54 protein-coding genes (1 of these 54 cut by a window edge) are annotated in these 56,341 nt (G+C 59.4%); 25 read left to right on the top strand and 29 right to left on the bottom strand.

Annotated features, from left to right (window positions below):
- A protein-coding gene (gene msbA, locus G5179_RS12880; RefSeq protein ID WP_075115539.1) for a lipid A ABC transporter ATP-binding protein/permease MsbA crosses the window boundary here: on the bottom strand, window positions 1-968 show its 5' portion. The gene continues 796 nt to the left of window position 1, outside the view; only the first 968 of its 1,764 coding nucleotides appear in the window; it begins with the start codon at window positions 966-968; its stop codon lies off the left edge, out of view.
- Between the two features lie 104 nt (window positions 969-1,072).
- Complete coding sequence (locus tag G5179_RS12875) at window positions 1,073-3,274, bottom strand: DNA internalization-related competence protein ComEC/Rec2 (RefSeq protein WP_216963409.1); 2,202 nt, start codon at window positions 3,272-3,274, stop codon at window positions 1,073-1,075.
- A 27-nt stretch (window positions 3,275-3,301) separates the two neighbouring features.
- Between G5179_RS12875 and G5179_RS12870 the strand changes: the two genes are divergently transcribed.
- Together G5179_RS12870 and G5179_RS12865 are read left to right on the top strand one after the other, a co-directional pair.
- Window positions 3,302-3,820 carry a DUF2062 domain-containing protein gene (locus tag G5179_RS12870; RefSeq protein ID WP_005350890.1) on the top strand — a complete coding sequence of 173 codons (519 nt, stop codon included), beginning with the start codon at window positions 3,302-3,304 and terminating at the stop codon, window positions 3,818-3,820.
- Complete coding sequence (locus tag G5179_RS12865) at window positions 3,814-4,317, top strand: DUF2062 domain-containing protein (protein ID WP_335819671.1); 504 nt, start codon at window positions 3,814-3,816, stop codon at window positions 4,315-4,317. The genes G5179_RS12870 and G5179_RS12865 overlap by 7 nt, the downstream gene beginning before the upstream one ends.
- Window positions 4,318-4,433: 116 nt before the next feature.
- Here G5179_RS12865 and G5179_RS12860 read toward each other — a convergent pair whose 3' ends face one another.
- The 9 genes from G5179_RS12860 to glpT all read right to left on the bottom strand — a co-directional run bounded on the left by G5179_RS12860 (window position 4,434) and on the right by glpT (window position 14,335).
- The gene (locus G5179_RS12860) at window positions 4,434-5,624 is read right to left on the bottom strand and encodes an amino acid aminotransferase (RefSeq protein WP_182937729.1); all 1,191 of its coding nucleotides are present in this window, start codon (window positions 5,622-5,624) and stop codon (window positions 4,434-4,436) included.
- 145 nt (window positions 5,625-5,769) lie between these two features.
- Window positions 5,770-6,711: a hypothetical protein gene (locus G5179_RS12855; RefSeq protein WP_421258496.1), complete on the bottom strand. Its 942-nt coding sequence runs from the start codon at window positions 6,709-6,711 to the stop codon at window positions 5,770-5,772.
- A 171-nt stretch (window positions 6,712-6,882) separates the two neighbouring features.
- Window positions 6,883-7,755, bottom strand: a complete 873-nt coding sequence (hdfR, locus tag G5179_RS12850; RefSeq protein WP_005337525.1) for an HTH-type transcriptional regulator HdfR — start codon at window positions 7,753-7,755, stop codon at window positions 6,883-6,885.
- Complete coding sequence (gene maoP / locus G5179_RS12845; protein WP_005337527.1) at window positions 7,755-8,126, bottom strand: DUF413 domain-containing protein; 372 nt, start codon at window positions 8,124-8,126, stop codon at window positions 7,755-7,757. The genes hdfR and maoP overlap by 1 nt, the downstream gene beginning before the upstream one ends.
- Window positions 8,127-8,424: 298 nt before the next feature.
- Window positions 8,425-8,907, bottom strand: a complete 483-nt coding sequence (eco, locus tag G5179_RS12840) for a serine protease inhibitor ecotin (RefSeq protein WP_005337529.1) — start codon at window positions 8,905-8,907, stop codon at window positions 8,425-8,427.
- A gap of 218 nt (window positions 8,908-9,125) precedes the next feature.
- The gene (glpQ, locus tag G5179_RS12835; RefSeq protein ID WP_005337531.1) at window positions 9,126-10,214 is read right to left on the bottom strand and encodes a glycerophosphodiester phosphodiesterase; all 1,089 of its coding nucleotides are present in this window, start codon (window positions 10,212-10,214) and stop codon (window positions 9,126-9,128) included.
- A gap of 96 nt (window positions 10,215-10,310) precedes the next feature.
- On the bottom strand, window positions 10,311-11,798 hold the full coding sequence (glpD, locus tag G5179_RS12830) for a glycerol-3-phosphate dehydrogenase (RefSeq protein ID WP_005350869.1): 1,488 nt from the start codon (window positions 11,796-11,798) through the stop codon (window positions 10,311-10,313).
- A 317-nt stretch (window positions 11,799-12,115) separates the two neighbouring features.
- Window positions 12,116-12,874, bottom strand: coding sequence for a DeoR/GlpR family transcriptional regulator (locus tag G5179_RS12825; RefSeq protein WP_005337538.1), 759 nt, complete (start codon window positions 12,872-12,874; stop codon window positions 12,116-12,118).
- Between the two features lie 102 nt (window positions 12,875-12,976).
- A complete protein-coding gene (glpT, locus tag G5179_RS12820) occupies window positions 12,977-14,335 on the bottom strand; it encodes a glycerol-3-phosphate transporter (protein WP_421258495.1) in 1,359 nt (452 codons plus the stop codon).
- 489 nt (window positions 14,336-14,824) lie between these two features.
- Between glpT and G5179_RS12815 the strand changes: the two genes are divergently transcribed.
- From G5179_RS12815 to G5179_RS12800, 4 genes are all read left to right on the top strand, one after another.
- Entirely contained in the window at window positions 14,825-15,673 is an 849-nt protein-coding gene (locus G5179_RS12815) for an MIP/aquaporin family protein (RefSeq protein ID WP_005350866.1), read from the top strand.
- 54 nt (window positions 15,674-15,727) lie between these two features.
- Window positions 15,728-17,230: a glycerol kinase GlpK gene (glpK, locus tag G5179_RS12810; protein WP_266135069.1), complete on the top strand. Its 1,503-nt coding sequence runs from the start codon at window positions 15,728-15,730 to the stop codon at window positions 17,228-17,230.
- A 217-nt stretch (window positions 17,231-17,447) separates the two neighbouring features.
- Window positions 17,448-19,424 (top strand): methyl-accepting chemotaxis protein, encoded by a 1,977-nt coding sequence (locus G5179_RS12805; protein ID WP_421236212.1) that lies wholly within the window; start codon window positions 17,448-17,450, stop codon window positions 19,422-19,424.
- A 193-nt stretch (window positions 19,425-19,617) separates the two neighbouring features.
- Complete coding sequence (locus G5179_RS12800) at window positions 19,618-19,851, top strand: hypothetical protein (protein WP_421249557.1); 234 nt, start codon at window positions 19,618-19,620, stop codon at window positions 19,849-19,851.
- A 170-nt stretch (window positions 19,852-20,021) separates the two neighbouring features.
- Here the strand turns inward: G5179_RS12800 and G5179_RS12795 are convergent, their stop codons facing one another.
- On the bottom strand, window positions 20,022-20,924 hold the full coding sequence (locus G5179_RS12795) for a LysR substrate-binding domain-containing protein (protein ID WP_421258494.1): 903 nt from the start codon (window positions 20,922-20,924) through the stop codon (window positions 20,022-20,024).
- A gap of 195 nt (window positions 20,925-21,119) precedes the next feature.
- Between G5179_RS12795 and G5179_RS12790 the strand changes: the two genes are divergently transcribed.
- A complete protein-coding gene (locus G5179_RS12790; RefSeq protein ID WP_216978466.1) occupies window positions 21,120-21,503 on the top strand; it encodes a DUF6404 family protein in 384 nt (127 codons plus the stop codon).
- Between the two features lie 114 nt (window positions 21,504-21,617).
- Here G5179_RS12790 and G5179_RS12785 read toward each other — a convergent pair whose 3' ends face one another.
- On the bottom strand, window positions 21,618-23,126 hold the full coding sequence (locus tag G5179_RS12785; RefSeq protein ID WP_421249555.1) for an AbgT family transporter: 1,509 nt from the start codon (window positions 23,124-23,126) through the stop codon (window positions 21,618-21,620).
- On the bottom strand, window positions 23,116-25,086 hold the full coding sequence (locus G5179_RS12780; protein ID WP_421258493.1) for a TonB-dependent receptor domain-containing protein: 1,971 nt from the start codon (window positions 25,084-25,086) through the stop codon (window positions 23,116-23,118). The genes G5179_RS12785 and G5179_RS12780 overlap by 11 nt, the downstream gene beginning before the upstream one ends.
- Window positions 25,087-25,312: 226 nt before the next feature.
- On the opposite strand from G5179_RS12780, the gene G5179_RS12775 reads away from it, so the two are divergent.
- Both G5179_RS12775 and G5179_RS12770 read left to right on the top strand, forming a co-directional pair.
- Window positions 25,313-26,491: an MFS transporter gene (locus tag G5179_RS12775; protein ID WP_319919893.1), complete on the top strand. Its 1,179-nt coding sequence runs from the start codon at window positions 25,313-25,315 to the stop codon at window positions 26,489-26,491.
- 155 nt (window positions 26,492-26,646) lie between these two features.
- Window positions 26,647-27,318, top strand: a complete 672-nt coding sequence (locus G5179_RS12770; protein ID WP_144715507.1) for an NAD(P)H-dependent oxidoreductase — start codon at window positions 26,647-26,649, stop codon at window positions 27,316-27,318.
- Window positions 27,319-27,432: 114 nt separating this feature from the next.
- On the opposite strand, the gene G5179_RS12765 is transcribed toward G5179_RS12770, so the two are convergent.
- From G5179_RS12765 to G5179_RS12730, 8 genes are all read right to left on the bottom strand, one after another.
- Entirely contained in the window at window positions 27,433-28,041 is a 609-nt protein-coding gene (locus G5179_RS12765; protein WP_005337566.1) for a DoxX family protein, read from the bottom strand.
- Window positions 28,038-28,832: a putative DNA-binding domain-containing protein gene (locus G5179_RS12760; protein ID WP_421208729.1), complete on the bottom strand. Its 795-nt coding sequence runs from the start codon at window positions 28,830-28,832 to the stop codon at window positions 28,038-28,040. Before G5179_RS12760 ends, G5179_RS12765 begins: the two co-directional genes overlap by 4 nt.
- Complete coding sequence (locus G5179_RS12755) at window positions 28,825-29,682, bottom strand: DUF692 domain-containing protein (RefSeq protein WP_421208728.1); 858 nt, start codon at window positions 29,680-29,682, stop codon at window positions 28,825-28,827. The genes G5179_RS12760 and G5179_RS12755 overlap by 8 nt, the downstream gene beginning before the upstream one ends.
- Entirely contained in the window at window positions 29,670-30,005 is a 336-nt protein-coding gene (locus G5179_RS12750; protein WP_201955840.1) for a hypothetical protein, read from the bottom strand. Before G5179_RS12750 ends, G5179_RS12755 begins: the two co-directional genes overlap by 13 nt.
- Window positions 29,998-30,957, bottom strand: a complete 960-nt coding sequence (locus G5179_RS12745; RefSeq protein WP_421258492.1) for an MBL fold metallo-hydrolase — start codon at window positions 30,955-30,957, stop codon at window positions 29,998-30,000. The genes G5179_RS12750 and G5179_RS12745 overlap by 8 nt, the downstream gene beginning before the upstream one ends.
- 128 nt (window positions 30,958-31,085) lie before the next feature.
- Window positions 31,086-31,196, bottom strand: a complete 111-nt coding sequence (gene cydX, locus G5179_RS12740; RefSeq protein WP_005337572.1) for a cytochrome bd-I oxidase subunit CydX — start codon at window positions 31,194-31,196, stop codon at window positions 31,086-31,088.
- A gap of 16 nt (window positions 31,197-31,212) precedes the next feature.
- The gene (cydB, locus tag G5179_RS12735; protein ID WP_139494010.1) at window positions 31,213-32,352 is read right to left on the bottom strand and encodes a cytochrome d ubiquinol oxidase subunit II; all 1,140 of its coding nucleotides are present in this window, start codon (window positions 32,350-32,352) and stop codon (window positions 31,213-31,215) included.
- Window positions 32,352-33,923, bottom strand: coding sequence for a cytochrome ubiquinol oxidase subunit I (locus G5179_RS12730; RefSeq protein ID WP_421258491.1), 1,572 nt, complete (start codon window positions 33,921-33,923; stop codon window positions 32,352-32,354). Before G5179_RS12730 ends, cydB begins: the two co-directional genes overlap by 1 nt.
- 122 nt (window positions 33,924-34,045) lie before the next feature.
- Here G5179_RS12730 and G5179_RS12725 point away from each other — a divergent pair, with 122 nt between their 5' ends.
- A complete protein-coding gene (locus G5179_RS12725) occupies window positions 34,046-35,461 on the top strand; it encodes a PLP-dependent aminotransferase family protein (RefSeq protein WP_421258490.1) in 1,416 nt (471 codons plus the stop codon).
- A gap of 93 nt (window positions 35,462-35,554) precedes the next feature.
- On the opposite strand, the gene G5179_RS12720 is transcribed toward G5179_RS12725, so the two are convergent.
- Window positions 35,555-36,013 carry a GNAT family N-acetyltransferase gene (locus tag G5179_RS12720; protein WP_101531498.1) on the bottom strand — a complete coding sequence of 153 codons (459 nt, stop codon included), beginning with the start codon at window positions 36,011-36,013 and terminating at the stop codon, window positions 35,555-35,557.
- A gap of 154 nt (window positions 36,014-36,167) precedes the next feature.
- Window positions 36,168-36,806 carry a tellurite resistance TerB family protein gene (locus tag G5179_RS12715; protein ID WP_042656069.1) on the bottom strand — a complete coding sequence of 213 codons (639 nt, stop codon included), beginning with the start codon at window positions 36,804-36,806 and terminating at the stop codon, window positions 36,168-36,170.
- A gap of 141 nt (window positions 36,807-36,947) precedes the next feature.
- Between G5179_RS12715 and G5179_RS12710 the strand changes: the two genes are divergently transcribed.
- From G5179_RS12710 to rsmS, 3 genes are all read left to right on the top strand, one after another.
- Window positions 36,948-37,250: a hypothetical protein gene (locus G5179_RS12710; RefSeq protein ID WP_088869296.1), complete on the top strand. Its 303-nt coding sequence runs from the start codon at window positions 36,948-36,950 to the stop codon at window positions 37,248-37,250.
- A gap of 20 nt (window positions 37,251-37,270) precedes the next feature.
- The gene (locus G5179_RS12705; protein ID WP_088869297.1) at window positions 37,271-37,741 is read left to right on the top strand and encodes an acyl-CoA thioesterase; all 471 of its coding nucleotides are present in this window, start codon (window positions 37,271-37,273) and stop codon (window positions 37,739-37,741) included.
- A 95-nt stretch (window positions 37,742-37,836) separates the two neighbouring features.
- Window positions 37,837-37,992 carry a pleiotropic regulatory protein RsmS gene (gene rsmS / locus G5179_RS12700; protein WP_080768580.1) on the top strand — a complete coding sequence of 52 codons (156 nt, stop codon included), beginning with the start codon at window positions 37,837-37,839 and terminating at the stop codon, window positions 37,990-37,992.
- A 77-nt stretch (window positions 37,993-38,069) separates the two neighbouring features.
- Here the strand turns inward: rsmS and G5179_RS12695 are convergent, their stop codons facing one another.
- Complete coding sequence (locus G5179_RS12695; RefSeq protein ID WP_421258489.1) at window positions 38,070-38,912, bottom strand: LysR family transcriptional regulator; 843 nt, start codon at window positions 38,910-38,912, stop codon at window positions 38,070-38,072.
- A gap of 109 nt (window positions 38,913-39,021) precedes the next feature.
- Between G5179_RS12695 and G5179_RS12690 the strand changes: the two genes are divergently transcribed.
- Both G5179_RS12690 and G5179_RS12685 read left to right on the top strand, forming a co-directional pair.
- Complete coding sequence (locus G5179_RS12690) at window positions 39,022-39,543, top strand: nucleoside deaminase (RefSeq protein ID WP_216978455.1); 522 nt, start codon at window positions 39,022-39,024, stop codon at window positions 39,541-39,543.
- The gene (locus G5179_RS12685; protein WP_421258488.1) at window positions 39,536-40,810 is read left to right on the top strand and encodes a cyanate transporter; all 1,275 of its coding nucleotides are present in this window, start codon (window positions 39,536-39,538) and stop codon (window positions 40,808-40,810) included. Before G5179_RS12690 ends, G5179_RS12685 begins: the two co-directional genes overlap by 8 nt.
- An 80-nt stretch (window positions 40,811-40,890) precedes the next feature.
- Here the strand turns inward: G5179_RS12685 and rluF are convergent, their stop codons facing one another.
- Both rluF and G5179_RS12675 read right to left on the bottom strand, forming a co-directional pair.
- Complete coding sequence (rluF, locus tag G5179_RS12680) at window positions 40,891-41,907, bottom strand: 23S rRNA pseudouridine(2604) synthase RluF (protein WP_421258487.1); 1,017 nt, start codon at window positions 41,905-41,907, stop codon at window positions 40,891-40,893.
- A complete protein-coding gene (locus G5179_RS12675) occupies window positions 41,897-42,019 on the bottom strand; it encodes a hypothetical protein (RefSeq protein ID WP_265177348.1) in 123 nt (40 codons plus the stop codon). The genes rluF and G5179_RS12675 overlap by 11 nt, the downstream gene beginning before the upstream one ends.
- A gap of 345 nt (window positions 42,020-42,364) precedes the next feature.
- Between G5179_RS12675 and G5179_RS12670 the strand changes: the two genes are divergently transcribed.
- Window positions 42,365-43,945: an alpha/beta hydrolase gene (locus tag G5179_RS12670; RefSeq protein WP_421258519.1), complete on the top strand. Its 1,581-nt coding sequence runs from the start codon at window positions 42,365-42,367 to the stop codon at window positions 43,943-43,945.
- A gap of 221 nt (window positions 43,946-44,166) precedes the next feature.
- Here the strand turns inward: G5179_RS12670 and G5179_RS12665 are convergent, their stop codons facing one another.
- Complete coding sequence (locus tag G5179_RS12665; protein WP_005337594.1) at window positions 44,167-44,535, bottom strand: VOC family protein; 369 nt, start codon at window positions 44,533-44,535, stop codon at window positions 44,167-44,169.
- Window positions 44,536-44,698: 163 nt separating this feature from the next.
- Window positions 44,699-45,166: a hypothetical protein gene (locus tag G5179_RS12660; protein WP_216953278.1), complete on the bottom strand. Its 468-nt coding sequence runs from the start codon at window positions 45,164-45,166 to the stop codon at window positions 44,699-44,701.
- 153 nt (window positions 45,167-45,319) lie between these two features.
- Here G5179_RS12660 and G5179_RS12655 point away from each other — a divergent pair, with 153 nt between their 5' ends.
- From G5179_RS12655 to gloA, 9 genes are all read left to right on the top strand, one after another.
- Entirely contained in the window at window positions 45,320-48,463 is a 3,144-nt protein-coding gene (locus G5179_RS12655) for a DUF3427 domain-containing protein (protein WP_421258486.1), read from the top strand.
- 181 nt (window positions 48,464-48,644) lie between these two features.
- Window positions 48,645-49,226: an electron transport complex subunit RsxA gene (gene rsxA, locus G5179_RS12650; RefSeq protein ID WP_005337600.1), complete on the top strand. Its 582-nt coding sequence runs from the start codon at window positions 48,645-48,647 to the stop codon at window positions 49,224-49,226.
- A 2-nt stretch (window positions 49,227-49,228) separates the two neighbouring features.
- Window positions 49,229-49,807, top strand: a complete 579-nt coding sequence (gene rsxB / locus G5179_RS12645; protein WP_108541074.1) for an electron transport complex subunit RsxB — start codon at window positions 49,229-49,231, stop codon at window positions 49,805-49,807.
- Between the two features lie 14 nt (window positions 49,808-49,821).
- Complete coding sequence (gene rsxC / locus G5179_RS12640) at window positions 49,822-52,554, top strand: electron transport complex subunit RsxC (protein ID WP_421258485.1); 2,733 nt, start codon at window positions 49,822-49,824, stop codon at window positions 52,552-52,554.
- A gap of 11 nt (window positions 52,555-52,565) precedes the next feature.
- The gene (gene rsxD / locus G5179_RS12635; RefSeq protein WP_204479647.1) at window positions 52,566-53,618 is read left to right on the top strand and encodes an electron transport complex subunit RsxD; all 1,053 of its coding nucleotides are present in this window, start codon (window positions 52,566-52,568) and stop codon (window positions 53,616-53,618) included.
- A gap of 43 nt (window positions 53,619-53,661) precedes the next feature.
- Window positions 53,662-54,294: an electron transport complex subunit RsxG gene (rsxG, locus tag G5179_RS12630; protein WP_421206477.1), complete on the top strand. Its 633-nt coding sequence runs from the start codon at window positions 53,662-53,664 to the stop codon at window positions 54,292-54,294.
- Between the two features lie 15 nt (window positions 54,295-54,309).
- The gene (locus tag G5179_RS12625) at window positions 54,310-55,071 is read left to right on the top strand and encodes an electron transport complex subunit E (protein ID WP_421258484.1); all 762 of its coding nucleotides are present in this window, start codon (window positions 54,310-54,312) and stop codon (window positions 55,069-55,071) included.
- A gap of 13 nt (window positions 55,072-55,084) precedes the next feature.
- Entirely contained in the window at window positions 55,085-55,726 is a 642-nt protein-coding gene (gene nth, locus G5179_RS12620; protein WP_005337609.1) for an endonuclease III, read from the top strand.
- A gap of 56 nt (window positions 55,727-55,782) precedes the next feature.
- Window positions 55,783-56,196, top strand: a complete 414-nt coding sequence (gene gloA / locus G5179_RS12615; protein ID WP_005337610.1) for a lactoylglutathione lyase — start codon at window positions 55,783-55,785, stop codon at window positions 56,194-56,196.
- The last annotated feature ends 145 nt before the right edge of the window (window positions 56,197-56,341 follow it).

Genomic DNA, 56,341 nt, shown 5'->3' with positions numbered 1-56,341 from the left:
TCGAGCAGGCCAAACAGGCTGTGGCAGGCAGTGATGGCCCGCTGGAACTGGTTGTTGACGTCGGTCAGGCTTTTCAGCGGCTTGAGCAGCATCATCATGGAGGTGATCATGACGGTAAACGTACCGGCAGTCAGCTCGCTGCGCACACTGTCGATGGTAGCTACATAGAGGAAGGCAGCCAGCGCGATGGAGGCCACCATCTGCACCACAGGGCTGCCGATGGCATCAGCCGCGACCATCTTCATGGTTTGCTGGCGCATGTTGTTGCTGACCTGGAAGAAGCGTTTCTCTTCCACCTTCTGGCCACCAAACATCAGCACCTCTTTGTGCCCTTTGAGCATCTGCTCGGTGGAGGTGGTGATATCCCCCACCGCCTGCTGAATGTGACGGCTGATCTGGCGGAAACGACGGCTGATAAGGCCGATGATGACCCCCACCAGCGGGCCAACCACCAAAAAGATCACCGACAGCTGCCAGGAGTGCCAGAACATCAGGCCGAGCAGGCCGACCACGGTCGCCCCTTCCCGCACCAGGGTCACCAGCGTGGTACTCGCCGCCGAGGAGACCTGACTGGCGTCATAGGTCACCTTGGAGAGCAGATGACCGGTATTCTGACGGTCGAAGAAGCTCATCGGCATCGCCACCATGTGATTGAACACCTGCTGTTGCAGACGCATCACGACGTGGTTGCCAACCCAGGCCATGCAGTAGTTGGAGAGAAAGTTGGCGACACCGCGCAGGGCCACGATGCCGAGGACGAAGAAAGGCATCCATTTCAAAACGGTGCTGTCGTTGCCATTGATGCCCTGATCGATCAGCGGCTTGATGGAGTAGACAAAGGTGGTATCCACGGCGGCATAGCCCAGCATCCCGATGATGCCACCGACCAGGCCCAGCTTGCGATCACGGACATAACCGAGCAGGCGTTTGAATACTGGCCAGCTCTCTTGTGAGGTTTCTTGTTGCATGAATAGCCGTTAGTAATGGAAATGACGGGCTATTCTAGCCAAAGCGCAGGCTTACACCAAGCGCCGCCACCTATATCGCATTCCTCCACGGCAGAAATGGCCGATTATTGCTCAAACCACACTCGCGGTCGCCACCACTCGCCACTGCGCCGGTACCAGGGACCCAGATCTCGCTCGGCAGTGACGCTCAAGCCCGCTGCGGTGGGTTCGACCAGCATCGCCCCTTGCTGACCGGTGATCCACTGGCGGGCATCCCGATAGCGGGCCACCACATCGGGACGGGGAAAGCCCCACTGATTCATAAAACCGGCGCTGTGGATCACATCCTTTGCCGCCACCGCCGCGACAAACGAGGGTGTGGAGGAGGTGCGACTGCCATGATGGGGGCTCACCAGCAAGGTGCTGGCCAACCCCTCCCCCTCCAGCGCCACCAGTCGTTGTTCGGCCTGCCGTTCGATATCGGCGCTCAGCAATATGCTGCGCTCGCCATCGCTGATGCGTACCACGCAGCCATCGTTGTTACGCCCACCGCCTGGGTATTCGGGCCAGAGCACCACAAACGAGAGCCCCTGCCAGCGCCACTGTTGCCCACGCTGGCACAGGGTGGTTCCCTCACTGAAGGGGTAAGAGGAGAACTCGTGACGCACCGGCATGGCGCTGAGCAGTCGCTTGCGATTGCCGGCATGGTCCCGATCCTTGTGGCTGATGATGAGGCGATCGATGACCCAGATCCCCAGATGGCTTAGCTGGGGCAGGATCACCGCGTCCGCCATGTTGTAGCCTCCGGGATAGCGATCACCTGTGTCATAGAGGATGGCACGCTCCCCCTTGCTGATCAGCACTGCCAGCCCTTGCCCCACATCCAGCACCCGCAGTTGCCAGCGGACTGGCGTTGGCCAGAGCGCCAACAACAGCGCACACAGACCCGGTAGCAACAGCCAACGTGCCGGGCGCCACTGCGCGGCGAACCAGAGCAGCAACAGCAGGGTGCAAAGCGGCAGCCACCAGCCGGGCAGTGGCCACCACAGTTGCAGTTGATCGGAAAGCCAGTTCAGGATCGTCAACACCCACCCGAGCCCCAAATCCGCCAGCCAGAACAGGCCGTAGGCAAGCGAGGTGGAGAGCGGCGCCAGCAGCACACCGATCAGGGCCAGCGGGATGATGGCGATACAAAAGAGCGGCACCGCCAACAGGTTGATCACCATGGCAAGGGGCGCTATCCCCTCGAACAACGCCAGTTGCAGCGGCAGCAGACCGAGTAGCAGCCAGAGCTGGATCTGCCAGAGCCCCGGCTTGTCGTGGACATATCCCACCAGCAGCAAGATGGCCACCGCCAGAAACGAGAGCCAGAAGCCGGCCGAATAGAGGGCGAAGGGATCCCAGAGGGTCAATACCACAAAGGCCCACAGCCAGATGCGCCAGGCCGGCCACTCTCGCCGGCTCCAGCGCAATACACTCCACACCAGCACCATGATAAGAGCCCGTTCGGTGGCCACCGCAAATCCGGCCAACGCACTGTAGACGGCGGCAAACAGCAGGGAGGTGATGATGGCGCCGCGCAGACCAAACAGCCTGCCCAGCCACCACCCAAGCACCGCCACCAGCGCGATGTGTTGCCCTGAGATGGCGATGATATGGGTCAGGCCGCTGCCGCGAAACAGCTCCCACTGGGCATCCGTGATGCCGCTCTGCTCGCCAAAAGTGAGCGCCGCCAGCAAGGGGGCATGGTCAAGCGGACGCCAACTCTCGGTCGCGGCCCCCAACCAGCGTTCACGCCAACCCGCAGGTGCCTGTTGAATATCTATCACCCGACGCAGATTGCCAGTGGCGGTGATCCCCTTGCCCAGCAGCAGACGCCGCCCATCCAGCCCCGCCTCGTTGGCAAGACCGTGAGCCGGTTTCAACGAGGTCACCAGGGTGATCCGGCTGCCTACCGTCATGGCGGGTAATGCCTGATAGGCATTGACCCGGATCAGGGGCTCAGGTGTCACCGGTTGCTCGTCGAGGGTGCTCACCCGCAGCAGCAGCCGGACAAATTTATCCCCCTCGGGCTCTGCACTTTGCAGCTGTGCGGTTATCATGTGGCTCGTCTGATCGCCCAACCGCTCCAGCCAGGCCAGCCGATAGGCAAGATTGGCCTGCATCCAGAGGATGCCGAGCAGGAGAAACAGCCACCGCCAGGCACGGCAATATGCAAGGGGGATCAGCAGGGACAGCAACAGGCCCCCCCATGCGAGTGAAGGTAACCATGGCCAGAGCAGTGAGGAGCTTGCCCCCAGGGCAAACGACAACAGACGCAGATCCATGGAGCAAGTATTTAGCAAGGTTTCAATATGCCCAAACGACTCATTAAACGCTGGATGCCCGATCAGCAAACCCTGAAAGAACACAAGCACCTGCGGCTGTTCGGCAAACTGCTGCTCGATGCCAACCTCTGGCACCTCAACCGCCGCTCGGCCGCCGGGGCCTTTGCGGTGGGCCTCTTCATGGCCTGGGTGCCGCTCCCCTGCCAGATGCTGCTGGCCGCCGGAGGCGCCATCCTGTGCCGGGTCAATCTGCCGCTCTCGGTGGCGCTGGTCTGGCTCTCCAACCCCTTTACCATGCCGCCCCTGCTCTATGGCGCCTATCTGGTGGGTTGCCAGCTGCTGGGACATTCAGCGCAGCAGATAGAGATTGAATTCACCTGGGAGTGGCTGGTCTCGGTACTGGGCACAGTGGCACCGCCGCTGTTGCTGGGCTCGCTGATCCTGGCCCTGCTCAGTTCTCTTATCGGTTACACCCTGATCCGCACCTTCTGGCGGATCAGCACGGTGCGCCAGTGGCAAAAACGCAAGATGGCCCGCCCATGCTGAGTCGCTGGTTTGCCCGCTTCAAGCTCGATCCCGATACCCTGCGCCAGCAGAAGTGGTTTGCCCTGTTTGGTGAACGACTGCTTGCCCCAGCACTCTGGCAAGGGGGAACCCGCGCCCTGAGCGGCGCGGTAGCAGCCGGGATCTTCGCCTGCTGGTTCCCCATCCCGATGCACTCGCTTATCGCAGTCGGTCTGGCGCTGGCATTCAGCCTCAACCTGCCGCTGGCGCTGCTGGCAGTCTGGTTCAACAATCCGCTGACCCTGCCATTCATGTATCTCTACGCCTATCGCACCGGCTGTCTGGTGCTGCACCAGACGCCGGAGCCCTTCCACCTTACCTGGACCCTCCATTGGCTGGAGCAGGAAGCGGCGACCCTGGTGCCCCCCTTCCTGCTCGGCAGCCTGCTGCTGGCGGTGCTCACCGCCCTGAGCGGCGGCGCCCTGACCGCGCTGCTGCTGCAACTGCGCAAACTGTGGCAAGGTGCCCGCCACCACTGAGCCGCCCTTAGCCTTGTTTGGCGATCAGCCGTTGACGATCAAAAAAGCCCGTCACCAAGGTGACGGGCTTTTTTATGGCATAGTGCTGCATAGTGCCAGAGCATCAGGCGATGCGATTACAGCACCTTGGCGATCGCCTCGCACAGGGGATCGATATTGGCGCGGGTAATACCGGCTACGCTGATCCGGCCGGAGCCGACGATATAGATGGCAAATTCGCTCTTGAGGCGTTCAACCTGATCCTTGGAGAGACCGGAGAAGGAGAACATGCCGTTCTGCTCGCGGATAAAGCTGAAATCCTGGCTCACGCCGAGGGCAGCCAGCTTCTCTACCAGCAGCTCGCGCATCTCGCGAATACGCACCCGCATGGCGGCCACTTCTTCGACCCACTCGGCATAGAGAGCCGGATCGCTCACCACGGCTGTGACCACAGCGGCGCCGTGTGACGGCGGGTTGGAGTAGTTGGCACGGATCACGGTCTTGACCTGAGTGAAGGCCACATCGGCGATCTCTTTGGTTGCGCTGACCAGCGTGAAGGCACCGACCCGCTCGTTGTAGAGGCCGAAGTTCTTGGAGAAAGAGCTCGCCACCAGCAGCTCGTCATGGCATTCGGCGAAGATACGCAGGCCTTCGGCATCCTCTTCGATACCACGGGCAAAACCCTGATAGGCGAAGTCAAACAGCGGCAACCAGCCGGCGGCAGCACTTTGTTTGGCCAGCGCGCGCCACTGTTCTGCAGTGGGATCGATACCGGTCGGGTTGTGGCAGCAACCGTGCAGCAGCACCAGCTCACCCGGCTGCACTTCGGCCAGCGAAGCCTGCATGGCGGCAAAGTCGAGCCCCTTGGTGGCGGCGTCGTAGTACTTGTACCACTTGACGGTCAGGCCCGCGGCCTGGAATACGCTGACGTGGTTGGCCCAAGTGGGATCGGAGATCCAGATGGTCTTGGCCAGACCATTGCGCACCACAAATTCGGCCGCGATACGCAGGGCACCGGTACCGCCCGGCGCTTGGGCGGTCTTGGCACGACCGCTGGCAACCAGCGCAGAATGCTGCCCGAACAGCAGTTGCTGCACGATACGGCCATATTCGATATTGCCTTCAATACCGAGGTAGTTCTTGGTCTTCTCGTCGGTCAGCAGCTTCTGCTCGGCTTTCTTGACGCAGTGAAGAATGGGGGTGGCACCGGACTCGTCCTTGTAGATCCCTACGCCCAGATTGATCTTGTGGCTGCGAGAGTCAGCACGGAAGGCTTCGGTCAGGCCCAGGATCGGATCCGCTGGGGCGGCAACAACCTTTTCAAACATGGTATTCCCTGTATTCCGTTGAGTTCGTTGGGTGGCAAAGCGGCTTGATAAACAAAAGCGCTCATCTGGCGAGCGCTTCGTCAACTCTTTATATCACCGCGTTCAATGGGGGAAAACCGCTTTTTGGCTCGCTTTCGGGCCAATTTCAACCAACGGCATGCCACGCTGGTGCCAGCGCGCACACCTCGGCCGACAAGCCACCATTGGACTCAACCAAACCGCTACAAACTGCTAACAATGACTTGGGAATCCGGCTCGGCTCCCAGTGCCGAGCCTCAGTCAAAGGCTGGGCATATGCGCTGAGGATGGGGGCCAGATCACGAGGCAGCCACCAGCTGGCCGGACGACCCAAGCGCTGGGCCAGTGCCTGCAGCCGATCCACCCCGGCAGGGTCGAGGGCGGTGAGATGACTCCACAGCACATTGGGGGGCAAGGCGGCCACCACCTGCTGCAAGGCAAGGGGAGCCGATGGGGGTGCCCACACCAGCAAGGTGCCGGGTTCAAGAGGCAGCTCGGCAAAGGCGCCGACGCTGTCTGTGGTGATCACCCGCTCGATGCTCCCCTCCCCCCACAGGATCTTGCCAAGACCCGCCAGGGTGCGCTCGGGCAGCGCCACCTCCCCCAGCGCCTGCAACCAGGGGGCTGCGTCGATCAGGGTGCCGCCGCTGAAAAAGAGGCTGAACGGCTGGGCGGCGCGCAAGCGCAACAGCTGATCGGCACAGAGCCGGATCCCCTTGTCCTCGAAATCGATCTGCTCGTTGGGGGTGAAGTTCACTTCGCTCTTGCGATAGAGCGCCGCCAGCACCCGTTCGTTGACCTGCTCCCCCAATTGCCAGCCCTGAGCATGCAACCACTCCTCGGGCTCGGGGGGAGCGGTGGCGATCTCGGCCAGCATCAGCTCGCGGGTGAGATAGCGCCGCCCGGCCGGGGTGAGCTCATAGCTGTGGTTGCCGTGGGCAAGCAGCAGCTGGTTATCCTTGAGCAGGCCCACCAGCGGTTGCCACTGACGGCCACGGATCACCACAGGTGAGTGGCTCAGCAACTGCTGCGCCAGCGCCCGCCATTCGGGGTGACTAAAGTCGATCAATTACAATCCATCCCTGTCAGTGCTCAATCGGATAAACAGCCTGAAAAGGTACCGTTACAGGCCGATGACGCCAAGCCTCCCGCGCCAATTACGTGACCTCGCTCCCTGCAATCTGCTCCAAACAGAAGAGCCCACAGTGGGGTGGGCTCTTTCTTGGATAACACTCGACGCTTATTCGACGTTGAGGCGCAGTTCGGCGTCGTGCCAACCCAGTGGCAGGGTCAACAGCTGATCGATCAGCTCACGGCGATCGGATTTCTCCAGATATGCAAGATAGAGCGGACGGCTCAGCGGCTGGCCCCCCTCCACCAGATGGAGCGCCCCCTTCTCGAGGAAGGGGCTGACCATGCGCCGTGGCAGGTAGGCAGCACCACCGTTGGCCAGCACGAACTGCAACGCCATGCTAGCGGAGCTGGAGTGCAGCACCGGGGTCTTTTGCAGGCTCTGCAAGCGGCTGGGTTGCGGCTCGAAGCTGGTGCCCCAGTCGAGGTGGATGTGCGGCATCTGCATCAGGTTGTCGGCATTGGCGGCCGGATCCCGACTCACCAGCTCGAACACCAGCTCACCGATGGGATGCAGGGCAATCTCGTCGATCTTGGTGGGTTCGGAGAGCAGGGCCAGATCGAGGGAGCGCTCCAGCAACTGACGGCAGAGGTGCTCACGGGAAGCCGTTTCCAGCCGTACCGCTAAACCGGGCGCCAGTGCATAGATATGATTGAGCCAGTCGTTGAAATCGAGCTCCCAGAACACCGCGGGCGCGCCGATGGCCAACTGCTGGCTGAATCCTGGCGAGAGCGCAACATCCTGCTTGGCGCGACCAAGGGTGTGCAAGATGGCGTCTGCGTAGGGCAGCAGACGCTCACCGGAGGCGGTCAGGCGGATGTTGTTGCGATGACGGGCAAACAGACTGACACCCAGTTGCTGCTCTAGCTGGCGGATCCGGAAACTCACCGCCGACTGGGTCAGGTAGAGATTTTCAGCAGCCCGGCCAAAATGCCGGGTCTTGCTCACCTCGATAAAGGTCCGAAGCAGCTCGGTATCCATTAATCGATGGACTCGTCACTGCCACCGCCGCTGCCACCACCGACATCAAAGCTGCCGCCACCGCTGCTCTCTTCGCTGGCACCACCAACAACGGTGCAGAGGCGATGAACACGCTTGGGACCGATCACCTTGAGGTACTTGAACCACACCTTGGCATGGGGGTTGGCACCGGCTGCGCCGGATTTGACCTGCTCGACGAAGGCGGACTCGACATCGTCACGGGGTGCAAGGTTGCCCTGGTAGAGTGCCAGCATGGCGGTACCATACTTTTCCAGACTGTCCGCTTCGGCCACAGTGAATTCACCACTGCGACGCAGGCCACGGGGAAAATGTTTGAAGTCGTTGAAACGCTTGTCTGATTCGAAGCTCATAGTGCTCTTTTTTCTGGTTAGTTTGACCTTTGCGGGCAAGTATCATCAGGCCATCGCCGAGTGCAAAATCAATTTTCTCACTATGTTAATAAATATCTTTTATCGAAGTCACTTTGCCCCATCGCTGACGCCGATTTTGTGGCATAACACACAAAAAACGTTGATAAATAATAAACTTATGTAAACGTGCAGCCAATTTGCACGTCACTTTTTGGACTGTGCAGGCAAAAATAAAGCGCCATACGGCGCTTTATTTATCACATCAGATGAACCAGCTGAACCTTTGGTTCAAACATGCTTACTCAATCATGGCCGGTTGGGCCAGGTTGTCGGCACGCCACAGACGGTAGCGCACTTCATACTCCTGCGGCACGTAAATCACGAACGGCAGTTTTGAGTTGTAGTTCACGAAGAAGCCCTGACCGTAGATCTGGACGAAGGTCTCTTTCTGCTGGTTATCCGGGCACATCATCAGGGTGCTGATGGGGTCGGAGACTTTGCCCAGCTTCAGGTAGTTGTAGCCCCAACCTTTGACGCTGTGCTGTTCCAGGTTGCCTGCAAAACGCGGTACGTTGCAATCAACCATCATCTTTTTGCCGACCTGCAGCTCGACCATCATGTCGGCTTCTTTCTCGACTTCAGGCAGGCGGATCACCACACGTTCCTGATTCACGTCAGCGGCTGGGAACATGCTGATATCAAATTTTTTCGGCTCGGCGGCGAAGGCATGGCCACCCAGCAACAAGGCGCCCAGCAGGCTAAAACGCAATACGGTTTTCATCTGTACCTCATGGGGTTGGTTCAACGCCGCTAGACTAACCGCTCTGCCGATTTCATGCCAGCGATCTGCTACGTAAAAACTGCGTAAAATGATGCAGATCCGGCACACCATGACGTGATCTGGCTATTTTCTGACAGGGCGCACACTCCCGTTACAGGAACCTGAAACAAAAAGCGAGGCCAATTGGCCTCGCTTTGCATCCAAATGGCGCCAGAGTGCTATTTGGCCGCCTCTTGATGGGCCTTGATGACGGCCACCGCCTTGTCAGGGAAGTCACTGAACACCCCATCCACATCAGCCTGATAGAGGAAGATATTAAGGAGATCGGTGAAGTCCTTGGCATAGGCCGGGATCTGCCCCTCATCCTGACGGAAGGTATAGGGGTGAACTTTCAGGCCCGCCGCATGGGCTTCTTTTACCATGCCGGTGAAGACCGGCTTGCCCAAAGTGCCCGGCTCGGTGACGATCATCGGCTTCCACGGGCCAATCCCTTCGGCATAGCTGGCGATGGTTTTCATCGCCCCCGGCTTGAACATCCAGTCATAGTTGTAGGGGGTCGCCTTGCCCTTGGCGTCGTAGACCATGGTCTCGTTCCAGTCGGTCTCGGCCATCAGCTGCACCAGTTTCAGATCCATACCCATGGCGGGCATCAGTTCGCTGTTGATGCGCTTGAGTTCATCGGCATCGAAGCACTGCAGATAGACCTTGTCATCCTTCCCGGTATAGCCGTACTCCTTGAGCACCTTCAGCACCGCCTTGGAGATATCCTTGCCTTCGTGACGGAACAGCCAGGGCGCTTTGATCTCCGGGTAGATGCCGATGTTCTTGCCGGTGCTCTTGTTGAGCCCCTGGATCATCTCGATCTCCTCCTGGAAGGTGTGGATCTTGAAGTCTGACTTCCAGAGCGGGAAGCGGGCCGGATAGACCGGCACCTGCTTGCCATCCACCAGCTGGAATGGCTCGGTCATACGCAGGGAACGCACCTCATCCAGAGTGAAATCCACCACATAGTAACGACCGTCCGGACGGGCACGACCGGGGAAGCGCGCCGCCACATCGGTGATGCCATCGAGGAAGTGATCGTGCATCACCACCAGCTGGTCATCCTTGGTCATCACCAGATCCTGCTCCAGATAATCGGCCCCCATGCCATATGCCAGCGCCTTGGACTCCAGGGTATGCTCGGGCAGGTAGCCGGAAGCGCCACGGTGGGCGATAACCACCTTGCCTTCATCGGCAGCCAACACGGGTAATGAGAGGGAGGCCCCAAGGCTCAAGGCGATGAGGGAAACGGCGAGTTTTTTCATATGTGATGCTCTTTATTATTGTGTGTAGGTAATTGTTCTATCAGAGGTTTGTTTCATATTTACGGTGGGCAGCAGCGCACTGCCCACCGTCACTCATCAGCTCGCCTTGCGCAGAGCCTGATGGTATTGGTCGAGCCAGATCTGCAGCATTTGCTGCTCTGACTCGTTCAGGCGCAGCCCCAGCTTGCTGCGGCGCCAGAGGATATCGTCCAGTGAACAGGCCCACTCCCGCTCGATGAGATAACGCACTTCCGACTCGTACAGGCCGCCACCGAAGTGAATGCCGCGATCCTCTTTCAGCCAGAGACGGGCATGGGCACCATAGGCCTCGGCAATGCGCAGGGCGCTGCGATCATCGAGCCAGTCAAACTCCAGCGCAAAGGCGCGGGCCAGCTCGCGTACCGAGCAGTCAAACTCGCCGCCGGGCAGACGGCTGGTCGCCGTCCAGTCATCCCCCATCTGGCTGAACCAGGGCTTGAGCTTGTTGCAGGCGGCCTGTGCCAGCTTGCGATAGGTGGTGAGCTTTCCGCCAAACACCGACAAGAGCGGCGCACCGTCAGACTCGCCAGAGAGCTCGAGGGTGTAGTCGCGGGTCACCGCCTGCGGCGAGTCTGACTCGTCGTCACAGAGCGGGCGCACCCCGGCATAGGTCCAGATCACATCTTTCGGCGCAATTTGGCGAGTGAAGTGGGCGTTGACCACCTTGCACAGGTAGGTAATTTCGGCCTCGCTGATCTTCGCTTCCCGCGGACTGCCGTGGTGCTCCACATCCGTGGTGCCGATGAGGGAGTAGTCCTGCTGATAAGGGATGACGAAGACGATGCGGTTGTCTTCGTTTTGCAGGATATAGGCCTCTTCGCGCTCATGGATGCGCGGCACTATCATGTGGCTGCCTTTAATAAGGCGAATGCCGCGGGGGGATTTCTCGTGCAGGCTCTCGTCATAGAAGGTCTTGACCCAGGGGCCCGCCGCATTGACCAGACCACGGCAGGTGACGGTGAACTGCTCGCCCCCTTCCCGCTCCAAAGTGAGCGTCCAGTGTTTGGATCCGCGCACCGCCTTGATGCAACGGGTGCGGGTCTGCACGTCGGCCCCCTTGTCACGGGCCATCATGGCGTTAAGCACAACCAGCCGGGCATCGTCGACCCAGGCATCCGAGTATTCAAACCCCTTGTTGATCCCTGCGGTCAAACCATCTTGCGGCAGGAAGCGCACGCCACAGCTCCCTTTTAGCTTGTCGCGCTTGGCCAGATTGTCATAGAGGAACAGACCGGCGCGGATCATCCAGGCCGGACGCAGGTGCGGGCGGTGCGGCAGGCGAAAACGCATGGGACGGGCGATGTGAGGCGCCATACCGAGCAGCACCTCACGCTCCGCCAACGCCTCTTTCACCAGCCGGAATTCGTAATGCTCGAGATAGCGCAAACCGCCGTGGATCAGCTTGCTGGAGTTGGACGAGGTGGCAGAGGCGAGATCTTGCGCCTCAAACAGGGCAACCTTCAGACCCCGTCCTGCCGCATCGGCTGCGATGCCGACCCCGTTGATGCCGCCACCGACGACGACCAGATCATAATGTTCGCTCATGTTCACCTACTTTCATTTTTATGATTGCTATAACAGCAATGTTTGATTTCGCTCATTTTAGAACATGAAAATACAACAAACGAACATTTTATGGCGAAAGTGTGATCGCCACAGCCCGCCAGAGGTGGCAAAAGTGATACGGCAAGTGACCGAATGGCGTCGGGCCAAAACCGGCGGGTTAATAGCCAAAAAAACCTGATTGAATAGTGGTTTTGGCAATACCCATAAAGGGGTGGGATGAGTGCGGGACTGGGGGAGAGAAAGAGAAAGGAGGCCGCCCTGACGGGCGACCGGCACAGCCTTGGCGTGTTTCGCCGTCAGCAGATGTGGCAGGCGATCTGGTGTTGCGCCATCAATCGCGCCAGCTTTTCCGGTGGCTCCTGATCGGTAAAGAGGGCGTGGATCTGGCTGAGATTGCCCAGATTGACCATGGCATTGCGACCAAACTTGGTGTGGTCGGCGGCCAGGAACACCTGACGGGAGTGGGCGATGATGGCCTGGGCGATCTTCACCTCGTGATAGTCGAAATCGAGCAGGGAGCCGTCGTTGTCGATCCCCGAAATCCCGATGACGCCATAGTCCATGCGAAACTGGCCGATAAAGTCGCGGGTCGCCTCCCCCACGATGCCGCCATCGCGGTTACGGATCTCGCCGCCGGCAATGATGACGGTGAAGTCATCCTTGGCCGTCAGAATGCTGGCCACGTTGAGGTTGTTGGTGACGATGCGCAGCTCGCGGTGATCGAGCAGGGCGCGGGCAATGGCTTCGGTGGTGGTACCTATGTCGATAAAGAGCGATGAGCCGTCGGGAATATTGGCCGCTACCTCGCGGGCGATGCGCTCTTTCTCCTTGAGTTGCATCACTTTACGGGCGCTGTAGGCGGTATTGACGGTACTCGAATGCAGGGAGGCACCGCCATGATGGCGCCGGATCTTGTTCTGTTCGGCGAGATCGTTCAGATCCCGGCGAATGGTCTGGGGGCTGACGTCAAAGTGGGTCACCAGATCGTCGGTCGAGACAAATCCCTGCCGCGTCAGGACGTCCAGGATCTCCAGATGTCGTTGGGTTTGCTTCACGCTTGCACTCCGATGATGAGACAAAAAAAGGCCCCGGCAGATGCGGGGCCTTTTGGCAGTTTACCTGATCCCCTTTGGGATCAATAAGCTGAGGATCACGTTTTATGCCTTATGGGCAGCCGCTTTCTTGGCCGCAACGGCAATGTTCTCGTGCTTGAGGGTCATCGCCAGCAGGATGATAGAGAGCACGCAGGAGACAGTCAGCACCATGAAGCCGCCATCCCAACCGAAGTGGTCAACGGTATAACCCAGCATGGCGTTGGCCGCGACCGCGCCGCCCAGATAACCGAACAGACCGGTGAAACCTGCCGCAGTACCGGCTGCTTTCTTCGGTGCCAGCTCAAGAGCATAGAGGCCAATCAGCATGACAGGGCCGTAGATCAGGAAGCCGATAGCCACCAGCGCCATCATGTCGATGGTCGGGTTGCCGGCCGGGTTGAACCAGTAAACCAGTACAGCCAGGGTCACCAGCACCATGAACAGGATACCGGCCGGGGCACGGCGGCCCTGGAACATCTTGTCAGAGATCCAGCCACACAGCAGGGTGCCCGGAATACCGGCCCACTCGTAGAGGAAGTAAGCCCAGGAGGAGTTGTCGACGGTGAAGTGCTTGGCCTCTTTCAGGTAGGTTGGAGCCCAGTCCAGCACACCGTAACGAATGAGGTAAACGAAGGCGTTGGCGATCGCGATGTACCACAGCAGTTTGTTGTGCAGCACGTACTTGACGAAGATCTCCTTGGCGGAGAACTCCTGCTCGTGGCTCTCGTTGTAATCCTTCGGATAGTCGTTCTTGTACTCCTCGATGGGAGGCAGACCGACCGATTGCGGGGTATCACGCATCACGAAGAAGGCGATCACCGCGATGGCGGCCGCCGCTGCCGCAGGCACATAGAAGGCGCTGCGCCAGTCGTTGAACCAGCCCATCCCGAGGATAAACAGCGGGCCAATCATGCCGCCACCCACGTTGTGCGCCACGTTCCAGACCGCAACCACTTCGCCGCGCTCTTTCTGTGACCACCAGTGCACCATGGTGCGACCGCAGGGCGGCCAGCCCATGCCCTGTGCCCAACCGTTCAGGAACAACAGCACAAACATGATGGCAATGCTGGAGGTGGCCCAGTCCATGGTACCCATCATGAACATGATGGCAGCCGAGAGCAGCAGACCGGCGGAGAGGAAGTAACGGGCGTTGGAACGGTCAGAGACGTTCCCCATCAGGAACTTGGACAAACCGTAAGCGATGGAGACCCCGGAGAGCGCGAAACCGAGATCACCACGGGAGAAGCCCTGCTCGATCAGATAGGGCATCGCCAGACTGAAGTTTTTCCGTACCAGGTAGTAGCCGGCGTAACCGAAGAAGATCCCGAAAAACACCTGCCAACGCATGCGTTTGTAGAAGGGGTCGACCTTGTCAGCCGGGAGCCTGTCGATGTGCGCCGCAGGCCTGAAGAGACTAAGCATGTTCTGCTTCCTTATTGTTGTTATGGGCGGTTGAGGATGCCCTGACCATTCCAACGAATCATGTGAGTCCGCTGATTCGCAAGCGAGCCTATTGTGCTCATATGCGCTCATTTAATCTGTGATGCATGCTCAAATATTGCAGTTTTATTACAAATAAAAGCTCCAAATGAGAAATCACTCAGCAAGCGCCAGCCCTTGTGTGGCAAGGGTTGCAAGCTACCCCCTAAGTGGTAACTGGCGGTTATCAAGATGCTTTACGTCACATTTTCTTAGCAATGAGTGGGATCTTGTCCACATTTCCTATGGAGGGGGGATGGTGAAATTATTGGGAAGGGTTATTTTCTGTCACGACCGATAACGAGCGCAAACGAGCATAACGTTTGCGCAAGACGCAAAAACAACAAGGAAACGTTTTCGGCAGCAACGGATAGACACAAAAAGATAGAACGGAACATCAAACCTCTACGGGTGGATATAAGGAATAAAAGTATGAGCATACAAAGACCCAATACCCTGCTTGGCGAGTGCATCGCCGAGTTTATCGGAACCGGCCTGCTGATATTTTTCGGTGTCGGATGTGTGGCGGCACTGGTGCTGGCAGGCGCCAACTTCGGGCAGTGGGAAATTTCCATTACCTGGGGTCTGGGCGTGGCCATCGCCATCTATGTGACCGGCGGTATTTCAGGTGCCCACCTGAACCCGGCCGTCACCCTGGCGCTGATGACCTTCTGCGGTTTCGACAAGCGCAAGGTGGTGCCCTACATCATCGCCCAGATGGCCGGTGCCTTCTGCTTCGCCGCCCTTGTCTACTTCCTTTATGGTAACCTTTTCACCCAATGGGAAGTGACCCATAACGTGGTGCGCGGCAGTGTCGAGAGCCTCGGCACCGCCGGGATCTTCTCCACCTACCCCAATGCCCTGCTGACCAACATGCAAGCTTTTGCCGTCGAGCTGGTGATCACCGCTGTCCTGATGCTGGGCATCATGGCGCTGGGTGACAACAACAACGGCGCCCCCAAGGGTTTCGCTGCCGCCCTGCTGATCGGTATCCTGATCGCGGTGATCGGTGCCTCCCTTGGCCCGTTAACCGGTTTTGCCATGAACCCGGCCCGTGACTTTGGTCCGAAACTGTTCGCGTTCTTTGCTGGCTGGGGTGATGTTGCCCTGACCGGTGGTCGTGACAACCCCTACTTCTGGGTTCCGATCCTTGGCCCCATCGTTGGCGCCCAGATTGGTACCGCTCTGTATGTCAAAGTGCTGGCTCCCTGCGTCCCGGGCAACCGTGTCGTCACCACCGAGCAAGCTACCCAAACCGCCAAAGAAGAGGCTGCCGCATAAGAGCGGCCCCCTCCAACGTATAAAAACGTGGAAAATAGAAACGTGGAGAACATCATGTCTGCTGAAAAGAAATATGTCGTCGCTCTGGACCAGGGAACCACCTCTTCCCGCGCCATCGTGTTTGATCAGGATGCCAATATTGTCGGTACCTCCCAGCGCGAATTCACCCAGCACTACCCGAAAGCGGGCTGGGTAGAGCACGACCCGATGGAGATCTGGGCGACCCAATCCTCCGTCTTTACCGAAGTGCTGGCCAAGACTGGCCTGCGCAGCGAAGAGATCGCCGCCATCGGTATCACCAACCAGCGTGAAACCACAGTGGTATGGGAAAAGGCCACCGGCAAGCCCATCTACAACGCCATCGTCTGGCAGTGCCGCCGCACCGCCGCCATCTGCGAAGAGCTCAAAGCTCGCGGTCTGGAAGAGTATGTTCGCGAGAACACCGGCCTGGTGCTGGATGCCTACTTCTCCGGTACCAAGGTGAAGTGGATCCTCGACAACGTGGAAGGTGCCCGCGAGAAGGCGATGAACGGCGAGCTGCTGTTTGGCACCATCGACACCTGGCTGGTCTGGAAGATGACCAATGGCGAAGTGCACGTCACCGACCCGACCAACGCCTCCCGTACCATGCTCTACAACATCCGCGAGCTGAAGTGGGATCAGAAGATGCTGGACGAGCTGGGCATCCCCATGTCCATGCTGCCGGAAGTGAAACCCTCTTCCGAAGTGTACGGCTACACCACCCGTGGTGGCGGCTCCCGCATCCCCATCGCCGGTATCGCCGGTGACCAGCAGTCTGCCCTGTTTGGCCAGCTCTGCTTTGAAAAAGGGATGGCCAAGAACACCTACGGCACCGGCTGCTTCATGCTGATGAACACCGGCACCGAGCCGGTTCGCTCCAGCAACGGCCTGCTGACTACCGTTGCCATCGGCCCGAAAGGGGAAGTGAACTACGCGCTGGAAGGTGCGGTGTTTATGGGCGGCGCCACCATCCAGTGGCTGCGTGACGAGCTGAAGATCATTCACGATGCCCGCGATACCGACTACTTCGCCTCCAAGGTGGGTGACACCAACGGCGTCTATCTGGTACCGGCCTTCGTCGGCCTAGGCGCGCCCTACTGGGATCCCTATGCTCGCGGCACCATGGTCGGCCTGACCCGTGGCGCCAACCGCAACCACATCATCCGTGCCGCGCTGGAATCCATCGCCTATCAGAGCCGCGATGTGCTGGATGCCATGCAGCAAGACTCCGGCATCAAGCTGGCTGCGCTGAAAGTAGACGGCGGCGCCGTGGCCAACGACTTCCTGATGCAGTTCCAGGCTGACATGATGCACACCCCTGTGGTGCGTCCGACCCGCATCGAGACCACCGCCATGGGCGCCGCCTTCCTAGCGGGTCTGGCAGTCGGCTTCTGGAAGAGCTCCGACGAGCTGGAAGACAAGTTCAGCGTGGACCGCGAGTTCATCCCGCAGATGGACAGAGACGATCGCGCCAAGCGCTACAACGGCTGGAAAAAAGCGGTTGAGCGTTCACGCCGTTGGGCTGAAGAGGATTGATCGGGCTCCCGACATTCCGTTGAGATAAACACCAAGGAGGCCGACCATCACGTCGGCCTCTTTTTGTCTACCCCTTGCCGGCCCTCCCCTCCCGTTGCTCCCCCTGTTTTTATCTGGTGAATCTTGTTCTCACCAACCGTCACAACACAATTGAGTTCTCTATCTATAATCATCATCTGGGTCGCATATGCGGCCTTTCTTTATGGAGGAGAGAAATATGGAGAGGGCGATACACCGTTTTACACTGCACTCACTCTGGTCAGGGCTCGGGATCCGCACCCGGATCCTCTCCGGCGTAGCGATACTGATGGTTATCGCCATCAGTTGCATCACCCTGATCCTCGAGCAGATATCCCACACGCAGGCACAGCAGCGGGTCGAACGCTATGAGCTGCCAAGCAGTGTGGACCGCATTGCCAACCAGCTGACCGCCCAGCTGACCCAGCACCTGACCGAGGCGCAAGCGCTCGCCAGCAACAGCTTCGTCATCGACTGGCTGACCGCTGGCATGCCAGAAGCTGAGTGGCCCGAGATGGAGCGCTACTTTCAGGCTCTGCAACGACGTCTCGGCGGTAACGTCTTTATTGCCCCTCGCCAGACCAACACCTTGCTCAACTTCAGTGACGGCCCCACCGCCCAGAAAGCGCTGAGCGAGTCAGACCCGAAAGATGAGTGGTTTTACGGTTTTCTCCAGCGCAATCAACCTTACGAACTGAACCTCGACATCTCCGATTTCAACCAGCGTGCCTCCCTCTATATCAATACCGCCGTCACCCACGAGGGCAATACCCTGGCGGTGGCCGGTACCTCCATCGACATGAGCACCCTGAGCAAGCTCATCAGCAGCTATCGGATCGGCAAGAGCGGTCAGGTCTATCTGGCGGACATGGAAGGCAATATCGAGATCCACCCCGCACTGGAGCAAAAAGATGCCGCTCACCATCAACAATCCTTTCTCGATACCGTCAAACGGCTTATCCCCAAGGCTGGGGAACAGGTGGCAGTTGAGGCACTGACGCTGGAGGGAGAAACCTACCTTCTTGCTGTACGCTACATCCCCACCCTCAACCGGCTGCTGATTGGCGAGATCAACAGCGCCGAGTTGGAAGAGGGATTACATGAGTCACGCCAGCTCATCATCATGGTGTCGCTCGCCATCGGCACTCTGGCGATGCTGGCCTCCGCCTGGTTGGCTCACTCCATCAGTCGCCCGATTCGTCAGGCTGCCGATGGCATGCACCACATCACCGCCGATCGGGATCTGGCGACCCGCCTCGACTTCTCCGACGAGTCGGAGCTGGGCCAGATGGCCCAGAGCTTCAACCGGCTGATCCAGAGTCTTAACCAGAGCTTCTCCCGCTTCCAACAATCGGGGAGTGCCCTCTCCGCCCAATCCTCGCAAACCCTTCATCAGGCGCAGGCACTGGCGGGAGAAGCGTGCCAGCAGGCAAGGAGCATCCAAGAACTGACCAATGTAGTCGCTGCCATCGGCAGCAATGCCGAGCAGATCGCCAGCCGTTCCGAGGGGGTCAGCGACGTGACCCGGCGCATCGCTGACCACATGCTCAGTGTCGAACAGGATGTGATCCAGAGTGCCGATCGTCTCGATACTTTGCGCAGCAGCATCGGCACCTCGTCCGCGCTGCTTGAAGAGGTGGTCAGGGACAGCAACAACATCACCCAGATCATGAACCTCATCCGCGATGTCTCGAACCAGACCAACCTGCTGGCCCTCAATGCCGCTATCGAGGCTGCCCGGGCAGGGGATATGGGGCGGGGCTTTGCGGTGGTGGCCGACGAGGTGCGCCAACTGGCGGTGCGCACCCAGACCGCCACCAAGGATGTGCAGGATCTTATCTTGCGTCTGCAGGAGGGTACCCGGCAGGCCAGCAGCTCGATGGCAGGCTCCCACACCCTGAGCGAAGAGGGCTATAGCCGGATGCATCAAGCTAGAGAGGTGCTGGTCGATGCCACCAGCCAAATTAACCAGACAGCAAGGGAACTCAACGAAATCAGCGCGCTGGCACAAGCTCAGGATCAACAGATGGGGCAAGCCAGAGCTGCGCTTGACGAGCTCGCCATGGTGGCCGAGCATCAGCGTGAACACGCAGAGGAGAGCAATGCCGCCAGCCGCGAACTGTTCGAATTGGCCAAAGCCATCGACGAGCAGATCCGCCAATACCGGATTGGCTAGGCCCGGCGCTTCCCCCTCCTCTTCTCAATAACCAAGACGCCACCTCAGGGTGGCGTTTTCATTTTGCAAATCATTTTGCCTGCGCTCTCGAAACGGGAATGACGAGCAAGAGCACAACACATTGATTATTAACATGAAAAAATGTGGAACAGCCATTGCTTAGTGATATCAGACTCAACAGAGGGATATCGCCATGAAACCCACCACCACTCAAGCGCCCGTAGCTCACGTCGCCACTCAAAAAGAGACCCTGACCCCCCGCGAAGGCACCTTCCTGATGATGGTGGCCCAACTGGTGGTGCTCACCAGCATCGTACTGGCCGCCACCGTCGGCGGCCTCTCCTGGCAGTGGACCCTGCTGCTGGCCATTCCGCCGGTGATCGGCGGCGCCTTGCTCAGCAGGGTATGGGGCAAACTACCCCGCTAACTGCGCTTCACCTCACACACCTTCCCGAACCGGTAGCCAACTCTCAAGTCGGCCGTCTGTGTATCTGCCGCCTGGCTAATGCTGATTGACCGCAACGAAGGCGCACTTGTTCTTCAATCAGCAAACCGCAGCGACGAACCGTTCAAACAAACCGCACAAACCAACCTGCACTAAAGGGTATGGTTGCCCAGCTGCTCTTTGAGAAAATCGAGCCAGACCCGCAGCCGGATATCCCGCTGGGCATCGGAGTAGAAGACCGCATTGATGGGGCGCGAGGCGCCACTGTTGCTGCGGGCCAGCACCTCCACCAGCGCGCCGCTCTCCCGATCCGGCCCGGTCATGAAATCCGACAGACAGACGATCCCCTGCCCCGCCAGCGCCAGCTGACGCAAGGTTTCACCGCTGCTGGCACGCAGGCTGGGGGTGATGGCAAAACGATCCCCCTGCTCGGCACTTAGCAGCGGCCAGTGGTTGAGGTGATCGGGATGCAAAAAGCCGAGCAGCTCGTGACCGCTCAGCAGATCCGCCGGTTGGCGCGGGGTGCCGCGCTCGCTCAAATAAGCGGGAGAGGCCAGCAGCCGCAGCCGCGAACGGCCCAGCGGCAGCGCGCGCAGGGAGGAGTCGGTCAGCTCGCCGATGCGGATAGCCATGTCCACCCGCCGCTCCATCAGATTGATAAAGCCCTCCGAGCTGTGCAGCTGTAGCTCGATGGCGGGGTAGCGGTGGCGAAACTCGCCGATGATCGGCACCAGCCGGTGCAGAATAAAGGGGGTAGCGGCATCGACTCTCAACACCCCTTCGGGTTGTTCCCGGCGCATCAGCAGATGCCCCTCCGCCTCGCTCATCTCGGTCAGGATCTTCACCGCCCGCTGATAGAACCAGATCCCCTCCTCGGTCAGGCTGACACGGCGGGTGGTGCGATTGAGCAACACGGTGGAGAGCTTCTCCTCCAGCCGCTTGATGCCACGGCTCACCACCGAGTTATCCATGCCGAGGTTCTCCGCCGCTTGGCGAAAACTGCCCGCCTCCACCACCGCCACAAACAGGGTCAGTTCATCAGAATGGGTCTTCATTGCTGTTATCCGGACAAGAGTAATGAGTCTTTATAGGCGTAGCTGCTGTGGATTGGCAAGCGTGCGGTGAGGCCAGTTCTTTTTTTCTACAGAGAAAGAACGTGACCACGAGCCCACATCATGCTCGCGATTTGTCAGTACAATGCAGCCTAAAAAGCACCGTATGGCACCTTTAATTTCACAAGGATGAATAACATGACATTTGAAGAACGGCTGGCCGCCGCCCATCAGGAGCTGGCTAACAAGGGGGTATGGCATGCCAACTACAATCCCCCCTTGTTCTGGTTGTTGCGCCAACTGGGTTGGTCTGTCAAACCGCCTCAGTACGAGGGCTGGCTAACCAACTTTCTGGTATTTGGCATCGGCCTTGGCCTGATCTGGAGCATTCTGTTGTGGTTTTTCAGCTGGCAACCCTTAGAGATAGACCCACTATTTGCCCTACGCCAGACAGCCCTGTTTGCCGGATTAACAGGCATCATCATGGCGAGTCTCTTCAGGCTACGCTCCAGGCAGCTTAAACTGACCCCTTGGGAAAGATTGCCATCCTCGGCAACAGATATCACAAAGCAACCGGATTGATAATCCGTTGGCATTGTTATGAAGCAGGAGTTCTGGGCACATTATTGCCTTTGCCCGTCAGAAATCAGGTTGAAAAGAGCCCCTCATTGGAATGAGGGGCATGACAATCTCCTGCTACATCCCCATGGGCCACTGCAATACATATACCCAGAACAGCAAGAGGGCCGTCCATGCAAACAAGAACGCCATGCTAAACGGCAACATTAATGACATTAATGTGCCTAACTTGGCATTTTTGTCATAGTCTTGCGCCGTCGCCAATATAAGCCCCAAGTAGCCAAACAGTGGACTAATGATATTGGTTACCGAGTCACCGATTCTGAATGCAGCTTGGGTCACCTCCAAAGGTATATCTACGTAGAACAGTGATGGTATAAGCACTGGCGCCATAAGGCTCCACTGGACAACAGGTGAACCCATAAAGAGATTGAGGAACGCACAGAGAATAACAACCAGTAGCAAAATGAATGCAGGATGCAATGACAGATCTGCAACCATGTTGCTCATCGACATGGCCAACACGCCTGAAAGTTGGCTTAACTTGAATATATATATCAGCTGGGATGCCACAAAAATAATCAGCAAAAATAATCCTAGCTGACTTAAACTCTTTTGGCATGCCTTGATGAGATCTTGCTCACCCCGAAAACTACCAGATAGATAACCGTAAGTTAAACCACTCAAGCCAAAAGTAATAGAAATAACTATTGGTAGACCACTAATGATCTCGCTGCGAGCGAGTTGCTGCCCTTCATTGGGTGCCAGCCAATTCCCCGGCACTGCCGCCGATAAAACAAAGAAGATGATCGCAGAAAGAAATACGCTACCAGAAGCCAGCATGGCCCTGTCATTTTTCTTATTGCAGGGAATATCATGGCTAATTAGATGACTATCAGTAGCATCATTATCAATTAGCCGATGCTGCCGTTTTTCTACTACCATGATAGAAATAAAAGACCCCACTGCGACTAATAGAAGGACACTGGCACTCATAAAAAAGTAATTCGCCAATGGGCTAACACTGTATTCAGGATCGATGAGCTTGGCTGCCGATGTAGTGATACCAGCAATCACCACATCATAGGTTGTAATGAATATAGTTGCATGCGTCCCTCCCGCGACACCGGCAAAAGCCGTTGCAAGTCCGACCAAGGGTGAGCGACCCGCAGCCTGATAGGCACGGCACGCCAGAGGTATCAAAACAATATAACCAACTGCGCCAACCACATTCGAAACTATCCCCAGAGCCATAATGCTGATGGTCAGTTGCCATTTTCCAGTTTTATTTACTAACCGTTGCACCGAGTAGCTAATCAATCCGGAAGAGTCAGCAAGCCCGATACCTATCGTCGCTATAATGACTATACCCAAAGGAGGGAAGTTAATAAACTCTTTAACACTGCCACCAAGCCATTCTCGAATACCGGCCAATGACAGCATATTATGAACGTACTGAGTGTTCTCGCCAGGCAGGGTGTAAGAGAGTTGTGCTTTGGCAGCAATAAAAGAGACGACCATGACTATCAAAGATAGCCAAATGAACAAGAACACCGGATGGGGAAGTCGATTTCCCCATCGCTCAATACTATCAAAAACAGACCTTTTCATGGTTTTAGAATTCATAATTAATGCCGGTATAATAAGTTCTTCCCTGAATGACCTCAGTGTACGTATCCGGGCTGGACACATCTTTATTCATCAGGTTGTTAACCCCCATCTTCAGTGCCACTCCATTGGCAAGGTCGTAACTCATGCCAAGATCCAGGGTGGTATATGGATCAGACACATCATTATTGCCAAGCTCGCCACGCACTTCACTACGATAATGCAACCGAGTGAAAATATTTAATGCATAGTTAGCATACCATGTCGCCTTGAGCGAAGCTTCATGCTCTGACGTACCAACCAGTCTGTCTCCGGAATAATCATCTTTTGCATCAAGATATGTATATGAAGCATCCAGACCAATATATTCCCATTGATGCGTAGCAGACAGTTCCAAGCCTTTCAGAGTGGCCTTGTCTATATTGACGAAGGTGTAGTCACCATTTTTTTTCTTTGCTTGTTGAATAATGTCATCAACCTGATTATAGAATACTGTTGCGCTGGCTAACGTAGTACCATTGGTATAATACATCCCCAATTCACTGAATGTGCCAGTTTCTGCTTTCAGGGCCGAGTTACCATAAATATTACAGCGACCGCCACAGCCAGGAGCTGAATAATATGGGGATATTTGAGCCAGGCTGGGTGCTTTAAATGCCGTCCCCACACCAGCTTTCATACTCCAGTTCTCAGCTACCCCTTGGGTGAGATAGCCACGGTAGGTAAACTCGCTGCCAAACAATGAATCATGATCATATCGCCCACCCAGGGTCAAGGTAGTTGCGTCAGTCAATGCATGATTGAATTCAACGTAAGCTGCAGAACTCTTTCTGTCTGCGGAGCCCCCCTTAAAACTAATATTGTCTACTTTGGCATTGCGGGTTTCAGTGCCAAACGTAATGTCATATTGATTGAACGATAATATGGCTTTGGCATCACCACCATAATTATGCTCAGTACTATTTGATGTGAGGAGATCATACTGGACATCAAAGTCACTGTAATAGAGATTGGCATCGACGTTCAGTCGTGAGGATTGGTAGCCATATCCTAGCGTGTAGCTTTGCAGACGGCGTTGCTGTTCATAATACCGATTGTTGAACATCGCAGTACCCAACTGCTCTTCATTGGATAGCTGAATATCAAGCGCTAATGAATGCTGGTCATTAATAGCAAGATCGAAGGTATTTACCAAGTTGTAGTTTTCCTGCCCGCGACGCTTGGTCGCATCAGGGTAGTCAGCATAAAATGACTCGGCGATATCCAGATAGTTGCCATATACGGTATAACTCAATGCATCGTTGACAGGCATGGAGTAATACAATCCATAAACCTGGCCATTACCACCTCGATCACCCTGGTTGTATTGCCCTTCAACACTCATTGCCCCTTCAGCAGCACCATTGTGTTTGCGCGTTATCACATTCACAACGCCCCCCATGGTATCGGCACCGTAAAGGGTAGACATCGGGCCACGAATAACTTCGACTCTATCAACGGCTACTGTAGGGGTAAGGCTTAATGCACTGTCACTGCCACGCCAAAGCGCTTCTTTGGTATAAGAACGGCGACCATTCAACAACACTTGCGTGTAATCATTGCTCAGGCCACGAATGCGAATGCTACGGGAACCATTGGCCTGGGTTGATATATTGACGCCCGGAGCATCGACCAAAAGATCACCGACATCCCCCGTCATTTGATATTTACTCTGCTCCTGACCATCGATCAAGGTCATGGTTGCAGGGGCTTCAAGAAGATTTTTTTCCTTTCCGGCGGTTGCTGTTACCACCATGGTTTCATCAGCAATATTCTCGGCAATTGCAACATGTGCAGGAAGTATCAGTGCACTCAATATGTAAGGCGTTCGGACTTTTAGATTATTTATATTCATTTTAAGTGATTTATTATACGATAAATAGTGCATTATAATGGAAATTATTATCATTTTGCATTGTTTTTCATTACTGATATTCATGGGTGATTAAAAAACGGCTTTATGACCCAAATCAGCCTATTAGTCGTTACTTCCTCTATCCCGGATTACCGGTGTCCTTTTCTCAACCGTTCCTGCCGCCTGATACGCCTTATCATTGCTGCTGATTTGGCAAAAGTAATTTGATGTAACCATCATTTTTGCCAACAAACTGTCTCGGCATACTGGCGCCATTCTCCCGTCGGGAGTCCCTAACCAAGGAGTTGTTATGCCACTGGCGTTATTTGCCCTTACCCTGAGTGCCTTTGCGATCGGCACCACTGAATTTGTGATTGTGGGGCTTATCCCCACCATCGCCGAGCAGCTCAATGTCTCGCTCCCCTCGGCGGGCCTGCTGGTCAGCCTCTACGCCCTTGGCGTAGCCATCGGCGCCCCCGTGCTCACGGCGCTGACCGGCAAGGTGCCGCGCAAGTGGCTGCTGGTAGGGCTGATGGCGCTCTTTACCGCCGGCAACCTGCTGGCCTGGCAGGCCCCCGGTTACGAGAGCCTGATCGTGGCCCGCATCCTGACCGGATTGGCGCACGGGGTCTTCTTCTCGGTGGGTAGCACCATCGCCACGGGTCTTGTGGCCAAAGAGAAGGCGGCGAGCGCCATCGCCATCATGTTCAGCGGCCTTACCGTGGCACTGGTAACCGGCGTACCGCTCGGCACCTGGATTGGTCAGGTCTTTGGCTGGCGTGAAACCTTTCTGGTGGTGAGCCTGCTTGGCCTCGTCGCCATGGTGGGCAGCCTGCTGCTGATCCCGAGCAACCTGCCCAAGGGGGCGGCCTCGACCATCCGCGAGCAACTCTCGGTACTGACCAAGAAGCCGCTGCTGCTGGTCTACGCCAAAACCGCACTCGGTTATGGCGGCGCCTTCACGGCCTTCACCTTCCTCGCCCCCATCCTGCAGCAGGTGAGCGGCTTTAGCGCCGGTGCGGTGAGCCTGATCCTGCTGGTGTACGGGGTATCGGTTGCCGTCGGCAATATCTGGGGCGGCAAGCTGGCCGACAGGATGGGCCCATTGCCCGCACTGAAACTGCTGTTTGCCGGTCTGGCGCTGGTGCTGCTGGCCCTCACCTTCACCGCACCCCATCCGGTGCTGGCGGTGCTCACCGTGCTGGTGTGGGGCGCCTTTGCCTTCGGCAACGTGCCGGGTCTGCAGGTACTGGTGGTGAAGCAGGCCGAGCTGCACACCCCCAAGGCGGTGGATGTGGCATCGGGCCTCAATATTGCCGCCTTCAACGTCGGCATTGCGCTCGGTTCCGTAGTCGGTGGCTTGGTGGTGGAGCACCTCGGCCTGATGCATACCCCCTGGATCGGCGCCCTTATCGTGCTGCTGGCCTACGGGCTGACCCATGTCAGCGAGCGCCGCGAAGCCCTCCGGCTCGCCGCCTGTCAGGCATAAGCTGCGCCAGCAGGCGTCACGCAAGAGCGTGGCGCCTGCTGCAATCGGCGCGGCAGGCTTCTATGCTGTGACACAGCGTTAAGCTGGCAACTATTTCAGCAACTGTTTCAGTAACCAAGCCTGTCACCCTCGCATCATTTGCCACGGAGTCTGTTATGAAGGTGCTTATTGTCTATGCCCATCCTGAACCGAAAAGTTTCAGCGGAGCCCTCTTCTGCCACGCCATCAGGGCGCTGGAGCAGGCGGGTCACACAGTGATGACCAGCGATCTCTATGCCATGGGCTTTGATCCCGTCTCGGATCGGCGCAACTTCACTGCCGCCAGCGATCCCGATTTTCTCAAGCTGCAACTCGAAGAGCTGGCTGCCACCGAGCAGGGCAGCTTCGCCCCGCAGCTGGAGCAGGAGATGCAAAAGCTGGAGGCGGCCGATCTGCTGATCTTCCAGTTCCCGCTCTGGTGGTTTGGCCTGCCCGCCATTCTCAAGGGGTGGGTGGATCGGGTCTTTGCCATGGGGCGGGTCTATGGTCAAGGCCATATCTACGAGAGCGGCAAGTTTCGCGGCAAGCGGGCCCTGCTGAGCCTCACCACCGGTGGTCCCGCCGAGACTTATCTGCCCGACGGCTTCAACGGCGATATTGACGGGGTGCTGCGCCCCATCCAGCGCGGGATCCTGCAATTTGTCGGCTTTGACGTGCTGCGCCCCCATATCTGCTATGCCCCGGTGCGGGTCTCGCAAGAAGAGCGGGAAGCCTGGCTCGCCCAGTGGGCCGAGCGCCTTGGCCAGATTGAGCAGGAGTCCCCCATCGCGGTTGGCCGCTACCAGTAACGGCTGACGCAGCTGACACTCTCCCCCCCAAAGCACAAAAACAGCGAGCGGCCCCCGGCCGCTCGCTGTTTTTCACGCTCTGTCGTTATGGTTTTTGTTATCCGTGGGCAAGCCTTATGCCGCCTGTTGCACGCCTGCTTTGCCGGTCACGGCACGCTTGAGCCAGTAGTCGAGGCTGACGTAGCGGCCCCCGCCGTAAACCAGCAGCACCAGCAGCATCACGAAGTAGGTGGCGGCAAACTCCATCCCGTTGTTGAGCATCACGGGATCCCCGAGCTCGGTGATGTAGTTGTAGCGACCGGGGAAGTTGGCGGCCAGCCACTCGATAAAGCCGTTGAGGCGCACAGTGGCCTCCATGCTGCCGGTGGCGATGGCATCCCAGCCGTGCTTCCAGTGCACCATGGCGCTCGCCACGCTCATCAGGAAGATGGTGGGAATGGCCATGATGCGGGTAAAGAGGCCAAGGGCAATGCAGATGCAGCCCAGCACCTCGGTGCCCGCCGCCAGAAAGGCGAGCAGGGTCGGGAACGGCAGGTTGAGCCCCCCTTCCGAGACTGGCGCACCAAACCAGGCGACCGTGCCGGCAAAGCCCATCACCTTGGAGTGGGCCCCCACATAGATGACCGGAATGAGATAGAGGCGAATGGCCAGCAGGGCCAGAAAATCGAGCCGCTTGCACTGGGCCACCGCCCGCTCGTACCACTGGATCAGGGTGTTGTTCATGGGAATTCTCCTTGGTGTTTGCTAAATGGGGGCAAGGGGGTGCCGGACTGGCGCTCGCCAACGGACAAGGTCAACAGACCCAGCCGGTGAAAATGGCGTGCCCACCCTGTCAGATCAAAATCACGGCGAACCTGTTGCACCTGTTGCTTGAACGCGGCTTGAGTGATCCCCGGCTGCTGTTGCAGCAACTGGATCAGCGCCACATCCCATTCGCGCAGCCGCTGGGTCACCACCTGATGCTCCGGGCTGCGAAACAGGCCATAGAAGTGGTTGCCCTGCCGGGTCGGCACCACGCCGCTGCGACGAATGGCAAAGGGGAGTTCAAGCAGTTGCAGGGTAGGGTTGAGCACAAGCGAACTCTCCGGCGTCACCTCAACCCCCGATATAACTTGCGGCACTACCCCTTCATCAATCTCGACACAGAGGCAGGCCCACTCGTACTCCAGCAGCGCCAACCGCTGCCTGGGCCAGTTGAGAGAGCCCTCGCCGTGGCGATGCTGCACATAGCGGACAAACTCGGTGGCGATATGGTGAAACTCGGGGGCCTCGGCGCCGTGCGCGATGACAAAGCCCTCCACTAGTTGCCACCTGTCCACCGGTGCCCAGTGAGCGTGGGTGAGCGGAAAAGCGCTCTCCAGCACCGACTCCACATTGGCGCGCACGCTGCGGGCATAGTGGCTGGCGATGCCATCCTGCGGCAGCCGCACCCGGCTCGCCAGCCAGGCGGTCTGCTGCTGCATCCGCTGCGGCGCCGTTTTAGGCGCAGTGATCAGGGATAACCGTCTATCCATAACGCACCTCCCGCACCTGACGGTCTATCGCCTCGCAACAGGCGCCGTGCACCCGCGCCAGCTCGGCCTCCAGCTCTGCCAGCGGTGGCAGATGGTGATCCCGCTCCAGCAGCAGGGGGCGCAGGCCGTGGGTCTGCACCGTATAACGGGCCAGCGCTACCACCGCCTCACAGACCGGACGACCATGGGTATCCAGCAAGGTGCCATCCGCCTCTTCCAGATGACCGGCGATATGGAAATAGCGGATCGCATTGCTCGGCAGCCCGGCAATCATCCGCTTGGGGCAGTAACCGTGGTTGCGGCTGTTCACAAAGACGTTGTTGATATCGAGCAGCAGCTCGCAGCCGCTGCGCGCCACCAGCTCGGCGAGAAAATCCTCCTCCGGCATCTCGTGGTCATAGCCGTGGTAGTAGGAGATATTTTCCAGCACCAGCGGGCGGGCCAGCGCATCCTGCACCTGCGCGATCCGCTCTGCCAGATAGGGGATGTTCTCCCACTGGCGCGGCACAGGTAAAAGCTCGTAGAGATAACCCTGCTGGTCGCGGGAAAAGCTCAGGTGCTCGCTGTAGATCCCGATGCCGAACTCGTCCAGAAAGGTACGGATCTGGCTGAGCAGGGTGCGATTGAGGGGCTGGCAATCGCCGAGGGAGAGGCTGAGGCCGTGGGCCACCAGCGGGTAACGCTCGGCCAGCTGATGCAGCTGCGCCCGCCTGGCGCCGCCGATGGCCATCCAGTTCTCCGGCGCCAGCTCGAGAAAGTCGATGCCGGGGCGCACGGGGCCGGAGCAGAGCGCATCCAGATGCTCCTGGCGCAGCCCGATCCCCCGACTACGGGAGCTTATTGGCCGCATACCCCCTCCGTCATCTTGCTGCCGCTGTTGGAACCGGATCTGTCGTCATCAATCCCCTCGCCCGCCACGCCACACTTGCCGTCGCGGGCGCGCACCAGCCGGCCTTGCGGATCGCTGTCGAGGGCTTGTTTTTCAAAGCGCTTCTCGGTGCCGCACTTGCCCGCCGCGCACTTGCCGCCATGCTGTTCGCTGGGGGCGGCCTTGACCGGCGCATCGCTCGGGGTGGCCGCCAGCGCCAGTCCCGGGGTCAGGGCAATCAGGCTGGTCATGGCGATGGAGAGGGTCAGTTTGCCAGTGGTTTTGTTGCTGCTTGAGTTACTCATGGGCGGACTCCTTGACGGATGAAACGGGGTAACTGGAGAGATCGCGGGCGGCCACGATCTGACCGTGGAACTGCTGTTTGACGATGGCCATCGCCTCTTTCTTGTGATTGAGGCCGACCCCCATCCAGTGGTTGAGCACCAGCAGCTTGGGGTTCACCTCGGCGGCAATTTTGGCCACCACCGATGGCTTGGCATGAAGCGAAGCCGAAACCGGGTCGGCCCCCTCGTGGATGGCGAGCGGCATCACCAGAATGTCGGCCCCCTTGGCAAACGGCACAAAGGCCGGGTTGCTGCCGTTCTGATCCGCCGAGATAACGATGGTCCCCTCGGCGCTCTCGATGCGATAGGCCAGACAGGGCACGTCACCGTGGGGGATGCCGAGCGCGGTGATGGTCAAGCCATCCTGCTGATAGACGGTGTGGGGCTGCGGGCTCTGGTAGGGCACATCGTGCAAGGTGATGGGGAAGAGGCCATCGGTGCCATCCTTGAAGCCGCTCAGGTAGGCATAAGCGCCCTTGTCTTTGTTGAAGAGGGCATCAAAGTAGCCGCTCATGCTGGGGAAGGCCGACCCCGCCTCGGGCCCCGCCAGATCCAGCGGATCGCTGCGCTTGAAGAAGTAGGCCCCCTTGAGCAGGGCGGGCAGGTCGGTCACATGGTCGGTGTGAAAGTGGGTGATGCCGATAAAATCGACCTCTTCGAGCTTGGCCCCCGCCTGGCCGAAGCGCAGGTAGACGCCGCCACCGGCATCGATCAGGATGCGGGATTTCCCCTTCCACCAGATCACCTCGCTGGAGGAGGCGCGCAGATCGTCGGAGATGGGGCCACCACTGCCGAGCACCTGCAGGGTGAAAGTTTTATCCAGTGGCGTCAGTTGTACCGGCTCGGCACAGGCCGGGGCGACGGTGAGCGCGCAGCCGATGGCCAGCGCCACCGCTTTCAATCTCTGTTTCATCACAATTACCTGTCGGTTGGTTGTCGGTTGAAAGTGTGTCGTTTGTGTCGTTTAAAGAGGGGGAGAGAGGGGCCGATGGCGACGTGTGAACGCCAACCACCGGCCGTGGCGGGGCGCGAACCCCGCCGTCAGTTACCGTCCCGTTCGTCCGCCTGCCAGCGCGCTTCCAGCCAGAGCAGGTTGCACAGGCCCAGCAGCAGGGCGAATCCGAGGCCCAAAATCCAGGTGAAGTACCACATAGCAGATCCCTTGAGGTCAGTAGAGTTGATGGCTGTCGCGCTTGATGCGGGCACGGTCGAGCTTGCCGCGCACCACCCGATAGACCCAGCCGGTGTAGCCCAGGTTGACCGGCATCAGCACCAGCACGAGGCCGAACATGATGGCCAGGGTTTTGTAGCTGGAGGTGCTGTCCCACAGGGTCAGGCTGCTGACCGCATCGAGGGATGAGGGCAGCACGAAGGGGAACAGGGCGATGGCCACCGAGCAGAGCATGGCGGCGCAGGCGATGGCGCTGGCCAGCAGCGCAATTCGGCCCCGCTCCAGCCAGGAGGCAATCCCGCTCACCAGCGGTGCCAGCGCCCCGATGATCGGCACCAGCCACAGCATCGGATAGTCAAAATAGTTGCGCAGCCAGCCACCGGCGTGGGGGATCACCCCCTTCATCAGCGGGCTGATGGCGGCATTCGGGTCAAAGGGTTGTGTGCCCACACCGGTCAGCTGAAACCCTTGCAGATCCACCAGATGCCAGCCGGCCAGCAGGTAGCAGAGGCTCACCAGCGGGGCCAGCAGGATGGCGATCCCCCGTGCGCGCAGCGCAGGAGTGCCGGTCACCTTGGCTTGCAGAAAACCGGCGCCGTGCAGCAGCAACAGGCTGATGGCAGTGGCCAGCACCGAGATCAGCCAGCCCCAGTGGAAGTCGAACGCGCCATAGTGCAGACGCAGCGCCGTGTCGAAGCGAAACGGCAGCCCCTCCATCACCAGACCGATAGCCGCACCGAGGATGAGCGCCGGTATCAAGCCACCGGCCACCAGCGCCCGATCCCACCAGCGGCGCCACACCGGATCGGCCAGCTTGCTGCGATAGTCAAAACCGACCGGACGCAAAAATAGCCCGAGCAGCAGCACCACCATGGGGATGTAGAGCCCCGAAAAGGCGGCGGCATAGACCAGCGGCCAGGCGGCAAACAGGGCACCGGCGCCAGCGATCAGCCACACCTGATTGCCCTCCCACACCGGCCCCACGCTGTTGATCACCAGACGGCGGTCGTCGTCATCTTTCGACACCACCGGCAGCAGCATGGCGATGCCGAGATCGAAGCCATCCATCACGATAAAACCGACCATCATGAAGAGCACCAGCGCCCACCAGATGAGTTTCAGGGTTGCGTAATCCATCAGGCGATCCTCGCAAGTTCGGGTTGTTCACCGCTGTAGCGGCCGGTATGGAGAATGGCGGGCCCCTTGCGGATCACATGGCGCAACAGGAACAGCTCCACCACCAGCAACAGGGTGTAGATGGAACAGATAGCGATGAGGCTGAACCAGAGTTGGCCCGGCTGAAGCAAAGAGACCGAGGCCGAGACCGGCAGCACGTCGCTGATGGTCCAGGGTTGACGGCCGAGTTCGGCCACCAGCCAACCCGCCTCGATGGCAATCCAGGGCAGCGGAATGCTCCAGAGCAGGATCTTGAGCAGCCGTGGCGAGTCTTGCAGCCGGTTGCGGCAGAGCTGGACAAAGCTCACCACCATCAGCCCCAGCATGGTGACGCCAAGCCCCACCATCACCCGAAAGCCCCAGAAGAGCGGTGCCACCGGCGGGATAGAGTCATCGACCGCCTTGGCAATCTCCGCCTCCCCCGCCTTGGCGATATTGCTGGCATAGGGGGTGAGCAGCATGCCGTAGCCGAGATCCTTGCCGTGCTGCTCGAAGCGGGCTCGGTTGGCCGGGGTGTCATCGCCCTGCCGGATCTGCTCGAGGGCCTCGACCGCCACCATGCCGCTGCGAATGCGCGCCTCGTTTTGCACCTTGATATCCTTGAGGCCGGTCACCGCCTCGTCGATGGAACGGGTAGCGATGATCCCCATCAGATACGGGATCTTGATGGCGGCGTGGGTGGTTTGCGCCTGCTGATCCGGGAAGCCGAACAGGGTGAATGACGCAGGGGCCGGCTCGGTCTCCCACTCCGCCTCGATGGCGGCGAGCTTGACCTTCTGCACCTCGCCGGTGCGATAGCCCGACTCATCCCCGAGCACAATGACCGAGAGGATGGCCGCCAGCCCGAAGCCGGAGGCGATGGCGAAGGAGCGCAGGGCAAACTGCACCTCGGTCTTGCGCAGCAGATACCAGCTGCTCACCCCCATCACGAACATGGAGGCAGCCACATAGCCCGCCGCGACGGTGTGAACGAACTTCACCTGCGCCACCGGGTTGAAGAGCACGGCGGCGATATCCACCAGCTCCATGCGCTGGGTCAGCAGGTTGAACTCGGCCCCCACCGGGTTTTGCATCCAGCCGTTGCCGATCAGGATCCAGAGCGCCGAGAGATTGGAGCCGAGCGCCACCAGCATGGTCACCAGCAAGTGCTTGCCACGGGAAAGCTTGTCCCAACCGAAGAAGAAGAGCCCCACCAGGGTCGATTCGAGGAAGAAAGCCATCAGCCCCTCGATGGCCAGCGGGGTACCGAAGATGTCCCCCACGTAGTGGGAGTAATAGGCCCAGTTGGTGCCGAACTGAAACTCCATGGTGATCCCCGTGGTGACCCCCATGACGAAGTTGATGCCAAACAGTTTGCCCCAGAAGCGGGTGATGTCCTGATAGATCACCTTGCCGGTCATCACATAAGCCGACTCGGCGATCACCAGGATCCAGGACAGCCCCAGCGTGAGGGGCACAAACAGGAAGTGGAACAGGGCCGTGGCGCCAAATTGCAGGCGAGACAGGCTGACCACGTCATCCGGATTGATCATGCGTCACTCTCTTTTGTTGTATTTGCCTTGCACGTTTCGTGCGTGACAAGTACATCACGGAGCATGACACCTATAACAGATGCAGTTATATTGAATTACACCTATAACAGTTGATCCAGATCATGTCCCTTTATCAGCAGTTGGCCGACCGCCTGCAAAGCCAGATCGACGATGGCATCTGGCAACCGGGGGATCGCATCCCCTCCATTCGCCAGAGCTGCAAGACCCACGGGCTCAGCCCCATGACGGTGTTGCAGGCCTATCAACTGCTGGAGAGTCAGGGGCGGATCCTCGCCCGCCCCCAGTCCGGCTACTACGTCAAAGCCGCCTCACCACAGGTCGTGCAGCACACGCCGAGCCAGACTCACTACAGCGGCTCGGTGGATATCAACGATCTGGTGTTCGAGGTGTTGCAGGCGAGCAAATCGCGGGATCTGGTGCCCCTTGGCATGTCGGTGGCCGATCCGCCCCTGTTCCCCCATCCCCAGCTCGGGCGGGCGCTGGCCAGCTGCATGCGCAAGCTCGATCCCTTTAGCACGGTGGCCGACCTTCCCCCCGGCAACGAGGCGCTGCGTCGTGCCATCGCCCAGCGCTACGCCAGCGATGGGGTGGCGGTCAATCCGCAGGAGATCATCATCACCACAGGCGCCATGGAGGCGCTCTCCCTCAGCCTGCAGGTGCTGACCGAGCCCGGTGACTGGGTGGTGGTGGAGTCCCCCACCTTCTATGGCGCCCTGCAGGCCATCGAGCGGCTGAAACTCAAGGCGGTGGAGATCCCGGTCATTCCGGGGGTGGGCATCGATCTCGACCTGCTGGCCGACGCCCTCAGCCAGATGCCGATCAAGGCGTGCTGGCTGATGGGCAATGTGCAGCACCCGCTCGGCCACACCATGCCTGATAGTCACAAAGCGCGGCTGATGGCGCTGCTCAACAGCCATGGGGTGCCGCTGGTGGAGGATGACGTCTATGCGGAGGTCTACTTTGGCCGCGAGCGCCCCAAGCCGATCCGCCACTGGGATCAGCGTGGCGACAGCCTGCTCTGCAGCTCCTTTTCCAAGTGTCTGGCACCGGGCTTTCGGGTCGGCTGGGTAGTGGCGGGGCTCCATGCCGAGCGGGTGCAGCGGCTGCAACTGATGTCCACCCTCTCCACCAATGTACCGAGCCAGCTGGCGCTGGCCGAGATGCTGCGCCAGGGCGGAGTCGATGCCCACTTTCGCCGCCTGCGCCACACCCTGGCCCAGCGCCAGCAGCAGATGCGGGCGGCCCTGCAACGGCTGTTGCCGGACGAGGTGCGGATCTCCTCCCCCGATGGCGGCTACTTCCTCTGGCTGGCGCTGCCTGCCCATTTCGACAGCCGCGCCCTGCACGCCAAGGCTCTAGGCAGCGGTTTTTCAGTGGCCCCCGGCGCGCTCTTTTCCAGTCAGGGACAACACAATCACTGCCTGCGCCTCAACAGCTCCCATCCCTGGAGCGAACAGCTGGAGCAGGCCCTCACCCGGCTGGCCGCACTGATTGCCGCACAACTCGGTGAAAAGTAACGTGGCAAAGAGCCGCTGACGAAACGAACAAAGGCCCGTAACGGGCCTGTGTAGTTGGGGAGTGACGCGCCTTGGCTCGCCATCAGAAACTGGTTATCTGGCCATGATCTGCGACTGCACCTTGAAGCCCAGCGCCTCGTAGAGCGCTTGGGCACGCTCGTTGAAGGCCATCACCTCCAGCCGGATTTGCTGAGCATCACGGGCCTTGGCCCACTCATCGCAATGGGCGATCAGCGCCTTGCCAATCCCGCGGGAACGGTGCTGCTCATCCACCACCACCGAGCCGATGCGGCAAATCGGCGCACGGGTGAGAAAAGGCACGCTCTCATTGATGTCGATCCGCGCCGTCAAAAAGCCCACCACCCTGCCATCCTGCTCGGCAACGCAGAACAGACGCCCTTCTGCACCGATGGCGCCGAGCAGAAATGCCCGCTCCTCTGGCGAAGGGGGGCTGAACACTTCGGGATAGTGCTGATGGTGGATCTCTCCTATCTGCCGGTTCAGCTCGACAATCGCGTCGATATCCAGTTCGCTTGCCTTGCGTATCTCCAACGGTTGCTCCTTGCAAAAAGGGTGATGGTCCTGCGCCATCTTAGGGGCTGTGCCCCACAATCCAAATAGGCTCATCCGTATCTTTTGGCGGGCAGCAGAAACAACAACGCCCCTTGAGCGGGGCGTTATCGGCAATCCATGGCGATGAGGGGTATCAGGCGGGGGCGTTAAGCTGGGCCACCTGCCGCTCGATGCTCCCTTTGAGGTTGTCATCGAGTTTGAGGGCCCGTGCCAGCTCGTCGAGATAGCCTCGCTCCATAAAGTGATCCACTTCGATGGCGAGCAGGGAGGCGAGATAGACCTCGGTGGCCAGCTCCATATCGGTCACTTCCCGCGCCAGCGCGTGGGGATCGAGGGGACGGGCCAGCTCGGCGTCAATCCAGCGGGCGACATCGCTCTGACCCTGTTCGGTCAGGTACTCCTGAATTTTCTGGCGCTCGGCGCCGTCGATATGGCCATCGGCCCGTGCCGCAGCCACCATGGCGCGCACCAAAAGCGCCGCACGGGCATCCAGCGCATTGCCTTCCAGCCCACTGATGGGATGGGTGGGCTGGGCCGGTGCCGCCTGCTGGGCCTGCCAATCCTGATAGAGCTTGTAGGCCAGCCCGCCAAGGGCCGCCGCGCCGCCCACGGCAGCGGCCTTGCCGCCATATTTGCGCACTTTTTTATTGCCCAGCAGCAGACCGAGCGCGCCACCGGCCAGCGCTCCCTGCATCTGCCCCTTGCGCTTGTCGCCGCCTTCGTTGAGCCAGCCTTTGCCAGCCCCCAACAACTGTTCCAGCATCTGTTTCATCGTGGCACCTCGCTATTGTTCGGCCCATGCTGGCGCCAGACTGATGAACCAAGAGTGAATGGGCCCCATTATTGCGCCGTCCCCTGTGCATCCTGCCGCCATTCGCGGTATACCTGAAACAGGTCAACAAGGAGCATCAGGATGCGCATCATCACCCCTTTCGTGGTTCTGCTGTTGTGCGGCACTGCCAGTGCCGCCAGCGAGCTGGATCGCTCAGCCCAGCAGGCCAAGCTGGATGCCGCCTGCCAGCAAGCTCAGCAGCAACTGGTCGAGCAGGGCAAGCAACAGCGGATCGACGCCTGCATCAAGGAGGGCGGCAAGGCCGACAAGTGCCAGCAGGAGTTCGCCAGCTTCGGCCAGCGCGAGGGCAACAAGCGGCCCGACCTCAACAACCTGCCCCCCTGCCAACAGGCTGACGCCTACCGCAAGAGCTACCGTCAATGACCCCGAACCAAGGAGAGAGCATGATCCCCCCCCGCGAACTGACCCTGCAATTTCTGGCCGAACCCTCCGACGTCAATTTCGGCGGCAAGGTGCATGGCGGCATGGTGATGAAGTGGATCGATCAGGCGGGCTATGCCTGCGCCGCTGGCTGGTGTGGCGGCTATGCGGTGACCGTCTATGTAGGGGGGATCCGCTTTTTGCGCCCCATCCAGATTGGCCAACTGGTAGAGGTGCACGCCCAGGTGATCCACACCGGCACCACCAGCATGCATCTGGCGGTGGATGTCTACAGCCGCCATCCCACCGACACCGAGCGCCACAAAACCACCCACTGCATCATCATCTTCGTGGCGATGGATGAGCACGGCAAGCCGACCCCAGTGCCCCAGTGGCAGCCGGTAAGCGAGAGCGATCTGCAGTTGCAGCAGTACGCCAAAAAGCTGATCGCCCTGCGCGAGGAGATCGACAAGGAGATGCGCCAGCACCTCTGACCTTGGTGATTCCCCTTCCCGATACAGCGGGCGCTTTCGGCCTGCGGCGGCGCCCCTGTATAATCCCCCCTCTTCCCGCAACCGGAACCCTGCCCATGTCACTGGAAACTGCCCCGCCCGAGGTAAAACTCGCGGTGGATCTGATTGAACTGCTGGAAACCAATGAGCTGGCTCCCGAGCTGGTGCTGGCGGCACTGGCCATTGTGAAACAGGATTACGAGCGCAAGCTGGCGGAGGGGAAGGATCACTGATCCCTCCCCGCACTTTTTCTGCCTTATCTTTCCGACGCCAGTTTTTCCCCACAGAAGTTTTTCCCCCACATAGCCACTCACTGCGGCCCCATCACCTCGTCGCACAGGGCGATTAGGGCCGCACTCAAGCGGGTGAGCGGCTCGCTCCCGCTTCCCCCGGCATGGAGCGCCAGCTCCACCGGCGCCACCTTGGGCCACTGGGTCAGGGCCAGCTGATCGGCGAGCATCAGCCGTTTGGGCAGCAAGCTCACCCCGATCCCCGCGCTCACCGCCCCCTGCAAACTGGCGAGGCTGGCGCTGACATAGGCGATACGCCAACGCCGCCCCAGACCATCGAGCGCCTCGGTCATCTGGCGCCGATAGAGCCCTTCGCTCGGGAACACCACCAGCGGCAGCGGATCCCGTTCCCGGGCGGGCCAGTCGCGGCTGTCGACCCACACCAGCGGCTCGCGCCAGCTGGCAAGGGGCGAACCCTGCCCCCGCGTCTGTTTGACCAGCGCCAGATCCAGCTCTCCCGCCTCGAAGCGCTGCCAGATCTCGTGGCTCAGGCCGCTCTCCACCTCCAGCCGCACCTCGGGGTAATCGCGGGCAAAGGCGGCCAGTACCGGGGTGATGGCACCGGCGGCGAAATCCTCCGGCACCCCGAGGCTGAGCGCCACGCACCCTTCCGTCACTTGTTCTTCGGCCTGCGCCAGCAGCGCCAGAATGCGGCGGGCCAGCCCCAGCAATTTTTCCCCCTCCGCCGTCGCCACCACCCTTCGGCCAGCGCGATCGAGCAGCGGGCAGCCGAGCTGCTGCTCAAGGCGGCGGATCTGCTGGCTGATGGTGGATTGGGTCAGATGAACCCGTTCACCGGCGCGGGTAAAACTGCCGGTGTCGATAATGGCGACAAAACTGCGCAGCAACAGGGGATCCAGCATGGGGCACTCCATTTACAAAACCACTGAAACTCATTCTATCATTTAATTTCCAAATGACTTTTTTCGCCGCTAGGCTGGCATTTGTTCTGTCAAATCAGGGTTTTTCATCATGTCACAGCCTCTTGTAGCGTCTACCCCTCTTCGCTCGCTCACCCCATCAACCTCACTCCAGACTCACCGACAATGGCTGGAGCAGGCGGTGCAACTGGCCAGAGCAAATCACCGGCAGGGCGGTCGCCCCTTCGCCGCCCTGCTGGTGCGCGATGACCAGCTGGTAGCGAGCGCGGTCAACGGCATTCATCTGGATGGCGATCCCACCCGTCACGCCGAGCTGGAGGCGCTGCGCAAGGCAAGCCAGAGCGCGCCGCTCGCGGGCAGCATCGTCTATGCCAGCGGTCACCCCTGCCCCATGTGCCTCGGCGCGCTGGTGATGAACGGTATAGCCGCCGTCTATTACGCCTTTGATAACGCCGATGCGGCCCCGTTCGGCTTTGACAGCACTGCCGCCTATCAAACGCTGGGACTGCCGCTGGCACCGCCACCTCTGCCGCTGGTCAAACTGGCCGTCACCATGACGGCGGCGGATCTCTACGGCCACCAGCCGCAACAAGCAGCGCCTGATCATGAGTAAAGGGACTTTCGAACGCCCGGCAGAAGCGCGCCGCCAGCAGTTTGCCCTGCTGGTGCTGGTGATCCTGACTGGCCTGAATCTGCGCCCCTTTCTTACCGCCATCGGCCCGCTGAGCGGCGAGATTGGCCGCGCCCTGTCGCTGGGGATGGACACCCTCGCCTGGCTTACCCTGCTGCCGCTCTGGCTCATCGGGATTGGCGTGCTGCTCACCCCCAGCCTGCGTCGGCGCGCCAGTGCGCGCCAACTATTGGGGGCGGCCCTGCTGCTGCTCGGCATTGGCAGCGCCATGCGCTTCGATGCCCAAAGCGGCAGCTTGCTGATCGCCAGCGCGGCGCTCTGCGGCCTTGGTTCGGCACTGGTGCAGGGAGTGCTGCCCGCGCTTATCAAGCAGGCCTTCGCCCACAAGGTGCCGTTGGTGATGGGGATCTTCTCTGCCTGCATGATGGGGGGCGGGGCGCTGGGGGCCAGCCTCACCCCACGGCTGGCGGCCAGCCTCGACTGGTCGCGGGCGCTGGCGTTCTGGAGCCTGCCGGTGCTGCTGGCCCTCGTCTGGCTGGTGTGGCAAGTGCGTCTGCCACGGGCCGCGGCAATCGCCATTCCCCACGGCGAACAGCGGCTGATCACCCTGCCCCGCAGCTGGTTGCTGATCGTCTGCTTTGGCATCATCAACAGCGGCTACGGCATCGTAGTGGCCTGGCTGGCCCCCGCCTATATGGCGCAAGGGTGGAGCGCCGCGCAAGCGGGCGAGCTGGTCGCCTGGCTGGCACTGGCGCAGACCGCCAGCGGCCTCGGCCTGCCGCTGCTGGCGGCGCGCAGTCTGGATCGACGACCCTGGATAGGCCTTGCCATCGCCATGCAGCTGGCGGGATTCGGCGGCCTATGGCTGGCGCCAGCCAGTGCCCCCATTCTCTGGTGCATGCTGTGCGGCGCCGGTCTTGGCGGCAGTTTTTCGCTGATCATGGTGATTGCGCTCGATCACCTGCCCGACCCGCGCCGCGCGGGCACCCTGAGCGCCCTGATGCAGGGCTTCGGCTTTATGCTGGCGGCCACCGGCCCCTGGGTGGCGGCACGGCTCTATCACTATGTGAGCGACTTCGCAGCTGCCTGGCAGTGGCAACTGGGGGGCTTACTGCTGATGAGCCTGCTGGTGCTGCGCCTCGACCCGCGCCACTACCCTCGCGTCATGGGGTTACCGACCGCCAGCGAGCCAACCCATTCTGCTCCTCTCCCAACCAGCGCTGCGGCCCAAAGCAACACACCGGCCTGAGGCCGGTGTGTTGGAGATAATAGTGTTGGGGATAACCGTATTGGAGATGACTGGCGGCTGACGCCACTCAGGGGAGCAACTCAGCGCCCCTTCTTCTGCCGTCCGCTGTTAGCGGTGCGCGGCTTGCCAGCGGCCGGTTTGCCACCCTTGGGTGACCCTTTACCAGCACCACCTTTATTGGCGGCACCTTTGCCCGCGCCCCCCTTGCCCACCGGCAGCTTCTTCTCGAAGGCTTCCGGGCCCGGTACATTGGGGCGCCCGCCAATCTCGTGATCATCATCGCGGCGCGGCTTCTTGCCTTGGGCCGGCTTGGCGGTTTGCGCCGCAGGAGCCTTGGCCGCCTTGGGCTTGTCGCCTTTGGCCGGTTTCACCTCGGAGGAGGAGTCCTCAATCAGCTTGAACAGATCGAGCAGCTCGTCGTCGGTCAGATCGCGCCACTCGCCCACCGGCAGCCCCTTGAGGCTGACGTTCATGATGCGAATGCGCTCCAGCTTGGTCACTTCAAAACCGAAGTGCTCGCACATGCGGCGGATCTGGCGGTTAAGCCCCTGCACCAGGGTGATGCGAAAGACGAACGGCGCCTCTTTCTTCACCTTGCACTTCTTGGTGACAGTACCGAGGATCGGCACCCCGGCCGCCATGCCGCGCACAAACTCGTCGGTCACCGGCTTGTCGACGGTCACCAGATACTCTTTCTCGTGATCGTTGCCTGCCCGCAGGATCTTGTTGACCAGATCGCCGTGGTTGGTGAGGAAGATCAGCCCCTGCGAATCCTTGTCGAGCCGCCCGATGGGGAAGACCCGGGTGCTGTGGTTGACGAAATCGACGATGTTGTCCTTCTCGCCCGCCTCTGTGGTACTGACGATGCCCACCGGCTTGTTGAGGGCGATCAGCACCAGACTGTCCGCCTCGCGCGGCTCGATCACCTGACCGTTCACCTTGACCAGATCGCCAACCTGCACCTGATCGCCAATCCCGGCGCGCTTGCCGTTGATAAAGACGTGGCCCTGCTCGATAAAGCGGTCGGCCTCGCGGCGCGAGCAGATACCACTCTCGCTGATGTATTTGTTCAGGCGCATGGATTCGTTAGCCAGCATGAGTCACCTGCCACAGGGTCTGGGCCACGCCCGGTTGTGCCATCGCCTGTTCCGGCTGCGCCGGAGAGGCTGTCTGCTGCATCAGCCAATTCACTACGTCAAAGTTCTGCATACCATTCCATCTTCAAAAAAGGCCAATGCCAGCTTATCCATCAAAAAACGCCGCTACAGTAGCATAATTGCCCCCTCTCAGGGGCAGATAGTTGCAGAGTCGCAGCGCCCAAGCGGGCATCCGAGGACAAGTTCACGCCGCCAGATGGCCCGCGATGCAGCCTTCGAACGGCCAGCCTGATGCCAACGGCGGGATTAGGCGCCCACAGCCAGCGCGGACGAACGCCATCAACTATACATATCACCTTGTTTCCATTAGGCTTTAAGCCGGTTGGCAGCGCCTTGGATGCTGCGCCAAACTCGCCCGCCCAAAGGCGGCCCCATCTCTATCGCCAAGGATTGCACCATGCTGGCTCACACTCGCCGCCTTGTTCGCCGTGCTCTGCTGACCCTGTTGCTGCTGTTGCTGACCGCATGGGCGGTGATCGCCTACTTCGCCTGGCAGGCAGCGCCGCTGCAGCTGTGGCACACAGTGGTGCCCCCCGAACTCAGTGCCGATGAGCTCGATCGCAGCGACTGGCAAGCCTATCTGGCCCGCGAAGCAGAGCTGTTCGAGCTGGTGGCCACCGAGGTAGTAGCCAAGACACCGCCGGAGCAGCAACTGGCCAGCAATCGCTACTATCAGGACGCCCCCATCAATCCCGCCCGCTTTCAGCAGAACTGGAACCGCTCCTACCTGCTGCGCCCCGAGGGGGAAGTCAAAGGGGTAGCGGTGCTGCTGCACGGCCTGACCGACTCCCCCTACAGCCTGCGCCATCTGGCCAGACGCTATCAGCAGCAGGGCTTTATCGCGCTGGGGCTGAGGCTCCCCGGCCACGGCACTGTGCCCGCTGGCCTCGTGGATGTGGATTGGGAGACCTGGCTGGCCGCCACCCGACTGGCGGTGCGGGAGGCCAGATTGCTGGCGCCGGGCAAGCGGCCGCTGCATCTGGTGGGCTTTTCCAACGGCGGCGCGCTGGCGGTGAAATATGCGCTCGATGCACTGGCCGACCCGAGCGGCGCACTGGCAAAACCGGATCGGCTGGTGCTGATCTCCCCGATGATCGGGGTGACCCGCTTTGCCCGCTTCGCCGGGATCAAGGCCGTGCCTGCCCTGCTGCCCGCCTTTGCCAACGCCGCCTGGCTCGACACCATGCCGGAGCTCAACCCGTTCAAGTACAACTCGTTTCCGGTCAACGGCGCGCGCCAGTCCTATCGCCTGACCCACGCCATCCAGCAGCAGGTGCGCCAGCTGGCCGCCAGTGGCGAGCTGGCGGCGTTTCCCCCCGCCCTCACCTTCCAGTCGGTGATGGACTACACCGTCAGCACCCGCTCCATCATTGCCGATCTCTACCATTACCTGCCGGCCAACGGCAGCGAACTGGTGCTGTTTGATATCAACCGCAGCACCCTGTTTGGCCCGCTGATGAGCTCGGCCTCCGAGCTGGCGCTGCACCGCTTGCTGCCAAACGCCCCCGGGCACTATCGCCTCACCGTGGTGGGCAATGTCGAGCCAACCTCCCCCGCAACCCAGGCCAGAACGCTGGCCAGCGCCGACCAGCCTGAGCAGCTCCACCCGCTGGGCATCGACTATCCCAAAGAGATCTACTCCCTCTCCCATGTGGCGCTCCCCTTCCCGATGGACGACCCCCTCTATGGCATGGCGGCACGCCCGGAGCAGCGGGAGCAATACGGCATCAATCTCGGCGGTCTGGCCCTGCGTGGCGAGCGCGGCGTGCTGATCGTCAACCCCGGCGCCCTCACCCGCACCTCCTCCAACCCCTTCTCCCCCTATCTGCAGCAGCGGGTAATGGAGACCCTCACCGCTCCTCCCGTTACCAGCCCTGCCGCCGTAACTCCTGCCAGCAGTGGTCAACCTGATGCGGCCTATCAGGCCGAGCTGGAGCAGTTTTTACAGGAGAGCGACGAGAGCAGCGCGCCTTTCTAGGGCGTCTCTGCCACATCGGCCAAGCGGCCGACGTGCTTGGCGCGATAGCGATACGAGAAAGGGGCCGTCAATTGACGGCCCCTTTCTATTGCTGATGGCGATGGGAGTGATGGCTTGGTGGGCTCAGGGATAGATGCTGACTTCTATCAGGTTCTGATCCGGGTCGAGGAAGTAGAGTGATTCTGATAGGTGTTGCACCGTCAGGCGCCGCGCCAACCCTGTCAGGGATAGATGCTCACTTCTATCAGGTTCTGGTCAGGGTCGAGGAAGTAGATGGATTCTATCGGCCCGCAGGCACCGCTTTTGGTCACCGGCCCCTCGACAATCTCCACCCCGTGGCAGGCCAGCTGGGCCATCACCTGCTCCAGCGGCCAGCGGGTGATAAGGCAGACATCCCCCGACCCCACCTGCGCCCGATTGCGCGGCTCCTGCCCCAGCAGTTGCAGATTGATCTTCTGGTTGCCAAACCCCACAGCCCGGCGCCCCGCACCGAAGGTGATGGCCTCCATATTGAGCACCGAACTGTAAAACGCCACGGCGCGCTCGATATCACTGACCGTCAATACCAGATGGTCGATATGGCTGATCATGGTTACCTCCTGGTGGTGATATGGCTGATGTGACCGGCATCTGCCCGCAAGCATCCGACTGTCGTCGCCACGGCGGGCAACCCCATCTTACCCGGCAAGAGAGAGCCCATGTGTGCCGTGGCGCGCAAAGAGAACGCAAATGATCTGGTCAAATAAATTCGCGTTACTGCACCGCTGCGCACGCTTTATTCCGCTGGGCCTGCAGGGTCTCATCTTCGCTATCCATCGCCGCCAGAATCGCCTGATTGCAAGCCCGCTCTGCCAGCTTGGCCGGACTCTGTTTGGCATCCCCTATTTCGGCGATAAGGGGCCGATAACTGACGGCTGCCGAGCAATACATGGTGCGAAATTTGGGCAGTTGCCAGCTGCTGTCATCCTGCCGGGTCAAGTCATCACACAGCTTGTGAAAAAGGGCGGACGCCTTGACCGTGCACTGGCTAAAACGCCGCACATCCTGCTGGTAGGGACGACAAACGCTCGGCTGCTGGATCTGCCACAGCTGAAAAGAGAACGGAACCGACTCCCCTTCATACTGCACCACCAGCGTCTTGGCCTCAGTGCCATAGATATCCGCAACCTGCTGCTGTACCAGATTGAGATAAGCCGAAAAAAGATAGGAAACCGGATCCATCACCACCTCCCTGTGGTTGTCACTGTCGGGCTGTATCACGAAAACCGGAGCGATTTTCAAACGAGCAACAGACGACAACAGCTTACTGATTTGGTTGGAAAAAATGATACTCTTCTCGCCACCCTCATGTACAACGCTCAAGGCTAAAGTGCGATGCAACAATGCGGTATTTATGAACAGCTCATTACTCAACTGCTGACATCTCGACTCGACCGCGAGCGCTTTTACGTGGGGGAACGCCAACTTGAGCCTGCCGAAGCGGCAGTTTGGTTATCCAGATTTCTGAGCCGGGTTTTGGAATATGCGGTGGGCTCGGTAACTGGAGAGGATCAGCTGCAACGGCAGATTGAGCTGGCTAACCAGTTATTGCTTTGGCTAAAGGATCGCACCCAAGACCCAGACTTTATTGGCGAGAACCTCATCGATAGTCAGGGAAAAATTCTGACAGCACTCTACCAGTTGGATAACCCCATCTCCGCCAATTTAAAGCAATATGCCGAGGATATTTTCCCTCTGACAGGTCTCACTCAGAGCGAACTGTTTTGTGGCAGCAATGCGGGTTTGTCGATGGAGTCGGAGATTAAACGGGAAATTTTATCGGCAGATAGCATCTGCTGGCTGGTCTCATTTATCAAATGGGCAGGTATCCGGATTTTCCGTCATGAGCTGGAAGAGTTCACTCACAGCGGCCGCCAATTAAAAGTAATTACTACCTCTTATATGGGGGCGACCGATGCCAAGGCAGTTGAATTTTTAGCCAGCCTCCCAAATACCGAAGTCAAACTCAGCTATAACACCCAGCGCGAGCGGTTGCATGCCAAGAGCTATCTCTTTTGCCGAAATACCGGCTTTCATACCGGCTATATAGGTTCCTCCAATCTCTCTCACTCTGCCCTCACCAGCGGCTTGGAGTGGAACCTAAAAATCACCTCGCAAGAGATCCCTCATATTATCGAGAAATCCCTGAGTACCTTTGAAACCTATTGGGAATCCGATGATTTTGAGCTGTTTGATGGCAAGCTCGAAAACCGTACAAAATTGCAGCATGCACTGCAAGAGGCCCGTGGGGATGGGGACAAAAATAGCCCTGCCTATTTCTTTGATATCACGCCGTTTCCCCATCAACTGGAGATCCTTGAACAATTGGCGATGGAGCGCGCTTTACACCAGCGCTTCCGTAACTTGGTGGTTGCGGCCACCGGTACAGGGAAAACCCTGATCTCCGCTTTTGATTTTGCGCGTTTTCTGAAAACCAAACCCGATGCCAAGTTCCTGTTTGTCGCCCACAAAGAGGAGATCTTGCGCCAAGCATTAGCCTCGTACCGCGGTGTGCTCAAGCAATCCAATTTTGGCGAACTCTTAGTCGGCGGCGCCGTGCCAACCCACTACCGTCAACTATTTGCCTCGGTGCAATCCTTGAATAACCAGCTGGCTAATTTACCTCTTAGCCCAGATTATTTCGATTACATCGTCATTGATGAGGTTCACCATATTGCGGCGGCCAGTTATCGCGGTCTGCTCGCCGCCTTTGAACCTCACATTCTGTTGGGATTAACCGCAACGCCAGAGCGCCATGATGGCGGTGATATTCTTGCCGACTTTTGTGGTGTCATCGCAGCAGAGATCCGCTTGCCCGAGGCCATCAATCGTCGCCATCTCTGTCCGTTCCAATATTTTGGTATCGATGATGATACTGACTTGCGCCAAGTGGCTTGGAAAAATGGCCGTTATGACATCACTGAACTCACCAATATCTATACCCATAACCAGCAGCGGGTACAGAAAATAGTCCAGAGCCTCAATGAGATCGTCACCGATATTACCAAGATAAAAGCGCTGGCATTTTGTGTGAGCCGTGAACATGCCGATTTTATGCGCAAGGCCTTTTTATTGAAGGGCATCAAGGCTGATATTCTCACCAGCGATAACCGAGAAGAACGGTATAGCAAACAACAAGATTTGCGTACCGGCGTTATCAATATTCTCTGCGTGGTGGATATCTTCAACGAAGGGGTTGATATCCCGGAAGTCGATACCTTGCTATTTTTACGACCAACGGAAAGCCTCACTATCTTCTTGCAGCAATTAGGGCGCGGCCTGCGGCTGGCGAGCGATAAAGAGTGCTGCACCGTGTTGGACTTTGTTGGCAATGCCCGTGCTGAGTATGACTTTGCCCAGAAATTCCGGGCACTGGTGGGTAAAACTAATAAGGCGATCAGCCACGAGATCAAACAGGGCTTCCCTCACGCCCCCTTGGGCTGCCGCATCGAACTCTCAAAACAGACCCAAGAGTTAATTCTGAGCAATATCAAGAAGGCGACCCTCAATACCTCACGCCTCATGGGCCTGATCCGCCGTTTCTCACAGGACTGTGATTTACCACTGACGCTGGCGAACTTTTTGAAGTTCTACCCTCACATCAGCCTTGAGGAGATCTACAAGCGCGGTAACTGGAGCGCCTTGGTCAAACAGGCTAGCAACCATACCATTTCTGAAATGAGCGATGAGAAGCTGTCGACCCTCTACACCCGGGCCATCAAAACCCGGCTATTGGGCTGCGATGCGCTCCATTACTTGAAATTCTTACAAACCTTGGTGGCAGACGCCTTTACCTTAACGGCCGAACACGATGAACGTATGGCCTTGATGTGCCATTACGACTTCTGGCAACAGAGCGGCCCCAATGCAGGCTTTAGCTCCTTGGCGCACAGCCTGAAACAACTCAATCAACCAGAGTTAAGGGCCGAGCTGGCAGATCTGTTGCCCATGCTGCTCAACCGGGTGCAACACGAACAAAGCGCCATGCCAAACCTTCCCGGTAATCCGCTGCAACTGCATGCTCGCTATGCCAGAGAGCAGGTGCTGGTTGGCTTTGGCGCGACCACCTTCGCGCAGCAACCCACGGCTCGCGAAGGGGTCTATGTCATCGCAGAGCAAAATATCGAGTTGCTGTTCGTGACCTTGAACAAAACGGAACAGCACTTCTCCCCCACTACCCGTTATCACGACTACGCCATCAACGAGTCGCTGTTTCATTGGCAGAGCCAAAACAGCGCTCGCCCAGAACGGGGTAAGGGGCTGAGTTACATAAACCACAGAGCAGAAGGTAAGCGCTTGTTTCTGCTCGTTCGTGAGCAGAGCAAAGATGAATTTGGCCGCACCCTTGGCTTTGTGAACTTTGGTGAGGTGGAGTACGTATCCCACACTGGCAGCCAACCGATGAACATTAAATGGCGTCTCACTACTCCGATGCCGCCATTTATGTGGAAAGAGGCCGCCAAACTGGCTGTTGGTTAGTAAGGCTTCTCACCCGGTGGGAAGATGACGCAAAACCCACCGGATTCTTGCCCAAAACCCCGGCTAAATTATCCAGTTGCATAATAACCATGCGGCCTTGCGGTTGTTTAACTGGCCCTAACGTCAGATAATACCGCCCGCCTTCAAACCCCGATAACCCGACTTTCAGTGACGGTAATTGATGACTGAGTACCTGCTTTTATTGATCGGCACCGTGCTGGTTAACAACTTCGTGCTGGTGAAATTCCTCGGCCTCTGTCCCTTTATGGGGGTCTCCGGCAAGCTGGAAACCGCCATCGGCATGGGGCTGGCGACCACCTTCGTGATGACCCTCGCCAGTGCCAGCTCCTATCTGGTGGAGCACTATATCCTGCTGCCGCTGGATATCGCCTATCTGCGCACCCTCGCCTTTATTCTGGTGATCGCCGTGGTGGTGCAGTTTACCGAGATGGTGGTGCGCAAGAGCAGCCCGACCCTCTATCGCCTACTGGGGATCTTCCTGCCCCTCATCACCACCAACTGTGCGGTGCTCGGGGTGGCGCTGCTCAGCATCAATGAGCGACACGACTTTATCCAGAGCGTGATCTACGGCTTTGGCGCCGCCACCGGCTTCTCGCTGGTGTTGATCCTGTTTGCCGCCATGCGCGAGCGTCTGGTCGCCGCCGATGTGCCCGCCCCGTTTCGCGGGGTGTCGATTGCCATGATCACCGCCGGTCTGATGTCGCTGGCCTTTATGGGCTTTACCGGCCTTATCAAGATATAACCATGATCCATATTCTCTTTGCCATTCTGGTGCTCACCCTGCTGGCGCTGGCGTTCGGGATTATCCTGGGCTTTGCCGCCGTCAAGTTTCATGTGGAAGCAGACCCCATCGTCGATCAGCTCGATGCCCTGCTGCCCCAGACCCAGTGTGGCCAGTGCGGCTATCCCGGCTGCAAACCCTACGCCGAGGCGCTCGCCAACGGCGATCAGATCAACAAGTGCGTACCCGGTGGCGAGGCCACCATGCGCAAAATTGCCGATCTGATGGGGGTCGAACCCCAGCCGCTGGGGGACAGTGACGAGGCCGCAGTGCCAGTCAAAAAGGTCGCCTTTATCCACGAAGATCAGTGCATCGGCTGCACCAAGTGCATTCAGGCCTGCCCGGTGGATGCCATCGTCGGCGCTACCAAGGCGATGCATACCGTGATTGCCAACGAGTGCACCGGTTGCGATCTCTGTGTCGATCCCTGCCCGACCGACTGCATCGAGATGATCCCGGTGCCCACCACGGTCGATAACTGGAAGTGGGATCTCAATAACGTGCATGTTCCGGGCAAGATTCCGGTCAAGATAGTGGAATAAACAGCGGAGCAACCATGCATTCCTTACTCGAACGTATCAAAGCCGGCACGCTCTGGGACTTTCACGGTGGCATTCACCCCGCCGACAACAAGCTGCAATCAAGCCAGAGCCCGGTGGTAGACGCCGGTCTGCCGCCACGCCTCATTATTCCGCTACGCCAACACGCAGGCCCCGCCGGCGATCTGCTGGTGCAGGTGGGCGACAAGGTCAAAAAAGGGCAGCCGCTGACCCGTTATGCCAAGGGGCGGGTCGTCCCTGTCCATGCCTCCACCTCGGGCACCATCACCGAGATTGGCAACCACACGGTTGCCCACCCCTCCGGACTCGGCGATCTCTGCGTCATTCTCACCCCCGATGGTGAGGATAAGTGGGGCGAGCGCAATGGCAAAGCCGATTACTGGAATCTGGAGCGGGGCGAGCTGCTCGAACGCATCCAGCAGGCAGGGGTCGCGGGCCTTGGCGGCGCCGTATTCCCCACCCACAGCAAGCTAGATGGCCGCGGCCAGCTCACCGAGATCCTGATCGTCAACGGGCTGGAGTGCGAACCCTATATCACCACCGACGATAGGTTGATGCAGCAGTATGCCGACGAGATCATGGATGGCATCCGGGTGCTCAAGCACCTGCTCAAACCGAAACTCACCCTGATCGGGGTGGAAGACAACAAGCCCGAGGCGATCGAGCAACTGACCCGCCACGCCACCGATGAGGATGTGCTGGTCAAGACGGTACCGACCAAGTACCCCTCGGGCGGAGCCAAGCAGACCATCGAGCTGCTCACCGGCCGTCAGGTGCCCAAGGGGGGCCGCGCGGTCGATATCGGCATCATGGTGCTCAACGTCGCCACCGTGTTTGCCATCAAGCGTGCCATTATCGACGGCGAACCGCTGATCGAGCGGATCGTCACCCTCACCGGCGATAGCTTCAAGCAGCCCGGCAACGCCTGGGTGCGCCTCGGTACGCCGGTACGCTGGCTGTTGCAGCGTTTCGAGCTGCAACCGGAAGCGGAGCAGCGGGTGATCATGGGTGGCCCCATGATGGGCTTTACCCTGCCCCACGCCATGGTGCCTGTGGTCAAGGCCACCAACTGCCTGCTGGCGCCGACGCAGGCCGAACTGCCCGCCCCCGGCCCGGAGCAGCCCTGCATCCGTTGCAGCGCCTGTGCCGATGCCTGCCCGGCCACTCTGCTGCCGCAAGAGCTCTACTGGTACAGCCGGGCCAAGGAGTATGACAAGGCCGAGAAGCTCAACCTGATGGACTGCATCGAGTGCGGCGCCTGCGCCTGGGTCTGCCCGAGCGAGATCCCGCTGGTGCAGTACTACAAGATCGCCAAAGACGACATTCGCGAAGCCCGTGCCGAGGCCGAAAAAGCCGAACGCGCCAAGCAGCGATTCGAAGCCAAGCAGGCCCGTTTCGAGCGGGAGAAAGCAGCCCGCGAAGCGCGCCATGCCGAAGCCGCCGCCCAGCGCCGTCAGACCATGACGGCCGCAGGCGGCGAAGATCCGGTGGCAGCGGCACTGGCCCGCATCAAGGCCAAGCAGGATGCCCCCATCACAGCCATTGCCGCCACCGCCGAGGGCTTGCCTGACAACAGCGCCGTGATTGCCGCCCGCGAAGCCCGTAAACGGGAAGCGGAGGCGCGCCGCGCCGCCAAGCTGGCAGAGAGCGCAAACAGCGACACTGCCGCTGCGGCGCAACCCGCCGAGGCGGTTGACCTCGTCAGCGATCCCAAGAAAGCGGCCATCGCCGCCGCACTGGCCCGCGCCAAGGCCAAGAAAGCGGCTCAGGCTAGCGATAGCGCCGAGCCTGTGACTGCCGAAGCCATTGCTGCGCCTGCGGTAGATGCTGATCAGCAAAAGGCAGAGGTTGATCCGAAAAAGGCAGCAATTGCCGCCGCCATTGCCCGTGCCAAAGCCAAAAAGGCCGAGGCGAATGGTGAACCGGTAAGCGCTGCCAACGGCACGGCAGCCGAGGTCAACACGCAAAATGATGCCCCTGTCGATCCCAAAAAAGCTGCAATTGCTGCCGCCATAGCTCGTGCCAAGGCCAAAAAGGCGGCCCAGCAGGGTGACAGCGCTGAGGGCGATCTGACTGCAAACGCAGGCACCAGCGAAACGGCAGCAACCCAAAGCGATGCGCCATCTGCTGTCAGCGAAGCGGTCGATCCCAAGAAGGCGGCAATTGCTGCTGCCATCGCCCGTGCCAAGGCCAAAAAGCTGGCCCAGCAGGGCGAAAGTGCCGGTGCTGAAGATGCGCAGAGTGAGCCTACTGCCAGCGCACAGACCCGCGACGTGGAGGTAGCCAAGAGCGAAGTAACCACCAGCCACAGCGATACGGCAGCAAGCGAAGCGGTCGATCCCAAGAAGGCCGCTATCGCCGCTGCCATCGCCCGTGCCAAGGCCAAAAAACTGGCCCAGCAGAGCGCAAGTACCAATGCTGAGGTAGAAAATGCCGGTGCTGAGGTAGAAAGTGCCGGTACTCAGGTAGATAGAGCCGGAACTGAGGGTGAGCGCGCACCGGCCGAGCCGATGCAAAGCAATGCCGCCAGCAGTGAGCAACCACTTGCCGTCACAGAGGCTCCTGAAGCGAGCGCCCCTGTGGCTGACGCCCCGGTTGATCCGAAAAAAGCGGCCATTGCAGCCGCAGTGGCCCGCGCCAAGGCGAAGAAGCTGGCGGCCGAGGCAGCCAGAGCCGCAGAGACAGCCGCTGAAGATGCCCCGTCAGCCGACCGAACAACCACAAGGTAATCGACAGACTCATGTTCAATATTGCGACTGCGCCGTTTGCCCATAACCGCAAACAGACCCGAACCCTGATGCTGCTGGTGATCCTGGCCTGCGTGCCGGGCTTGCTGGCCCAGACTTGGTTCTTCGGCTGGGGCTCCTTTATCCAGATCCTGCTGGCGTTGGTGACCGCGCTGCTGTGCGAGGCGCTGGTGCTCAAGCTCCGTGGCCGCGCCATCAAGCCAGCCCTGATGGATGGCAGTGCGGCGCTCACCGCCGTGCTGATCGGTCTCTCCCTGCCGCCGCTGCTGCCGTGGTGGATGCTGGTAGTGGGCACAGCCTTTGCGATCATCGTCGCCAAACACCTTTACGGCGGACTGGGTCAGAACCTGTTCAACCCGGCCATGGTCGCCTATGTGCTGCTGCTGGTCTCCTTCCCGGTGCAGATGACCAGCTGGCTGCCACCGGAGAGCGTGCGCGCCTACAGCCTCGGCTTTGGTGATGCGGCGTCGGTGATCTTCACCGGCTTTAGTCTCGACGGCTACAGCATGACCCAGCTCAAGCAGGGGGTGGATGGTCTCACCATGGCGACCCCCCTCGATACCCTGAAAACAGGCCTGACTCAGGGGCTCACCACCGGCGAGATCCTGAGCGGCCCGCTGTTCGAGGGTTGGGGCGGCATCGGCTGGAGCTGGGTCAACCTCGGCTATCTGCTGGGCGGCCTCTTCCTGCTGCAACAGAAGGTGATCAACTGGCGCATTCCCACCGCCATTCTCGGTGCCCTGCTGGCGGCAGCGACCCTCGGCTACCTGATGAGCCCGGATGCCACCGCCACGCCGATGTTCCACCTCTTTAGCGGCGCGACTATGCTGGGGGCCTTCTTTATCGCCACCGATCCGGTCAGTGCCTGCACCACGCCGCGCGGCCGCTTGGTCTATGGCGTGCTGATCGGGGTGCTGGTCTACATCATTCGCCGCTTTGGCGGCTACCCGGATGCCTTCGCCTTCGCCGTGCTGCTGGCCAACCTTTGCGTACCCTTTATCGACAGCCTGACTCGCCCGAAAGTGTATGGAGCCCGTCGCCAATGATGTTTCTGCCCTCTTTTCCCATCACAGCTGACGGAGCCCGGACATGTTAAAGAGCATGCGCAAGAACGGCCTGATCCTGGCCATGTTCGCGCTGGGCTGCACCGCACTGGTGGTGCTGACCAACGAGTTGACCAAGGACAAGATCGCCCACCAGCAGCAGCTGGAGAAGTTGCAGACGCTGGAGGCGCTGCTGCCTGCCGGCAGCTATGACAACGATCTGGTGACCAGCTGCAAGCTGGTGACCAGCAGGAAGTATCTGGGCAGCGATCAGCCGCAAGCCCTCTATACCGCCAGCAAAAATGGCGTGGTGACCGGCTATGCGCTGGAGGCGATCGCGCCGGATGGCTACAGCGGGGCGATCCGCATCGTGGCGGGCTTTGATGCCAAGGGCACCGTCAGTGCGGTGCGAGTGCTCGCTCACAACGAGACCCCAGGCCTTGGTGACAAGATCGAGCTGAAAAAATCGAACTGGATCAACAGCTTTACCGGAAAATCCCTGACCGCCGACAATGAATCGGAGTGGGCAGTGAAGAAGGATGGCGGCGAGTTCGATGCCTTTACCGGTGCCACCATCACCCCCCGTGCCGTGGTCAAGGCGGTGAAAAACCTGCTGAAACTGCAGCACGAGCACCCGGAACTGCTCAGCAACGCCCCGGCTTGTCCGGCGGCGAACTAACGGAGTCGAGCCATCATGAACCAGATGGAACAGATTGAAACGGGCACAACCCCGATTGCCGAGCTGGAAAGCCGCAAGGGCGAGCTCAAGGAGCTGATGAGTCAGGGGCTGTGGAAGAACAACCCCTCGCTGGTGCAGGTGCTGGGGCTCTGCCCGACCCTCGCCGTCTCCTCCACCTTTACCAATGCGCTGGGGCTGGGCCTTGCCACCATGGCGGTGCTGGTCTGCTCCAACCTCGCTGTCTCGCTGGTGCGCAACTGGGTGCCGAAGGATATTCGCATCCCGGTCTACGTGATGATCATCGCCTCGCTGGTGACCAGCGTGCAGCTGCTGATGAACGCCTACACCTATGGCCTCTATCAGGCACTCGGCATCTTTATCGCCCTCATCGTCACCAACTGCGTCATCATCGGCCGCGCCGAGGCGTATGCCTCCAAGAATCCGCCGCTGCTGGCGGCCCTCGACGGCCTGATGATGGGCCTTGGTTTTACCCTGGTGCTGCTGGTACTGGGCGGCATGCGCGAGATCATCGGCATGGGCACCCTGTTTGATGGCGCCGAGCTGCTGCTGGGCGAGTGGGCCAAATCCCTGCGCATCGAGCTGTTCCACGCCGATGCCAGTCTGCTGCTGGCGATTTTGCCGCCGGGCGGTTTTATCGGGCTGGGACTGCTGATCGCCGCCAAGAACGCCATCAACGACTGGCGGGACCGCAAACAAGCATCCACAGTGGCCCACTGCAACGTTGCCCCGGCTCGCGTCCGGGCGACCGAACTATGATCGGACGCAAGGCATGAATAACCAGAAACGCAGAGAGATCCTCGAGCGACTGCGGGAAAACAACCCCCACCCCACCACAGAGCTCAATTTCAACTCGCCATTCGAGCTGTTGATCGCCGTGCTGCTCTCGGCGCAGGCAACCGATGTCAGCGTCAACAAGGCGACCGACAAACTCTATCCGGTGGCCAACACCCCGCAAGCAATGCTGGATCTCGGGGTGGACGGGCTCAAGGAGTACATCAAGACCATTGGCCTGTTCAATACCAAGGCCGAGAACGTCATCAAGACCTGCGCCATCTTGCTGGAGCGCCACGGAGGCGAGGTGCCAGAGAACCGCGAAGCGCTGGAAGCCCTGCCCGGCGTCGGCCGCAAGACCGCCAACGTGGTGCTCAACACCGCCTTTGGCTGGCCCACTATCGCCGTCGATACCCATATCTTCCGGGTATCGAACCGCACCGGCTTTGCGGTAGGCAAGAACGTGGATCAGGTGGAGGAGAAGCTGCTCAAAGTGGTACCCGCCGAGTTCAAGCTGGATGTCCACCACTGGCTGATCCTGCACGGGCGTTACACCTGTCTGGCTCGCAAGCCCCGTTGTGGTTCCTGTATCATCGAGGACTTGTGCGAATACAAAGAGAAGGTCTATCCAGAAAGCTGATAGCCTCGCAACCGAGATTGAAAGCAGTACACATCACCAACCCGGAGAACTGAGCAATGAGAATTCTGCATACCATGCTGCGTGTCGGCGATCTGCAACGCTCCATCGACTTCTACACCCGCGTCCTCGGCATGAAGCTGCTGCGCAAGAGCGAGAACAGCGAGTACAAGTACACCCTGGCCTTTGTCGGCTACGGTGACGAGAAGGATGAAGCGGTGATCGAGCTGACCTACAACTGGGGGGTGAGCGAGTACGAACTGGGCTCTGCCTACGGCCACATCGCGCTGGAAGCGGACGACATCTATGCCACCTGCGAAGCACTGCGCGCCGCCGGTGCCAAGATCACTCGTGAGCCGGGCCCGGTCAAAGGCGGCACCACCGTCATCGCCTTCGTCGAAGATCCGGACGGTTACAAGATTGAACTGATTGCCAAGAAAGATGCCGGTACCGGCCTGGGTGACAGCTTCTAAGCTGCCCTAATCCCGCTGCTGAATAGCAGGATCAAAAAAGAGCGCATCTGCGCTCTTTTTTATGCCTCTGTCCCGTCCTGAATATGGTTTACACCTTTCCCCCCAATACATGGAGAACCCGATGGGACAAGGTGTGAAACGAACA

Origin of the sequence: Aeromonas sp. 600886 (assembly GCF_049174935.1) — a bacterium.
Lineage (GTDB): Bacteria > Pseudomonadota > Gammaproteobacteria > Enterobacterales > Aeromonadaceae > Aeromonas > Aeromonas veronii_A.
Note: the sequence above shows the minus strand (reverse complement) of the source record. Positions and strands in the feature narration are given on the sequence as shown.

What these genes read in the sequence shown, in the direction of transcription:
- G5179_RS12710 (WP_088869296.1), top strand. Translation starts at nt 36,948, where the DNA reads ATGCGCATCATCACCCCTTTCGTGGTTCTGCTGTTGTGCGGCACTGCC.
- eco (WP_005337529.1), bottom strand. Translation starts at nt 8,907, where the DNA reads ATGAAAACCGTATTGCGTTTTAGCCTGCTGGGCGCCTTGTTGCTGGGT.
- G5179_RS12625 (WP_421258484.1), top strand. Translation starts at nt 54,310, where the DNA reads ATGAACCAGATGGAACAGATTGAAACGGGCACAACCCCGATTGCCGAG.
- rsxD (WP_204479647.1), top strand. Translation starts at nt 52,566, where the DNA reads ATGTTCAATATTGCGACTGCGCCGTTTGCCCATAACCGCAAACAGACC.
- G5179_RS12725 (WP_421258490.1), top strand. Translation starts at nt 34,046, where the DNA reads ATGTCCCTTTATCAGCAGTTGGCCGACCGCCTGCAAAGCCAGATCGAC.
- cydB (WP_139494010.1), bottom strand. Translation starts at nt 32,352, where the DNA reads ATGGATTACGCAACCCTGAAACTCATCTGGTGGGCGCTGGTGCTCTTC.
- G5179_RS12860 (WP_182937729.1), bottom strand. Translation starts at nt 5,624, where the DNA reads ATGTTTGAAAAGGTTGTTGCCGCCCCAGCGGATCCGATCCTGGGCCTG.
- G5179_RS12750 (WP_201955840.1), bottom strand. Translation starts at nt 30,005, where the DNA reads ATGAGTAACTCAAGCAGCAACAAAACCACTGGCAAACTGACCCTCTCC.
- G5179_RS12800 (WP_421249557.1), top strand. Translation starts at nt 19,618, where the DNA reads ATGAAACCCACCACCACTCAAGCGCCCGTAGCTCACGTCGCCACTCAA.
- rsxC (WP_421258485.1), top strand. Translation starts at nt 49,822, where the DNA reads ATGCATTCCTTACTCGAACGTATCAAAGCCGGCACGCTCTGGGACTTT.
- G5179_RS12655 (WP_421258486.1), top strand. Translation starts at nt 45,320, where the DNA reads ATGCAACAATGCGGTATTTATGAACAGCTCATTACTCAACTGCTGACA.
- G5179_RS12780 (WP_421258493.1), bottom strand. Translation starts at nt 25,086, where the DNA reads ATGAATATCAGTAATGAAAAACAATGCAAAATGATAATAATTTCCATT.
- nth (WP_005337609.1), top strand. Translation starts at nt 55,085, where the DNA reads ATGAATAACCAGAAACGCAGAGAGATCCTCGAGCGACTGCGGGAAAAC.
- G5179_RS12715 (WP_042656069.1), bottom strand. Translation starts at nt 36,806, where the DNA reads ATGAAACAGATGCTGGAACAGTTGTTGGGGGCTGGCAAAGGCTGGCTC.
- G5179_RS12670 (WP_421258519.1), top strand. Translation starts at nt 42,365, where the DNA reads ATGCTGGCTCACACTCGCCGCCTTGTTCGCCGTGCTCTGCTGACCCTG.
- rluF (WP_421258487.1), bottom strand. Translation starts at nt 41,907, where the DNA reads ATGCTGGCTAACGAATCCATGCGCCTGAACAAATACATCAGCGAGAGT.
- hdfR (WP_005337525.1), bottom strand. Translation starts at nt 7,755, where the DNA reads ATGGATACCGAGCTGCTTCGGACCTTTATCGAGGTGAGCAAGACCCGG.
- rsxG (WP_421206477.1), top strand. Translation starts at nt 53,662, where the DNA reads ATGTTAAAGAGCATGCGCAAGAACGGCCTGATCCTGGCCATGTTCGCG.
- G5179_RS12795 (WP_421258494.1), bottom strand. Translation starts at nt 20,924, where the DNA reads ATGAAGACCCATTCTGATGAACTGACCCTGTTTGTGGCGGTGGTGGAG.
- G5179_RS12805 (WP_421236212.1), top strand. Translation starts at nt 17,448, where the DNA reads ATGGAGAGGGCGATACACCGTTTTACACTGCACTCACTCTGGTCAGGG.
- gloA (WP_005337610.1), top strand. Translation starts at nt 55,783, where the DNA reads ATGAGAATTCTGCATACCATGCTGCGTGTCGGCGATCTGCAACGCTCC.
- G5179_RS12765 (WP_005337566.1), bottom strand. Translation starts at nt 28,041, where the DNA reads ATGAACAACACCCTGATCCAGTGGTACGAGCGGGCGGTGGCCCAGTGC.
- G5179_RS12775 (WP_319919893.1), top strand. Translation starts at nt 25,313, where the DNA reads ATGCCACTGGCGTTATTTGCCCTTACCCTGAGTGCCTTTGCGATCGGC.
- G5179_RS12785 (WP_421249555.1), bottom strand. Translation starts at nt 23,126, where the DNA reads ATGAATTCTAAAACCATGAAAAGGTCTGTTTTTGATAGTATTGAGCGA.
- G5179_RS12815 (WP_005350866.1), top strand. Translation starts at nt 14,825, where the DNA reads ATGAGCATACAAAGACCCAATACCCTGCTTGGCGAGTGCATCGCCGAG.
- G5179_RS12685 (WP_421258488.1), top strand. Translation starts at nt 39,536, where the DNA reads ATGAGTAAAGGGACTTTCGAACGCCCGGCAGAAGCGCGCCGCCAGCAG.
- maoP (WP_005337527.1), bottom strand. Translation starts at nt 8,126, where the DNA reads ATGAGCTTCGAATCAGACAAGCGTTTCAACGACTTCAAACATTTTCCC.
- glpK (WP_266135069.1), top strand. Translation starts at nt 15,728, where the DNA reads ATGTCTGCTGAAAAGAAATATGTCGTCGCTCTGGACCAGGGAACCACC.
- rsmS (WP_080768580.1), top strand. Translation starts at nt 37,837, where the DNA reads ATGTCACTGGAAACTGCCCCGCCCGAGGTAAAACTCGCGGTGGATCTG.
- G5179_RS12660 (WP_216953278.1), bottom strand. Translation starts at nt 45,166, where the DNA reads ATGGATCCGGTTTCCTATCTTTTTTCGGCTTATCTCAATCTGGTACAG.
- G5179_RS12705 (WP_088869297.1), top strand. Translation starts at nt 37,271, where the DNA reads ATGATCCCCCCCCGCGAACTGACCCTGCAATTTCTGGCCGAACCCTCC.
- G5179_RS12870 (WP_005350890.1), top strand. Translation starts at nt 3,302, where the DNA reads ATGCCCAAACGACTCATTAAACGCTGGATGCCCGATCAGCAAACCCTG.
- glpT (WP_421258495.1), bottom strand. Translation starts at nt 14,335, where the DNA reads ATGCTTAGTCTCTTCAGGCCTGCGGCGCACATCGACAGGCTCCCGGCT.
- glpQ (WP_005337531.1), bottom strand. Translation starts at nt 10,214, where the DNA reads ATGAAAAAACTCGCCGTTTCCCTCATCGCCTTGAGCCTTGGGGCCTCC.
- rsxB (WP_108541074.1), top strand. Translation starts at nt 49,229, where the DNA reads ATGATCCATATTCTCTTTGCCATTCTGGTGCTCACCCTGCTGGCGCTG.
- cydX (WP_005337572.1), bottom strand. Translation starts at nt 31,196, where the DNA reads ATGTGGTACTTCACCTGGATTTTGGGCCTCGGATTCGCCCTGCTGCTG.
- glpD (WP_005350869.1), bottom strand. Translation starts at nt 11,798, where the DNA reads ATGAGCGAACATTATGATCTGGTCGTCGTCGGTGGCGGCATCAACGGG.
- G5179_RS12865 (WP_335819671.1), top strand. Translation starts at nt 3,814, where the DNA reads ATGCTGAGTCGCTGGTTTGCCCGCTTCAAGCTCGATCCCGATACCCTG.
- G5179_RS12675 (WP_265177348.1), bottom strand. Translation starts at nt 42,019, where the DNA reads ATGCAGAACTTTGACGTAGTGAATTGGCTGATGCAGCAGACAGCCTCT.
- G5179_RS12730 (WP_421258491.1), bottom strand. Translation starts at nt 33,923, where the DNA reads ATGATCAATCCGGATGACGTGGTCAGCCTGTCTCGCCTGCAATTTGGC.
- G5179_RS12770 (WP_144715507.1), top strand. Translation starts at nt 26,647, where the DNA reads ATGAAGGTGCTTATTGTCTATGCCCATCCTGAACCGAAAAGTTTCAGC.
- G5179_RS12755 (WP_421208728.1), bottom strand. Translation starts at nt 29,682, where the DNA reads ATGCGGCCAATAAGCTCCCGTAGTCGGGGGATCGGGCTGCGCCAGGAG.
- G5179_RS12745 (WP_421258492.1), bottom strand. Translation starts at nt 30,957, where the DNA reads ATGAAACAGAGATTGAAAGCGGTGGCGCTGGCCATCGGCTGCGCGCTC.
- G5179_RS12875 (WP_216963409.1), bottom strand. Translation starts at nt 3,274, where the DNA reads ATGGATCTGCGTCTGTTGTCGTTTGCCCTGGGGGCAAGCTCCTCACTG.
- G5179_RS12695 (WP_421258489.1), bottom strand. Translation starts at nt 38,912, where the DNA reads ATGCTGGATCCCCTGTTGCTGCGCAGTTTTGTCGCCATTATCGACACC.
- rsxA (WP_005337600.1), top strand. Translation starts at nt 48,645, where the DNA reads ATGACTGAGTACCTGCTTTTATTGATCGGCACCGTGCTGGTTAACAAC.
- G5179_RS12665 (WP_005337594.1), bottom strand. Translation starts at nt 44,535, where the DNA reads ATGATCAGCCATATCGACCATCTGGTATTGACGGTCAGTGATATCGAG.
- G5179_RS12690 (WP_216978455.1), top strand. Translation starts at nt 39,022, where the DNA reads ATGTCACAGCCTCTTGTAGCGTCTACCCCTCTTCGCTCGCTCACCCCA.
- G5179_RS12790 (WP_216978466.1), top strand. Translation starts at nt 21,120, where the DNA reads ATGACATTTGAAGAACGGCTGGCCGCCGCCCATCAGGAGCTGGCTAAC.
- G5179_RS12760 (WP_421208729.1), bottom strand. Translation starts at nt 28,832, where the DNA reads ATGGATAGACGGTTATCCCTGATCACTGCGCCTAAAACGGCGCCGCAG.